We start from the raw sequence: 53,072 nt of genomic DNA, 5'->3' as shown, positions 1-53,072 counted from the left end.
GCTCGGGGTTCGAGGCTGATCCCGCAAGAGCTGTGCAAGCTGGATCTTGCTCGCGAGTGGATCTGTGAATGGTCCGGGCAGATCATCACGCGATTTACCGGGCCGGTGCCGTCGTCGGGCGGGTCGATGATTGCGGATGCGTTAGGGCACTGAGACGTTTACTTGTTCATGTCGGTTGAGCTTCGCGTGAAGCTCTTTTTGTCGATGACGTTTGGTGTCGGTGCGTTTTACTGCTTGGTTCCCTCCGTTTCGGGAATTTAGCGTGCTTCATGCGGGCAATCCATCGTTTTAATTGTTCATAATGTATATTATGTAAAGTTTTCCGACGAACGGTCATGATAATTAGTGACGACGACTCGTTAATTAAGACGTACGCTCGTTATTGATGACGCAAGCGGTTCGATTTTTTAGGGCTTCGTATGTCGCGCCCGTTTCTTGGCATCTTCTAACTGCAGCTGGACTGCGCTCAGTCGCCCCTCTGTACGTGCTGCCTGGCGAATGGCGTCATCCCGTTCCCGCTTCGATATGTCCCAATCACGCTGCAGCTGTTCGATCTGAGCTTGGGGTAATCGAGTCAAAAACCCAATAAGGGGGCTTTTCGCTCCAACCCTTGTCAGAGCTTGGTGTCCGCCTTGCGAGAGCCAAAAAGATCAACGACGTTTGAGCGGCGTTCAGGCCCCGGATTCAGCTCGCCAGCGACGACTTGATGTGGCATCAAACGCCTCAGCAGCGCTACCTGTACCCCCATCCTGTGTGCAACCGCTGCGGTATTTACGCCGAGCTGGTCTCGCATCATCTTGAGTCCCTCGCTTAGCACCTCTGGCTCTTCATAAGCGACCCGCGCGTCCTCGATTTCGCTCGTGGCTTGACCATGGCGTTTCAAGGTGATGTACCCCGAGCGCACCTGCTCCTCGGTGAAGTACCCCAGCTGATGTCCTCTAAACAGGATCGCAGCCTTGGAAACGCCCCAGCGAAGCTTGAGATCAACGATAGCCGGCCAGTTCAAACGCGTACCGCGCGTCGCAGCCCGGCACTCCATTCCGAATGTCGCCCGCGGCATCAACAGCGCACTGGCGAAGCGATTGGCTTGAGTCTCGGTCAGGCGATCGCCGGTAAGCACCCCGATATGGAGCGCGAAATGGCCAAGTTCGTGGGCAATACCGAAGCGCTCACGGCAGCTCGATCGCCCATCCGAATTTAGAACGATGACCGGACGTTTCGTGGCAAACGAGACCGCGTCGATTTCTGGCGCCAAGCCATCCAGACGCGTCACGACCGAACCGGCGTTTTCGGCAATGCGTGTGATGTTGCTTAAAGGCCCCATGCCGAGCTCGAACGTCGCCCGGAACACTTCCGCGCCGCGCTCAATGGCATCGTTAGAGCTGACCTCTGCGACGCCGACACGGTACGCCGGCAGCTCGATGTTTTCCTCGAGGATGCTGACAAGGCGCTTCAGCATCTCACCGCGTGCACGCCCGACCTGACGGAGCGCAACCTTGGTGGTCAGCTGCCGACGGAAGTGGCACTGCTCCTCTGTGATCGGCTCCAGGTCGACAGTGCGGAAGAACTCAGGCAGCACGAGCAGTGAATCGGAAAGCGCGGTTTCGAGCTGGGCCGTGACAGCTTCCGCCCCTGCCTCAACGCGGCTCAAGAATTGTTTGGACACCCCAACGCGCTCGCCCAGATCAGTGAGCGAGTACCCATGGAACAGCCGGATTAAGCGAAGGTTTGCGCCGAGAAAGGCGGCCGTCACGACTGCGGGGCGACGACATTGTCGTCGCCGTTTGCTGCATCGCGCCGCTTCGGAGCCAAGACTGGCTTGCCGACCGGAACCGCCGAGCTGAGTTTCTGATCGTTGACGGCATGTAGTGTACGAACGTTGCTGCTGATCCACCGGCTGACAAGCGTTCCGGCGCCGGTGTAGCCCAGCAACTCGACATGCGCATCAGTCACACCTTCGAGTCCCTTGTCGAGAACGAAACAAAAGCGGGTCGGCGCCAAGTCGTCTTCGAAGTCCAGAAACGGCAGCTGGTGCTGATTGGCGACCAGCACTGCATCTTTTTTCGGGTTATCCGGATCATCGTTGCTGTAGCGGCATGGGACGTGGCCAATCCCGAAGACGAGATCGTTTCCGGCCCCCTTGATGCTAAGCCACGAATATTTGAGGGACGCCGCTTCTTTCATGATGCGGCCGCGCTGGCGCCCGAAGGCGGTGCAACCGCGCGTATAGCTGCTGTCGGTGTCGCGAACTAGATCTTCTTGCGTAGCGTAGTACTCTTCAAGAAGCCAGGAGGCAATCAGATTCAGACGCTCGGCGCTCAGTTCGCGATGAAAAGTTGAAGGCAGCGGCAGGTCCATTTGTGCGAATTCCCCAAATCGTCAACCTGATTTTTGTGCAAATTTCTCAATTCGTCAACCCATGGTCAAAACAATTGACCAGAGAGACACAAAAAGCCCCCTTTTTGTGCGATTTCGCCAGAAGTGACTTTCCTTCAGTTCGTTAGTTAATTTCTATAAAATAAATAATTCAACAACTTAGAGTAACTCTTCGACAACCTTCGGAAGGGCGGTTCTTTGAAATCCTGCCCGTTTTGGGGGTTTGTCCACGAAGGCCCTCAAACGCGACATGCGCAAAAAGCCGCTGAAACGGGGTTAGCGGCGGACGCCCCGCTGCCTTTGCCGAATCGCGCTTCTATGCTGCAACGTGGTCCGCCGACCCAGCTCATCGAGCGCCGCTTTGATTCCGGTGAGCGGCACCGCTATGGCCTGAACCACGTCCTCACGCATAGTGCTGTGCTGCCGGACAATGTCGTTTCGCAGCTGTTCAATGCCTTCAGCCCAACGCGCGGGAATCGCTTTGATTTCCCCAGACAGGTTGGCTACATCATGTCGGAAGTCCGAGAGCACACCAGAAAGCGGCTTCATGTCACCCTCGATCCGCTGCAGGGTATCGGCTAGACGATCGATGAGATTGCGGTTCTCGAGAAGGGCCGCATCGTGGGAGAGCTGCGCCGCTTTTAGGTTCGCATCGGTTCGATCGGCGCGGGCGGTGGTTGCCTGAAGAAGCGAACTCAGACGCGCCAGCTCGGCATCCTTGTCCCGTATGCGATCTTCGGCATGCTGCCTTGCGCGCGTCGCGTCTTGAACGGTTCCCTCCATCTGCGCCAGCCTCGATTCAAGCTCGCCCGCTAACGTCTCTAGGGCCTCACGTTCCCGGCTGAGACGCTCTTCTGCAGCGCGCTGCGCCGCCAGCCAAAGTGTCTCGAGTTGCGGGGGTACTTCTCCGGACGAGGTGGATACCTCCAGTGCACCAGCCTGACGCCATTGATCGATGAACTTTTTGATCGTCGAAAAGCTGCCGCGTCCGAGCTTTTCTCGTACTGTCAGCGTCGTGACTTTGGCGCCGGCTTGCTGGAGCGATTGGGCGGCTGCGGCAACTTGGTCAAATGAAATCGGGGTGGCATCGGACGGCATTATGGGCTCCGAATAGTCATCCTGATATTACACTGTAAATGTTGTAAACATTGTGTAAATTACATGAAATTACAATGACCGATAATTGAACCTATCGGTCATTATGGAAGTAAGGCATGCTGTTAATACGATGATTTACGGCAGCTTCGGCGATGAATCCTGACCATCCTGACCATTCTGAGCACACGATAATCCCGGCTACGGACGCGACCGATCCGGTCGAAATCATTGCTTCTTCCTCCCCTGCGGTCATTGGTCCACGCCTCGCTGCGAGCATTCCGTTCTTCAACGGCTATGCGCCCAACACACGCCGGTCACTGATGGCCTGCTGGAGAATCTGGGCCGAGTTTGCGCTGCAGGAAGGCATTCCGATCTTCCCGCCGACGCTCCAGGACATCGAGCGATTTCTCTTGGTGAATATCGGCAAAGGCCGCAAGCGTGCCACGCTGGAGCAATACCTGTTCGCCATCGACCAGTTGTTTCAGTTCGCTGGTACTGACAACCCCATGAAGGCCAAAGATGGCCGGATGCTCTGGAAGCAACTCCAGAACGAGCACGGCCTCGACGAGGAGCAATCCAAGAAACAAGGGCTTTTGCTTGAAGATCTGGAGCGCATCTTGGCCGCGGCCGCCGGCGACGAGCCGAGCGCCATACGCGATCGCGCGCTTCTGGTGATTGCGTACGAGTCAATGACACGACGTTCCGAAGTGGCGTCTATGGTGCTGGAGAAGCTTGAACTGAAGAAGGACGGCTCTGGCGCGATCCGACTGGGCAAAACAAAGACCGATCAGAGTGGCAAGGGCGCGCGACTGCCTCTCACAGTCGAGGCCATGAAGCATCTACAGGCATGGCTGAAATTGGCCAATATCACGGAAGGCCCGATCTGGCGTGCGGTCCCTGCCCGTTGGGCCGGCAAACGTGCGTTGATCAAGCCCCTCGAGGGCCGTGACATTGCGCGCATTATCAAGCGCCGCGCGGCGCAGGCTGGGTTGAACCCAGCATTATTTGCAGGGCACAGCACCCGAATCGGTGCAGCCGAAGACCTAGTCGCGGACGGAGCAAGCGATGCCCAGGTCATGCAGGCTGGTCGATGGAAGTCGACAACAATGGTTGCGCGCTACACAAAGCATTTGCGTGATAGTGACAATGCCATGATGCGCTTCAGGGCAAAGCGTCGGGATGGAGAAAGCGAGGATCAGACCTGACGACTCTCGCGGCACTCAAAACAGGCCCCACGACGGAAGCCTCTATGCTCGTGTTTCAGCCATCCCTGTGACATTCATGACGGCTCGGACCAGAACTGAGCGCTGTAGTTGTTGAGATACCGGCCCGAGGCATCCAGCCTGACCTGAAACCGATCCGGAACCTTCGCGCCGTCGCCGCCTTCCCTGAAAAATTGCCGGAGTGAATGCAGTGCCTGCTGTCGCAGATGTTCCCAGGTGCGCGCCAATTTGTCCTGCTCGTCGCGCTGTTGCTGCGCGACGCTAGGCTTACGCTTAGGCGCCCGCTGAGGAAACCGGTAGTCGGGTGACAAGTCGACGTCGTACGCAAACGTGATGGACCCGCTCTGCCAGTTCCCATCCGTCGTTGGCCTCCAGCGGTAGCGCACCGCCACCCGGAGGCGCTTATCGAAATGATGAGGCGGCAAAATCAGATCGTCGATATAGAAGCGCTCGCGTTCGCGCAACTCCTTCTCAAGGAGATATTTCATCTGACGCACAGCGTCGGCGAGATTCTGGCCAGCGCGCTGCGCATCAAGCTCGGTCTCCGAGACCTTCTTCGACGACTTCGCCGCGCGGTATGCGCCGAGGTCGCTCTCGAAATGACGGAACTGCGCATACACAAAGTCGCCGCAACTCTCGAGACGCTGGTTGCGTAGGGCTAATGCATGCTGTTCCCGCATCGACTGCTCGATCAGCTTGTCGAGTTGGTGGATATCGATTGCCTGCAGAGCGTCCTGCTCGCTACGGGAAATATTGAGTGTTCCCATTACCATCACCTCTTTAAGACGCAACTCTCAAGAAAATCGGAACTGTGCACACGAGCTCAATCCTTACGCACTCTCGGGGCTCGAGGACTCCCGGCGGTTTTCTTCGGGACCTGCTCTAACGCTTCCCAAAGCCGCCGCGCATAGCTGAAGCCCGATTGCTTCACTGTTTGACCGGTAAAGTGCAAGGCCCACAAAAGCGCCATGGCAATGCTAATACTCAAGATAAATCCGGATGCCGGGCTAAGATGTGCACGCTGAAAATAGGGCTCATCGATGTTGAGTACGCCCGCATTGAAGAGCGTCATCAGGCCGGCGCCAATGGCGATCACGAAACCTACCCATCTCGATCCGTAGGCATTCCGGTTATATCCGTAGTGAACTAGCTCCTTGAATAAGAGATCGAACTTCTTCTTGTCGTTGGTCATCGGTCGGAGTGCATCTGCCGCTGCAGCATAGGCCTTGTCCGCAAGAAGCGGGTTGTCCTCTTCTTCGGCTCGGCTTGGCATCACGATGCCAAGCTTGGAGCTGGCCAACGTGTGATAACGAATCGTCGTTTGATCTGAAAGCTGGTCGTCTCGGTGGCGGAGTAAGATTGTAGAAGGCTGGGCGCTCCACTTCTTGTATAGCTTCTCCTGGGCGCGCTGCCCCCAAGTCCGGACAAAGTTGGCGAGTAGCGAAGGTCCGCCACAGGTCGCCAGTACGGATCCCAGCGTCACGAGCAATGGATTCTTCGGGCCAAAAGTTAACGCGAAATAAATGATGCCCGGCAAGAGCACCAATAGCCCGGGAAACAGGCGCGCCTTGAGTTCATATGGGTCTAGGAACTTCGTGAAAGCCTGTGACCAATTCATCGCGATTCTCCGTATTGCTTGACGGGCTCTCGAGCCGGCGCCCCTGGGCACCCATTCAATGGAATAGTGATTTGCAATCACGAGGATCGCTTGCCTCAAGATGTCGCGGCACCGCCATTAGTGTCGAGCATCTTGTTGGTTGAGTCCGCCAGAAGACCGCAATAGCCGCCAGGCGTCGAGATAAGCAGTGCATTTGGGTAGCTTGCGGCCTTGCCTATGTCGTTTGCGGATTTTCGATCCTTGCTCGACGGGCCGGAAGTTTGCAAGTGGTTATGCCATGTCCCAACGCAGCACATCTCGGAGTAGCTCTGCCTGTGCTTCTCGCGCAGCAGTTCTTGAAGCCCTTGTACTCCCAGCTCGAAATAGGTCGCGCTACGTTTGCTATCCGGCGGGGCGTCAATGACATCCACGACGTAGATTGCTCCAAGACTTTCGTTGAAGCGCCCCCACAGCACGCCGCCGGTCTCGGTGTGCGGATGTCGGGCGATTTCTATTTCAATTTTCTGGTGCGCTGCTTCCGAGAGGTGAAGTCGCCACATGTCGGTGCCGTTGGTTTCAAGGTCGACACGGTGAAATGCTGGAACTTTAATTCGTCGAGCTTCATAGCGCAGACCGTCGGATGAACGTTTAGCAAGCAAGATCGCTCCAGAATCCGGCAGCCCTTGAGAATAAAAGCGCCCCAGTTCCTCGCTTACATGCGCCGCATGCACCGAAATTGTCGCGTCCGATACCTGCATCGTTTCAGATCCGCAACCTGTCCCGGTACGGATAAGCTCAAGCCTCGCTTTACCCGACAAGGTGAGTTTCGCGACCTCGGCATCGTCGATGAAACTGGCTAGCTTAATGGTATCGACCTCATCGAGATTGGGGTTTCTCTCCGGCCCCTCAACGCAAAATGCGGCCACTCTGCCGGATGCGTAGAGTGCCGCGTCGGCTACGCGTGTATGTGGATTATCCCAACTCGTCAGCAGGTGCCGAACTGGCGTCGAGGCAGTGGTATTGAGAATCAGCCATTTTGACGCAGCGCGAAGCTCCTCTTCAGAAGCTTTAGTCAGCATGGACTCCTGAATCGTATTGGCTTTTCCGGTCGTTGACGCACTCAGTAATTCAAGTGCCTTGGCCATTGAGTAGGCCTTAAATTCCGGAAACAGCGGTGCGTCGTTTTTTGTCGACGGAGGCAAGAGCGCGTGCCTTGCATAGTTGTGCGGAAGTAACGCCTCACCATCCAGCACCAACGCTGGCGCCAAACCGCAGCGCGCCATATGCAAGCCAATTTTCGAACCGAGGCTGCCGCCCCCAAGCAATACCCAGGGCTGCGCTACGGTCTCTGCTGGCAACTGATTGAAGGTGCGAAGGACTCTGGTGTTGAGCTCATCAATAACTGCAGCGATCCTCACCGATCCGACCCCCTTCCCGGGAATCATCTCGACCACGTACCCAAAGGTTTCAATCGCCGAAGTAGTACCCGCCACCACACGCGGCCGTTCTACATGGATCAGTAAGGATATCGGGATCGGCCACCAGACTGTCTGAGTCTTGAATTTTGGCGCTAACCGCTCAATACCCTCAATCACGCTCTGCACAGCATTTTCACAGTGCCAACGTCTTGCCGATCGCAGCAAAGATGCTACGTCTTTGACGTCGTCAGGCATGTATTCGCTGCAAACGAATGAACTCCCATCTGGGAGTGGTTTCGAGCGAATGATGGCTGAGACGGACCTTCCCGCGTACATAGGGGAAAAGGAGCGCTGTGCATACTTGCTCCACGTCTGCGCGGTTAGATCTCCATCATCGCTCAGCGCGGTAATTCGATAGACGCCAGTAACGTTCTTCGATCGAAAGCTGCTATATGCTGTCGATCGATAAGCAATGTCCTGCTTCTTTTTGGGCAGCCGTTGAAGACTGAGCGTATCGCCGATGATTAGATCGTCGATGGTGTCGCGCCGCGCAGGCTCCCAGGTATCCGGGTCGTCGTTCAGGCTATCGCTGGCCGCACCCTGCAACCAGTTGCTCAATTGAACCAACAACCCCGGGACGCCGGCAGTCCGAAAAAGATTCTCGATCGACCCCTGCACCAGACACGGCCTGGGGCTGCCATCGCCCTTAATCGGTAATAGGTGCGCGACGTTCTTCGGGAAGTCAGCCCTGAGTTCGAATTGCGGAACCCGATCGGGGTAGCCGATCGGGAACGAGACTGTTACCGGTTCCACTGCGAGAATGCCGGTGGGGGTTTGGCCCTCCAGAGTCCAGAGGGACGACATTTCGACGCGAAGCCCGAATGTCGCCCTCCACTCGCCGGATTCCAACTGCTGTGCGGAATTAATCCAACGATCAAACTGACGGTGCGCCGAAATGTCAGTCAGCGCACGTTGAACCGCAGATACACGCACCAGCTTTAACCGTGACCGATCGCGCCGCTGCCGATTAGGCCAGCTGCAGCGTCTTTTCTGGCAAAGCTACTAGCCGATGCCTTCGAACGAATCACAGGGCCGTGAGACTTGATATCGAATTCGAACGGTTCACCGCAGAAGTCCGATGTTTCATGGAACCGCTTGTCCGCGATTTTCTCGTACTCCTCCTTAGCACGGTGGCTCGGCGGATCGTCGTCGTCATCCAGGATTTCCTTGCAGCTCGCCACAATGCGGCCGACGTCACGGATCTGCGACAGCGCCGACTTTGCGGGCTCGCTGACCTTCGCTTTGTCGCCTAAGTCCGAGATGCTGTCGTGCGACAGCGTGTGCCAAGAACAATGATGTGGGGCAAGCAGAATGTCGTATTTCAGTACATCCGTTGCATTTTTGTGCTTCTCCCAGAGCCGGTCCCAAATCGATACGTCCGCGTCGCCACCAGTCAGGAAGCGGCAGGCATCTGCATTAACGCCCTCGCCGATCTTGAATTGCACAATGATGCTGGAGTTATTCTTCGAGCGCATTTCTTCTTCGTCTTCGGAGCCCTTGGGCACCGGCGCAAGGAGATAGCCCTCAAAGTTACTTTGTGCAATGCCGGCGATTTTGCTGAAGCGCGTATCGCACTTCACGACGATCGCTTCGATGCCCCGCTGTTTGTTGTCCTCGTCTTCGCCAAGAACCAGGATGCGATCACCGTCAGAGACTGCTCCGCCGGCATTGCGGTACTTCTTGACGCGGCGCCTCGCCTCCGTGTTGAACGTGATGGCATCGGGGCAAAGGGTCTCGTGGCGCAACTTGCGGCGGAAAATTAGCGGCGACGACCAGAGCTCTTTAATGAAGATCTTTTCGCTTTTTTCCGGATAGTCAGCAGCCGGCCCGCAGTAAAAATTCGCTTGAAATCCGCGGCAGTGATCTTGATCGGGATGGCTGAGCATGAAGACGTCGACGTAATAACGGCCTTTGTCGTCTTTCTTCAAGCGCTCTTTAAGCTGCTTCACTACGTCGGGCGGCGGGTCTTCCCCCGTAACGTCACGGATATTGCAGTCAATGAGGACCGTCTTCTCATTCGAGGTGGTGACCAGCGTCATATCGCCGTTATCAACCGGAAAAAAGCTTAAGCGTGTCATATCTGCATCTCCCTGATGTGCCACGAGTCAAGCGATCACGGAATAGCCCATTTTGTGCCGCAGCGCCCCTCGTATCACTACATGTTGGGGGCTCAGCCAGATTATTCAAGAGGGTTGTCGGAATAATTCAGGCTATCTGAACTATGGCGTTTGAGAAAATCGAGAAAGTTTTAATAAACAACGGAAAATCATGAGATTTTTATATTTTCCGAGCCGTCTCTGGCCTTGTGGATTGCTCGAGATCAAAAAAAGCCCTCAGGTTGAGCCGAGGGCTAGTTCAGGTTGGGCCAGACGAGCGTCTGGGTGGGTGAATCCACAGACCTATAATACTGTGCGATTGAACAGTACTTCAACACACGCCGACGACCGCACCACATCTCCCTGATGCGCCACCTTGGCGGCAACCTTTTAACCAGCCACGTCCGAGCTAGTAGTAGTCAAACGGATCTGCGCGTCTGCATCTCTTGCGGCGACCATGGCGAGCACCTGTGCCCAGGACTCTCTGTACTTCGACGTCCATCTGAACCAGCAAATTGAAGCGCTCTAGGCCAACTTTCTCGATGAAACTCTTAGCGAGCAAAGTTCTTTCTGTGGGGTCCTCGGTCGATTTACGAAGCTCGCGACCGAGAAGCCACCCAGAGTATTGAGGCGGTAGCGAGTCGAGTCCGTCCATGCGATTCGTTGGGAATTCGCCCGCTAAAACAGGAATGAGGCGAACTCGTCGACACCAGCACGCTCGACCGGGAATTGATTGATCGGTGCATCCAGATCGGGGTGCCCTAGCCCCTCCGCTGGATTTACTCCTCTAGAAATTTAGGACGGCTCAATCCGTTCAGCTCCCGTTCGCATTGAGCGCCGATCTGTTGTGAACCGGGCCCTGCTGTTGCTGTCGCATTAAGCAGGGAAGCGGTCGCAAGTTCTGCAGAGCGCTTTGGAATTCATCCAGCACAAGGAAGTGTCATGGCCAAGACAACAGGAGATTTCATTCTCGAACGCCTCAGCGACTGGGGCGTGAAACGGATATTTGGATACCCGGGAGACGGCATCAATGGATTGATGGGCGCGATGGGTCGTGCCGAGGACCGTTTCGAATACGTACGCGTCCGGCACGAGGAAATGTCGGCATTCATGGCCGGCGCCCATGCAAAATTCACGGATCAGGTTGGCGTTTGCATGGCTACATCCGGCCCGGGCGCGCTGCATCTGCTGACCGGCCTGTACGACGCAAAGATGGATCACATGCCGGTGGTCGCGATCGTCGGCCAGCAGGCGGTATCGGCGATCGGCAGCGACTTCCAGCAGGAGGTCGATCTGGCGCGCGTGTTCGATGATGTCTCCGACTACACACAGACCATCGCCTCGCCGGCGCAGGCGCGCCACGTGATCGACCGCGCGATGCGCATCGCTTCGGCCGAACGCACGATCTGCTGCGTCATCGTGCCGAACGACGTGCAGACGATGGATGCCGTCGAAAGCCCGCCGCGCGCGCACGGCAACAATTACTCGGGCGTCAGCGCCGCGCCGCCGCATCCGCGGCCGTCGAACGACGAACTCGAGCGCGCCGCCGAGATTCTCAACAGCGGCAAGAAGGTCGCGGTGATGTCCGGTGCCGGCGCGCTGCACGCCACCGACGAGGTCATCGAGCTGTGCGAGAAGCTCGGCGCCGGCGTCGCTAAGCCGCTGCTCGGCAAGGCCTCGGTACCGGACGATCTGCCGTTCGTCACCGGTTCGATCGGCCTGCTCGGCACCGAGCCGAGCTGGTGGATGATGAACCACTGCGACACGCTGCTGATGATCGGCACGACGTTCCCGTACGCCGAATTCCTGCCGAAGGACGGTCAGGCGCGCACCGTGCAGATCGACCTGTCATCGCGCAACGTCGGCATGCGCTACCCGACCGAGGTCAACCTGATCGGCGACGCCGGCGATACGCTGCGCCGCCTGATGCCGATGCTGTGCCCGAAGGAGGATCGCAGCTGGCAGCAGGACATCGAGAAGCGCGTTGCCAAGTGGTGGACCGAATCCGAGCAGCGCGCGATGGCCTCGGCCGATCCGATCAATCCGCAGCGCGTGTTCTGGGAACTGTCGCCGCGCCTGCCGGAACGCGCGATCCTCTGCGGCGATTCGGGCTCGCACACCAACTGGTACGCGCGCGACGTCAAGCTGCGTCGGCACATGATGGCGTCGCTGTCCGGCAAGCTGGCGAGCATGGGCAGTGGCGTGCCGTACGCGATCGCCGCCAAGATGGCGTATCCGAACCGGCCGGTGATCGCGATGGTCGGCGACGGCGCGATGCAGATGAACGGCAATGCCGAGTTGCTGACGGTCAAGCAATACTGGAAGCAATGGCAGGACCCGCGCTTCATCGTGCTGGTGCTCGCCAATCATGACCTGAACCAGGTGACGTGGGAGCAGCGCGCGCTGGCCGGCGATCCGAAATTCCCGACCGCGCAGGACGTCATCGACTTCCCGTACGCGCGCTACGGCGAGATGCTCGGCTTCAAGGGCATACGCGTCGAAAATCCGGACGACATCGGCACCGCCTGGGATCAGGCATTCGCTGCCGATCGGCCGGTAGTGCTCGAATTCATCACCGACCCGGACGTGCCGCCGCTGCCGCCGCACATCACCTGGGAGCAGGCCAAGGCGATGATGGGCGCGGTCGGCAAGGACATCGACCAGAGCGGCATCGTCAGGCAGAGCGCCAAGCAGCTGCTGGCGTCGTTCGGCACCACGGTCGAGTAGCCCGGTGGGCGTGCAACGCGCGCCCACGATCGAATCGCTCACGGTACACGCGTGCCGGGTGCCGACCGACGGCACCGAATGTGACGGCACGCTGTGCTGGTCGGCGACCGAGGTCGTCGTCGTCGAGCTGAAGGCAGCCGGCGTCGACGGTCTCGGCTACAGCTATACGCAGGCAGCGCCCGCAGCGGCGCTGATCCGCGACAAGCTGCAGACCATCGTCGTCGGCGCCGACGCATTCGATCTCGGGCTGATCTGGCAGCGCATGAACGCGGCGCTGCGCAATCTCGGTCGTCCCGGCCTGGGCCTGATGGCGATCGCCGCGGTCGACATCGCACTGTGGGATCTGAAGGCGCGCCTGCTCGGCGTGCCGCTGGCGCAGCTGCTCGGCCGGCATCGCGAGGCGGTGCCGGTCTACGGCAGCGGCGGCTTCACCAACTACGACGACGCGCGTCTCGGCACGCAGCTTGGCGGCTGGGTCGGCGACGGGCTGTCGGCAGTGAAGATGAAGATCGGCAGCGCGCCGGACGACGATCCGCGGCGCGTATCGCTGGCGCGCCAGGTGATCGGCGACGGCGTGACGCTGATGGTCGACGCCAACGGCGCGTTCGATCGCGTCGGGGCATTGCAGATGGCGCGGCGCCTCGCCGACTACGACGTCCGCTGGTTCGAGGAACCGGTGTCGTCCGACGATCTGGACGGTCTGCGCTGGGTTTGCGACCGCGCGCCGCCGGGTATGGCGATCAGCGCCGGCGAGTACGGCTGGGACGCCGACTACTTCCGCAAGATGATCGGCGCCGGTGCGGTCGGCGTGCTGCAGGCCGACGCGACGCGCTGCGGCTACACCGGCTTCCTGCAGGCCGGCGTGCTGTGCGACGCGCAGCACCTGAAGCTGTCGGCACATTGCGCGCCGGCCGTGCACGTGCCGGTCTGCTGCGCGGTGCCGCGCCTGGCGCATCTCGAATATTTCCACGACCACACGCGCCTCGAACGGATGCTGTTCGACGGTCTGCCGCTGTTGCGCGACGGGGCGCTGTGGCCGGACCTGCAGGCACCGGGCCACGGCCTGCGCCTGCGCCACGAGGAGGTCCAACGTCATGGGATTTGATGCTCCGGCCAGCCTGATGCAGCGCCAGCCGCCGAGCGGCTTCGACCGCAAGCGCGCCGAAGCGCTGGCCGCCGAACTGCGGCGCACGACCGACGCCGAGGTGCGCTTCGACGGCGGCAGCCGCGCGCTGTACGCGACCGACGGTTCGATCTACCGGCAGGTGCCGATCGGCGTCGTCGTGCCGCGCAGCATCGACGACGTCGTCGCGACGATCGCCGCGTGCCGGCGCCACGACGCGCCGCTGCTGGCGCGTGGCGGCGGCACCAGCCTCGCCGGCCAGTGCTGCAACGTCGCGGTCGTCGTCGACTTCTCGAAATACCTGCACCGCGTGCTGTCGATCGACCCCGGCGCGCGCCGCGCCCGCGTGCAGCCGGGCTGCGTGCTCGACGTGCTGCGCGATGCCGCCGAGGCGCATGCGCTGACCTTCGGCCCAGATCCGTCGACGCATGCGCACAACACGCTCGGCGGCATGATCGGCAACGACTCGTGCGGCGTGCACTCGGTGATGAGCGGCCGCACCGTCGACAACGTGCGCTCGCTGGACATCGTCACCTACGACGGCGTGCGCATGACGGTCGGCCCGACCAGCGACGACGAATACCGGCGCATCCAGCGCGAAGGCGGCCGCCGCGCCGAGATCTATCGCGCACTGCGCGATCTGCGCGACCGTTACGCCGACGAGATCCGCCGCCGCTATCCGCAGATCCCGCGCCGCGTATCCGGCTTCAATCTCGACGAGCTGCTGCCGGAGCGCGGCTTCAACGTCGCCCGTGCGCTGGTCGGCAGCGAGGGCAGCTGCGTGACGGTGCTCGGCGCCGAGCTCGACCTCGTCGACTCGCCGCGCGCGCGCAGCCTGCTCGTGCTCGGCTACGAGGACGTGTTCCATGCCGCGGACCACGTGCCGCAGATTCTCGAGCACGGCCCGATCGGTCTCGAGGGCATGGACCACCTGCTGATCGACTTCATGCAGCGCAAGCATCTGCATCCGAAGAACCGCGCGCTGCTGCCGGACGGCGGCGGCTGGCTGCTCGTCGAGTTCGGCGGCCGCGACAAGGCCGATTCCGATCAGCGTGCGCGTGCGCTGATGACGGCGCTGCGCGATGCCGACGATACGCCGTCGATGAAGCTGTTCGACGACCCGGACGAGGAAAAGCTGCTGTGGAAAGTGCGCGAGGCCGGCCTCGGCGCGACCGCCTTCGTGCCCGGCGAGCACAACACGCATCCGGGCTGGGAGGACGCGGCGGTGCCGCCGGCCAGGGTCGGCGCCTATCTGCGCGAATTCCGGCAGCTGCTGTCGCGCTACGACTACAAGGCAGCACTGTACGGCCATTTCGGCGACGGCTGCATCCACTGTCGCATCGACTTCGAGCTGGCCACCGAACCGGGCCTGGCGAAGTGGCGCGCGTTCATGAACGACGCCGCCGATCTGGTCGTGCGTCACGGCGGCTCGCTGTCCGGTGAACACGGCGACGGCCAGGTCCGCGCCAGCCTGCTGCCGAAGATGTACGGCGACGAGCTGATGGCGGCATTTCGCGCGTTCAAGGCGATCTGGGATCCGCAGCACCGCATGAATCCCGGAAAGAAGATCGAGCCGTATCCGATGGACGCCAACCTGCGCCGCGGCCCCGACTTCCGGCCGCCGCTGCTGCGAACACAGTTCGCGTACCCGGACGACGCGCAGAGCTTCAATCACGCCGTCGGCCGTTGCGTCGGCGTCGGCAACTGCCGCAACGAGCACGGCGGCGTGATGTGTCCGAGCTATCGCGGCACCCGCGAGGAGCGCTATTCGACGCGCGGCCGCGCGCACCTGCTGTTCGAGATGACCAAGCACGGCCCGATCGACGATGGCTTTTCTAGCGACGCCGTGCACGACGCGCTCGACCTGTGCCTGGCCTGCAAGGGCTGCAAGCAGGACTGCCCGGTCGATGTCGACATGGCGACGTACAAGGCCGAGTTCATGGCGCATCACTATCGCCGCCGGCTGCGGCCGCGTAGCGCGTATTCGATGGGACTGATCTGGTGGTGGAGCCGCCTCGCCACGCATCTGCCGCGCCTCGCCAACTTCATCCTGCAGGCGCCGGGACTCGGCCGGCTGGCGAAACGGATCGGCGGCATCGCCGTGCAGCGCGCGATGCCGCGCTACGCGACGCAGAGCTTCGTGCAGTGGTTCCGCAGCCGACGCGCGACGCCGCTGCCGGCCGGCGCGCGCGAGGTGCTGCTGTGGCCGGATACCTGGAACAATTTCTTCCACCCCGCCCCGCTGCAGGCCGCGGTGCGCGTGCTCGAAGCGGCTGGCTGTCGGGTACGTATTCCGGACGTGCCGCTGTGCTGCCAGCGGCCGCTGTATGCCGAAGGCATGCTCGACCTCGCGCGCCGCGAGCTGGGGCGCGTGCTCGACGCGCTGGCCGTCGACCTGGCACGCGGCGTCACCGTCGTCGGTCTCGAACCGTCGTGCATCGCCAGTTTTCGCGATGAGCTGCCGCGCCTATTTCCGGCCGACGAGCGAGCGCGCCGGCTCGCCGCGCAAAGCCTGCTGCTCAGCGAATTCCTCGATGGCATTGGCTGGGAGCCGCCGCCGTTTACGCATTCCTTGGTCGTACAGGCGCACTGCCATCACCATGCATCGCTCGATGTTGATGCCGAGAGGCGCCTACTCGAACGACTTGGCGGTCGCATCAATTGGCTAGATGGAGGCTGTTGCGGTATGGCCGGCAGCTTTGGCTTTCGCGCGTCGACGTACGCGCTATCGCAGACTATTGGAGAACATGCCGTGCTGCCCGCAGTACGCGCCGCATCGCACGACACGATTGTTTTGGCCAACGGATTTTCATGTCGAGAACAGATCTCGCAGGGCACGGGGCGTCAAGCACTCACTCTTGCAGAAATTCTCGATATGGCGTTACCACCATATTTGGCGAACTAGCGAACTTGCAAAAGGAGAAACCACATGAGTATCGGTAAAAGGCAGTGGGCAATCGCGGAAGGCTTTCTTCCTGACCCTGGCCCGCATGCGGACGACCCCGAGCTGCGCAGCCATGAAACTGCGTGCATCCTGAATGCCAATGAGCGCGACGTCGTGCTGGTTATTACGGTGTTTTTCAGAGACCGCGACACAGCAGGCCCTTATCGGATACAGATACCCGCTCGTCGGACCCTGCACCTGCGTTTCGATCAGCTGATCGACCCGGAGCCGATACCCCGAAACACGGATTACGCGTGCGTGATAGAAGCGGACCAACCAGTCGTAATTCAACATACGCGACTCGACGCGCGCCCCGGAGAGCGCGCGTTAATCACGACTATGGCGTACGCCGAAGAAAAGTAACGCCAACATCAGGTCGACATATTGGTGATACACATGACGCTCATGCGTCGTAATCGCCTATGGCGCGCCGATCGGTCTTTGCTTATTTATTAAAAAATTCGAGGACGAAGAAAGTTCCAATCCCGATAGCCACAATCCAAAGCGCCGCCATCCACACCAACGGGAGGCGCCGCCCCTCACGGATCGACGTGTCAATATGCCGCGCCCTCGACGTCTCGGAATTTCTGTTTTTTCCCTTGCTCACGAGATTCGATACCTCACCAACAGCGGAAAAAACTCCCGAGCACGACGAACAATAGAATATTTTTTCATTCCACGCATCACACACTCCTTAAGACGCGCCAATTTCTACGAGATACGAAATCTGGACCGAAACTAGCAGCCGATATCTACGATTTCAAAGAACCTACCTGTCGCTCTTCGACCTCTGGCCTGTGCTTCCCTGAGCGCCCCGTCGACGTTCACGTTCCAGCAGTTTCCTCTTCTCGGAGACTGACATCGTTCGCCCATTCTCTGATCGTCTTTTTACACCTACCCTTCGTTCCTTATCCATAGATCATCTCCTTTATTTTTCGCCCATTTCAAAAAATTCACGCTTCAATGACCGAATAAACTTCAGGAATTCTATAAAATAAAAGAGAACCGGGAGCTGAATGACCGACGGCCAGTCGACGTCCTAAATCACGATGAATTTTTCGGGATCTTCCTACATCTGCTCCTTAATACCGGCTCGCAACAACCAGCAATTGACGGGATATGCAGTGGCAAGACCGAATAGCATTGCGATCTGCATCATGAACCAGAAGGTCATGGAGCTCTTCGGCAGATCGGGGGAGAACAGCACAAACAGCGTGATCGCCATCCATCCGTACATACCGAGCTGCCATGACGTAAGCGATGCGGCATCGGCCTTCAACGCAGCCAGTAGCTCACTGCCAAACGACAGATTTCTCGTTTGTCTTATCGAGAAATACTGGAAAGCCACGCCAAATATGAATGCCGCGATGTAATCGATAATCCAGGCATCGAAGGTCTTATGCTCGAACACATGAAGCGGAATCATTGCTCCGAATGCCTCTGCGACCAAGTCACCCAACGTGCATCCGGCGCCACAATGTAGCGTGCCAACAAGTGCGCCCTCCCAAAATGACCCGCTTCTATGACTGCTGCTCTTATTTCGGCCTATTAACAGGTACAGAAGGAGGCCGAAGACTCCGGCCCAAAGCGCGGTCAAAGGCCAGACTAAGTTCATGATCGCCATTTTCTGACGTCGGCCGGCGAGTATGTCGATCGAAACCACCAATGCACCCAGAACTCCAGATATCACGCTGATTCGGGCTACGCTACTCAAAGGCATAGTCGTGCTCCTCGCCGATAAGTTCACGACCACTAGAGGCTGGCATACCAAGTAGCCACCGCCTAAAAAAGCGCATCGATCGCTCGCATCGGCAGACTGTTGATTTGAGTTGCCGAGTATTAGGCAAAATTAAAGCCACTTTTCACCCAGCGTCTGGCTTTTCCGAGCTATCACTGGCCAGCATGAACCTCGGGCGAACTTATCAGCACGAACACTTTCAAAGACCACTAAACACAGGCATCCGCCATGCTAGCCGTAGGAGTAAGACTTCATGGGCGCAAAAAATGACAAGGAAATTTCCCGTCGAAAACCCGGAACCGGGAGCACGGACAGGCAAGATTAAGAGGCAACTGAGCTCTAATTATGACCGCGAGATGGAAGCCAACAAGCGCGGCAAAGCTGCTGTGGGATGCGTTGAGCTGAGCAAGGTAGTCGGTCGAAGGAGGAATCTGCTGCGAGCCAACAATGCGTACAGATAACGCGAGGATAAATGTTGAATTAGCTACGCCGCTACAGCTCCATAGATATTGGACTACGAACCCTCATCTTCAGCACTTCGGCTTTGTCGGTCCACCAGGTATCACTTTGCTATCGTCACATAAGCACGATCGAGAGGAGCTTGAGGATTAAAATTCATGCGATATGCAAATTTTCAAAGAAGAAGGAATGCTTTATTCAATGTTCAAAGAAATTCCGAGTTATAACTTCTTTAAATTTTTCACGTAGAGGATAATTTATGAATCAGTACACGAAGCAGAATCCACTCACACAGTATCCTAGGCCCCCATTCCCGGCTCAAAGTCAGCTCAGCCCTGGGCTCGACAAAAATATGAAGCCGATGCCTGACTGCGGTGAATCCTCGTACGTCGGTTTCGGGAGACTTGACGGGCGACGAGCTCTCATAACGGGCGGCGACTCGGGCATTGGAAAAGCCGTGGCCATCGCGTTCGCTCGTGAGGGCGCCGACGTGGCGATCAATTACCTACCACAGGAGGAACTTGATGCAAAGACGACCATCGCGGCCGTTCATCAGGCACAGCGGAAATGCGTACTCCTGCCTGGAGACATCACAGACGAAGCATTCTGCACGAAACTTGTGGGGGACGCCGTGCGAGAACTCGGCGGCCTCGACATCGTAGTCAACATCGCTGGCAAGCAGGTGACTCAACGAAGCATTCTCGACATTTCAACAGAGCAGTTCGACAAGACATTTAAAACAAATGTTTATGCAATGTTCTGGATTTGCAAAGCAGCATTGCCTCACCTGTCTCCCGGTGGATCTATTATTAATACTGCGTCGATTCAGTCATACGTGCAGTCTCCAACTTTGCTTGACTACGCATCGACAAAATCGGCCATTATGGGGTTCACCAAAGCTCTTGCTAAGGAAGTGGCGGCCGATGGGATTCGAGTGAACGCAGTAGCTCCCGGCCCGATCTGGACAGTGCTTCAGCCTAGCGGCGGTCAGCCCAGCGAGCATATTCCAAATTTCGGAGAGAATACCCCGCTGCGTCGCCCCGGGCAGCCGGCGGAGTGTGCACCGATCTACGTACTCCTTGCATCACAGGAATCGAGCTTTGTTACCGGAGAGGTTTATGGTGTAACTGGGGGAAACCCAATCCCTTGAGCCAAAAGCACGACACTCGATAGTCCTCGATATGGATCGCGAATATCACGGCCGTGAGATGGATGAACTTTTTGCTTGCCTTGCGCGTATTGCCTATCTCTTTGCCGTCGGCTTTGAACGCGGGGGAACCTTTGCGCCTTTTCGGCGCGCTTCGGATAGACCTATGGCCACGGCCTGCCGGTGGCTCTTGACGGTAGTTCCGTGGCTATCTTTCAAGGTTCCGTTTTCAGCCCGCCGCACGGCTGACTCTACGTATTTCGAGGCGGCTTCTCCATACTTGCGAGAGTTACGATTAGATGATCTGGACGTATTAGACATGGCCCCTCCGTTCTCTTCCTGAATGCTTTTCACTATGGCACGGCAGCGCTGAACAAGGCCTGCACTGACGAGACTCCCAGCAGTAGCCTTTGCGTGTACCCCGAAGAGCCCTCGCCGGGTCCGAGCAAAACATCAGCGGCTTCAGCGAAAGGAAAGCGTGCTTTTCAGGACATCCTTGCTTTCAGATCAAAGAGAATGACGAGCGTCCCCGCCACCATCAAGCCGGCTATCACAGCTGAAAACAGCACCAGTTGTAAATCGTCTCGCGCGGATCTCTGCAGGCTGATGTGCAGGAAGTAGCGGAAGTGCACCACCATCTGCGCGAGCGCCAGTGCAAGCACAACTGCGAATGCGGAGGTCGGGGTGGCGTGCTGCCAGCGCACGGCGGCGAACGCCGCGGCGCTGAGCAGCAGCGCCAGGACGTAGCCGGTCACGTACGTGCGGATCTCGCTGCGCTTGCGGTCGCTTTGTCGGATCATTGGATCATCCCTTGCAGGTAGACGACCGAGAAGATCGCGATCCAGACGACGTCGAGGAAATGCCAGAACAGCCCCAGGCGCTGCAGGTTGACCTTGACGCGGGCGTCCAGCCCGAACGTCAGTACCTGCACCATCATGACGACGATCCAGACGCTGCCGAAGAAGACGTGGAGCCCGTGCAGCGGCACCAGCGCGAAGAATGACGAAAGGTAGCCGCTGCGGCTTGGCACGGCGCCGTCGCTGAACATGATCATGAAGTCGTGCAGCTCCATGCCGAGAAAGCCGATGCCGAGGATCAGCGTGACCCCTAGCCAGCCGAGCAGCTGTCGGCGCGAGGCGCCGTGCTTCATCGCCACCGATGCCAAGCCGAAGGTGAAACTGCTGGTCAGCAGCAGCACGGTTTCGATCAGCGTCGGCACGAGCTTGTATTCGTCGGCCGGCGTCGGGCCGCCGACCGTGGCCGGCAGCATCACGCCATAGGTGGCGAACAGCAGCGCGAAGATCACTGCGTCGCTCATCAGGAACACCCAAAAGCCGAAGATCGCGCTGCCGGCCTGCTCGTGCGTCAGCAGGTCGTTGCGACCGAGTTCGAGGCCGGCCTGCCTGACTTCGTCGGCGCTCATGCCGAGACCTCGGCCAGACCCTGATTGGCGGACGTCATCTCCAGCTCGCGCGGGATCGGTGCGGCGTTGGCGGCCGCTCGCAGCCAGCGCTGTTCGGTGCGCTGCACCTCGTCGGCGCTGATGGTGTGCTCGACGTCGCGCGCAAAGCTGCGTGCGATGACGACGGCACTGATCGCCAGCGCGCCGATGATCGCCAGCCACCACATATGCCAGACCAGACCGAACGCCGCGGCGGCGGCGAGGATGCCGATCGCCGGTCCGGTCATGCTGTTCCTGGGCAGCGTGATGTCCTCGTACGCCCGCGGCGGCGCGTACGGGTCGTCCTGGCGCTTGCCGTCGTGGAACGGATGGCGGCTGTTAACCTGCGGCAACACGGCGAAGTTGTATTCGGGCGGCGGCGCGGAGATCGACCATTCGAGCCCGCGGCCGTCCCAGGGGTCGCCGGCGAATACGCGATTGGCCTTGCGATCGCGCACGCTGACCCACAGCTGCACGAACAGCGACGCCAGCGCGCCGGCCAGCAGCAGCGCACCGATGCCGGCGACGTAGAGCCACGGACGAAACGAGGGTTCGAATACCGCCTGCGTGCGTCGTGCCATGCCCGATGCGCCGAGCACGTAGAGCGGCATGAACGCCAGATAGAAGCCCAGCACCCAGCAGCCGAACGAGATGCGCCCCCACTTTTCGTCGAGCCGGAAGCCGAAGGCTTTCGGGAACCAGTAGTGATAACCGGCGAGCATGCCGTACAGCAGGCCCGGGATCAGCATGTTGTGAAAGTGTGCGACCAGAAACAGCGTGTTGTGCGCCAGATAATCGAGCGGAGGAAACGCGAGAAGGATGCCGGTGAAGCCGCCGAGCACGAAGGTCATCATGAACGCCAACGAGAACAGCATCGGCACCGTGAAGCGCACGCGGCCGAGGAACATGGTCCAGATCCAGTCGTAGATCTTGACGCCGGTTGGTACGCCGATTGCCATCGTCGCGATGCCGAACGCGGCGTTGATGTCGGCCGCCTGCCCCATCGTGAAGAAGTGATGCACCCAGACCGTGAACGACAGCACTGTGATCACGGCTGTGGCGATCACCAGCGAGGTATAGCCGTAGAGCTGCTTGCTCGAGAACGTCGACACCACTTCCGAGAACACGCCGAACGCCGGCAGGATGAGGATGTAGACCTCGGGATGTCCGAACAGCCAGAACAGATTGGCGTAGTTCATCATGTTGCCGCCAAGGTCGTTCGTGAAGAAGTGGAAGTCCAGATAGCGGTCCAGCGCCAGCAGCGCGGTGGCGACGGTCAGCGGCGGCATCGCGAAGATCATCAGGATGCTGGTGCACAGCGCCGTCCAGACGAACAGCGGCATCCGCATCAGGCGCATGCCGGCGCAGCGCATCTTGTAGATGGTGACGGCGAAGTTGATGCCGGTCAGCGTCGAGCCGACCGAGCCCAACGTCACCGCCCAGATCCAGTAGTCCGTGCCGACGCCGGGGCTGAACGCGAGTTCCGTGTACGGCGGGTAGCCGCTCCAGCCGCCGGTCGAGAAGCGGCCGACGACGAGCGAGGCCATGACCAGCGCGGCGGCGGCGGCGGTCAGCCACAGGCTCACCGAGTTGAGCACCGGAAACGCGACATCGCGGCTGCCGATCTGCAGCGGCATCACATAGTTGATGAGGCCGGTCAGGAACGGCATCGCCATGAAGAAGATCATGATCGTGCCATGCGTGCTGAACAGCTGCGCGAAGTGATCGGGCGCGATGAAGCCGGGACTGTTGACGGCCGTCGCCTGCTGCATGCGCATCAGCACGCCTTCGATCAGCGCGCGGCTGAGCATCACGAACGCCAGTACGATGTACATGATGCCGATCTTCTTGTGGTCGACGCTCGTGAACCACTCCGACCACAGATAGCGCCATTTGCCGAGCCGCGTGATCAGGGCCGCGACGAGGATGGCGCCGATGATGACGACCGCACCGGCGCCGGCGCCGACGATCTCGCTGGCGTTCGGATGCTCCCAGGCGCGCACGAATGGCAGTGACTGCCATTCGAAGCGGCCGAGGACCGCGGGAAGGATGCCGTCGGTCATGATCCGGTTTCCTGCGAGCGGACGATGATCTGCCGGAACAGATGCGGCGGCGCCGACGAGAACACGACCGGCTGCGACGGCGACGATTTGTGGAACAGGCCGGCGAAATCATCGGCGTCGAACGGATGCCCGGATGCGCGGGCCTGCCCTACCCACTTCGGGTAATCGGCCGGCGGCAGCGCCACCACGTTGAACTTCTGATCCTGGAAGCCCTTGCCGTTGAACTGGGTGTTCTCGCCGAGGAAGACGCCAGGATGCGATGCGGCCAGATTGAGCTGGCTGACCATGCCGGTCATCGCATAGATCTGCCCTGCGAGCCGCGGGATCAGCAAGGACTGCATCACGGTGCCGCTGGTCAGGCGCAGGTGCACGGGGCGTCCGGCCGGGATCGTCAGGCGGTTGATCGTCGCGATGTGCTCGTCGGGATAGATGAACAGCCATTTCCAGTCCAGGCCCACGGCCTGCACCTCGAGCGGCGCTTGCCCCGACGCGATCGGCCGGTACGGATCGAGCATGTGCGTGTAGTCCCAGAGCAGCACGCTGAGACCGATGACGATACCGATCGGCGGAATCCAGATCAGACCTTCGAGCGTCCAGGAGAAATCCCACTTCGGCCGGAAGGCATGCCTCTTGTTCGACAGCCGGTAGTGCCAGGCGATCAGCGGCGTCAGCAGCAGCACCGGCCCGGCGACGGCGACCAGCACGACGCCGACGATCACATACAGATGCCAATGACTCGCGGCAATCGGACCGGCGTGATTCATCACGCCATGCTCGAGCGCCGCGCAGCCGCCGAGAGCGAGCAGCGGCAGCGCGGCGAGCAGGCGCAGAAGACGAGGCGCGAGCATCATCCGCCGGCTCGCTGCAGAACGGGGCCTGACAGGAACAGCGCGGTATTGATCAGTCCGAGATGCGACAGCGCCTGCGGGATATTGCCGAGCGGGCTGCGGTTGCGCACGGAGTATTCTTCGCTGAGCAGGCCTACATCGTTCGCCAGCCCGATGACACGCTCGAGCAGCGTCGCCGCCTCCTCGTCGCGTCCCTGCATCTTGTAGCAGTCTGCCAACCAGCAGGAGCAGGCGATGAAGGCGCCCTCGTCGTGGCCGTCCGGCTGCAGCGGTTTGCGCCGCACCAGCCCGCCCTCCATCAGGTTTTGCTCGATGGCCGCGATCGTGTCAGCGATTCGTGGATCATCGGCCGGCAGAAAGCCGACCAGCGGCAGCAGCAGCAAGGATGCGTCGAGTGCGTCGCCACCGTCGCAATGCACGAAATGACCGCGCTCGGTGCTGTAGCCGCGCTCGCAGACCGTGCGATGGATGACCTCGCTCAGCGTCTTGAGCCGGGCGATCAGTGCGCGATCGATGCGCTCGTCGTCGGCATGTGCGGCGACGAAGCGCGTGACGCCGACCCATGCCATTACCTGTGAATAAGTGTAGCGCTGCGGGTCGTTGCGGTTTTCCCAGATGTCGGCGCTCGGCTGGTCCCAGATCCGTTCGAGATGCTCGACGATCGCGGTCTCCAGCTCGACGACACGTGGGCTGCGTTCGATGCCGGCGCGCGCGAGAACATCGAAGCTGTCGAGCAGCTCGCCGAAAACGTCGAGCTGCACCTGCCCCGAGGCGGCGTTGCCGATGCGCACCGGCACCGAGCCTTGATAGCCGGGCAGCGCGCCGAACTCGTATTCGTCGAGCCGGCGACTGCCGTCGAGCCGGTAGACGATCTGCATGGACGTCGGCCGGCCGCCGATCGCGCGCAGAATCCAGTCTCGCCAGCGCTGTGCTTCTTCGTGAAAGCCGGCGTTGAGCAACGCGGTGAGCATGAAGGTCGAATCGCGCAACCAGCAGTAACGGTAATCCCAGTTCGCCGGTCCACCGGGAATTTCCGGCAAGCCGAAAGTCGCGGCGGCGGCGATGCCGCCGCTGTCGCGGTCGGTCAGCAATCGCAGCGTGATCAGCGAGCGCCTGAGCGACGCGCCCCAGCCGCACTTCGACTTCAATCGGCCGATCCAGCCTTTCCACGCCTTGTCCGTCGCCTGGATGACGGCGTCGACGTCGAGGACCGGCGGTGCCGGCGCCGTCGACGGCGAATGGCTCAGCACGAAAGCGAGCTTGTCGTGCTTGCCGACGCTGAAGCGCGCAGTGGCATCGTCCGCATTCTTTTCGAGCGCCACGGCTGCATCGAGCGTGACGCGATCAGGCCCCGATTCGAATATGAGGCCGCGCTCGTGCGCCTGCGCCCACGGCACGATCTGTCCGTTGCCGAAGCGCAGCCGCAGCGAGGTCGCCATCTCCACCTCGCCGTCCACGCCCTCGACGAGGCGGACGATGGCCGTGGCGCCGTCATGCCAGGGCATGAGGTCCGTCACCCTGACCCGACCGGTTTCGGTGACGTGCTCGGTTTCGAGCGTCGCCGTGTCCGGCCGGTAGCGTCGCGTGGTTTCGGCCACATATCCGCTGGGCGAGATGAGCCAGCAGCCATGACGCTCGTCGCCCAGCAGCGCCGCGAAGCAGGCGTCGCTGTCGAAGCGCGGCCAGCACAGAAAGTCGATCGATCCGGTCCGGGCGACGAGCGCGCAACTGTGGCCGTCGCCGATGATCGCGTAGTCCTGGATCATCGATGTCATTGAGGAAACGCCTCCATTCGATTGTCCGCTGGCGTACTGGATCGCAGCCTGTTTAAGTGGAGCTTCGTCACGGCGACGCGCAAGCGCCGGATTGCGATGGCTGCGGTCGTGATCGGTTTCCGGTGATCCGGATTCCGCAGACGGGTGTCATCGCTGCGGCCGGGACCGAGCGATGGACGCTGCGCGCCGCTGACGCCATGCAATCGGGTTCACGCTAAGCGGATGCGGCTTGCTCCTGCGTGACTGGGCCGCTGCGCGCACCCGCCTGCGCCCGGATGGCCGACGAGGTTCACGCGGACCGCCATCTCGATCTGCGCAGCCTCGCGCAGCCGGAACGAGCGCTGAAACGCTGGCGCGGCGGCCTGGTCGTGGTCAGTCACGACCAGGCGTTCATCGCCGCGATCGGCATAGACCGCTGCCTGACGCTGAGCGCCGACGGCTTCGCTTCGACGCCGAGAGCTCAGGCCGATGATTTGGCCGCTCGCCCGTCGCGACCGACCAGCACCCGGCTCAGTGGCGTAGCCGTGATGCCGTGCAGCAGCAGGGACAGCGCCGCGACCAGACTGACGACTGGCCACAGCAGCGGAATCTGCAGCTTCTGTCCCCACTGCATCGCATAAAACACGGCGGCGATGCCGATCGGACCGAACCAGCCCACGAAGAGGTGTTCGCGCGTGCTGCGCAGCGACGGCAACCAGCGCCACAACAGCCACCAGGCCAGCGGTCGGCGGATGAACAGCAGCGCGAACGCGAACGGCAATGCGAGCGGCACGATCTCGCGCCACTGCGACCACGGCAGCATTACGCCGAAGAATACGAAGAACGGCAGCTCGAAGAAGCGGCTGATCGCCTGATGAAAGCGATCGTGACGTTCCTCGGCGCTGCCAATCAGCGACTCGTTGAGCCAGACGCCGGCGACGAAGCACGCCAGGATGCCGTCGGTTTCGAGCAGGCGGCACGCGGCCATCGTCGCGAACGCCAGCGACAGCGCGATCGTCACCAGCGAGGTGGTTTCGGCTTCCCGCAGACGGCTGGCCCAGCGCAGCAGGTGGCCACTGAGATAGCCGGTCGCTGTGCCGATGAGCAGCGCGACCCCGACCTCCCACAGGAAGGTCTGCCACCACATCGTCCAAGCGGCATGCACGGCACCGCGATGGACCAGCAGCGCCGCCGGGATCAGCACGAACGGCAGGGCGAGACCATCATTGGCGCCGGCCTCGGCGCTGATCGTGTTGCGCAGGCGGTCCGGGATCACGTCGTCGGCGAAGCGACCGGTGACGATCGAGGCCGCGAGCACCGGATCGGTCGGCGCCAACGTCGCCGCCAGCAGTAGCGCCGGCAGCGCCGCCCAGCCGAGGATCAGCATCGCCAGCGCCGCGCCGAGCAGCCAGGTCATCAGCATGCCGGCACCGAGAATCACGGCCAGTTCGCGCCAGGCCCGGCGCACGTAGCCGGTCGGCAGGCGCAGCGCGGCACCGACGACAGCGATCGACAGCGCCAAGCGCGCCGCTTCGATCATTGTCGGTTCGATGTGCGACTGCCGCAGTGGTCCGGCGAGCCAGCCGAAGCCGAGGGGTCCGACGGCGATGCCGATCGCCACGCACAGCATCGGCTCGGAGAGCCAGAGCCGGTCGTTGACCAGACCGCTGGCCGCGGCGAGCAACAGCAGGACCAGCGAAACAATCAAGATCGCGATGTAGAACTCGGTCATCGTGCCGGGCATGCGGAATGCGGGCAGGCGGATGCCACTCGACCGGAGCCAGAAGGATGGCGAGGCAAGATCATCGACAGCTTCGTGGGCCGCGCTGGTACGCACAGCAGAAATGGAACGGCGGCGTGCTCCGCGACGTGCAAATCCGGCAAGCGACGCCGGCGACAGCTGCGAGCCGATGCCGCGGCAGCACAGCGGTGCGCGCGGACATAAGACGCAGCAGGCGGCGCCGGACCGCGACGGGCGGCTGCGTGGCGACACCGATGGGCGCCGCCATCATCGCACCCGCGGGCCCGTGCGTCTGGATGCGACGATACACCTTCCACCCTATCCGAACTTCGACGCCATATTCGACATACGGCATAGCATCTTGCGGGCATTTCGCGACGACGACCCGCCGCCCCCGTAAATGCTCCGGTAATCCGCGCGCTTCATTCATGCCAATGCTCTCCATGACGCCTGCCCAACCTGCGATACCGCCTCATGCAATGCGCAACATCGTGAACTCGTCGTGAACTGCAAGGCATCGCTCAGCCAACAGCGGGGGCTCGCCGACTTAATTGCCGGCGCTGTGGTCACCCGATGCATGCGCGTAGCGGACGGCCACCCGCACAACGACGTGCGGAAAGCTTGTTCTGCTTTGTCGACGTGCCACTATCTTTTGGCATAGTCATGTATATATTTGGACACCGATATCGGCCCATTGCCAAGCAGGCCCGAGAGGGGAATGCCATGCACAGTAATGTCGGAAGCGGCCAGAAGCGCCGTATCCTCGTCGTCGACGACGATCAGGAATGTGCGACCGCACTGTCACAGATCCTGGAAATAGTCGGCCATGACGCGCGCTTCGTCTGTGAGGGCGCGCAGGCGACACACGCCGTCGACGGGTTCGAACCGGACATCGTGCTCGTCGACGTTTCGATGCCCGACATCGACGGGCTGGAAGTCGCCCGCATCCTGCGCGAGCGTGATCGTCCGCCGCTGCTCGTTTCCATTTCCGGCTTCTCGGAAAACGGCGTCGGCGCTCCGCGGTTTTCCGAGCTGTTCGACCATCATCTCGTCAAACCGATCGAGTTCGCCGATCTGCAAACGCTGATCGATACGACAGCGGAAAACTCGCGCTAAGCCACACGGCCGGCTTGCCGGATCGGGCATGCCGGCATTCACCTTTCGTGCAGGGCCGACGCGACAGACTCGCGAACGATCGCCCACTCCCTCGCTCGACAGGTGAATGATGAAAGCCAAAGCAGATGTCGTCGTCGTGACCGGTGCCTCGGGAGGCATCGGACGTGCAACCGCCCTCGCGTTCGCGCAGAACGGCAGCCGCGTCGCGCTGCTGGCGCGCGGTGAAGCGGGGCTGGCCGGCGCGCAGCGCGAGATCGAGAACGTCGGCGGCCGCGCGCTGCCGATTGCGGTGGACGTCGCTGATGCCGATGCCGTGGAGCGCGCCGCGGCGCGCGTCGAGCAGGAACTCGGGCCGATCGACGTCTGGGTCAATGCGGCGATGGCGACGATCTTCGGACCAGTCTCGTCGCTCGGCGCCGACGAATACCGCCGCGCCACCGAAGTCACCTACCTCGGCACCGTGTACGGCACGATGTCGGCGCTGCGCCGCATGCAGCCACGCAACCGCGGCGCGATCGTGCAGGTCGGCTCGGCGCTCGCCTATCGCGCGATTCCGCTGCAGGCGCCGTACTGTGGCGCCAAGTACGCGATCCGCGGATTCACCGATGCATTGCGCGTCGAACTGATGCACGAGAACAGCGACGTGCAGCTGACGATGGTGCAGCTGTCCGCGTTCAATACGCCGCAGTTCAACTGGGCGCGCTCGCACATGCCGCGCCGCGCGCAGCCGGTGCCGCCGATCTTCCAGCCGGAAGTGGCGGCGCGCGCGATCGTCTGGGCGGCCGGTCACCGGCGTCGCGAGCTGCACGTCGGCTGGCCGGCGGTGAAGGCGATCTGGGGCAACAAGATCATGCCGTGGCTCGCCGACCGCATGCTGGTGCGCAGCGGCTTCTCGGGACAGCTGACGTCCGAACCGCAGCCGGCCGATGCGCCGGACAATCTCTACGCGCCGGTCGACTACGACGGCGGTACGCACGGCCGCTTCGACGCGCGCGCCAGATCGCGCAGCCTGCAGACCGAATGGACGGTCCGTCGGCCGCCGCGGACGCAGCGCTGACGCGCCGACGGCTAGGCGCGGAGATCGATCAGCGCGATGCCGAGCTCCGGCCGCCGCCGCCGGCGCAGCCGCGCCGTGGTTTCGATCAACGTCACCTCCAGCGTCGGATGCGCATGCGCTTCGAGCAGATGGCCGCCGCGTGTCGTGCCGTCGGCCAGACCGACGACGGCGTGCAGATGCAGACTGGCGCCGCCGTCGTCGCCCGACGCGATGTCGCCGACCAGACTCAGTCCTTCGCACTGCGACGAGACCTCGATCGGTTTGTACTGCTTGGTCGCGAAGTCGAACCAGCCGAGCCGGGCGCCGGAGAACGCGCCGAGCGCGGTCACCGATGCGCCCTTGATGTCGTGAGCGTCGGCGAAGTGCGTGATACTCGAGACGGCTTCTTCGCCCGAATCGAGAACCAGGATCCAGATGCGGCTGTCGGGGTCGTCGGCCATGATCTGCGAATGCATGGATGCCTCCTTTGTGCGGGTTTCGGTTGCGGGCCGCGCACGCTTTCGCGCCCTGTCGGCGCCAGGCACGCCCTGCTTTGCAGTCTGGCCGCGGCGCGCTGAAGCCCTGCCGAATGCGGCGTCGATCAGCGAGTGCAGCAGCTCCGCGGCACACCGATTCAGCCGAATTTCAGTACGTATCTGCGTCAATGTCGAGGTGCGCAATCAAGGACCGAGTGCGCAGAGGAGAATGCAGAAATGACGCTACCGCGTGTGGGTCCCGCGGCGATGTCGTCGGCACGTCGCGCGGCGCCGGAATTCCAGACGAAATGGTGGCGCGACGCCATCATCTATCAGATCGGCGTCGCCGGATTTCAGGACAGCGACGGTGACGGCTTCGGCGATCTCGCCGGCGTCGTCGAGCGCCTCGACTACATCGAGTCGCTGGGCGTCGACGCGATCTGGCTGACGCCGTTCTACATTTCGCCGTTCGACGACTACGGTTACGACATCACCGACCACGTCGACGTCGATTCGCGGTTCGGCTCGCTCGCCGAATTCGACCGGCTCGTGGAACTCGTGCACCAGCGCGGCCTGAAGCTGATTCTCGACATGGTCTGGAACCATACGTCCGATCAGCATCCGTGGTTTCGCGACAGCGCCGCGAGCCGCGAGGGGCGCTACGCCGACTGGTACGTCTGGGCCGATCCGGCGCCGGGCGGTGGGCCGCCGAACAACTGGCGCTCGGCCTTCACCGGCGATTCGGGCTGGAAGTATGTCGATGCACGCAAGCAGTACTACTTCTTCAACTTCTTGCACACCCAGCCCGACCTGAACTGGCACAACCCCGACGTGCGCCGGATGGTGCTGGACTGTGCGAAGTTCTGGCTCAATCGCGGCATCGACGGCATGCGTCTCGACGCGGTCAATTTCTATACCCACGATCCGCAGCTGCGCGACGATCCTGTACGCAAGAAAGGCGCACCGATGCCGGACGGCATGGATCCGGAGAACCCGGCGGCACAGCACTGCTTCGTCAACAGTTTCTGCCGCGAGGAAACACTGCAGTATCTAGAGCCACTGCGCGCGCTGGTCGACCAGTACCCGGGCGTGATGATGCTCGGCGAAGTCACGCTGTGCGAAGACACGCTGCAGCAGGCGGCGCAGTACGTGCGCGGTCAGCACCGTCTGCATCTGGCGTATCACAGCGCCCTGCACTTCCACGAACCGACGTCGGCGGCGCGGCTGCGCGCCATCCTCGAAAAGGCGCTGCGCAACTACGGTCCGCATGGTATCTGCTGGATCGTCGGCAATCACGACTACGGGCGCACGCGCTCGTACTGGGGCGGCCGCGACGGCCCGCTGCCCGAGGCCTTCTATCACATGATCGCGGCGCTGCTGGTAACGCTGCCCGGCGCGTTCTGTCTGTGGCAGGGCGACGAGCTGGGCCTGCCGGATGCGCGCATTCCCGAGGATATTCCGAAGTCCCGCCTCCAGGATCCTTTCGGCAAGCTGATGTATCCGAAGATCAAGGGCCGCGATGGCTCGCGCACGCCGATGCCGTGGCGCGACGACCAGCGGCTCTGCGGCTTCTCCAGCGCCGACGACAGCTGGCTGCCGATCCCCGACTCGCATCGCAAGCGCGCGGTATCGCGGCAGGAGCCCGATCCGGGATCGCTGCTCAATCGCTGGCGCAAGTTGCTGCACTGGCGTCGTACGCAGGCGGCGCTCAATGGCGGCGAGACGCGCGTGATCGAGCTCGACGACGACGCCGTGCTCGGCTTCGAGCGGCACAGTCCGCAGCAGGCGTTGCTGTGTCTGTTCAACCAGACCGGTCGCGAGGTCAGCGTCGATCTGTCGCGCTATGCGCGGCCGCGCGGTGCGCAGGGCATCGAGCACGGCTTCGAGATCGATCCGGTGTCAGAGCGCCTGCTGCTGCGTCCGTGGGGCACGGCCTTCGCCGAGATCGACGCGCAGCCGGCATGAGCGATGCCCGTCCCGACATCGCGGCGCGTCCCTGGTGGCGTGACGCCGTCATCTATCAGATCTATCCGCGTAGCTTCTACGACGCCAACGGCGACGGCATCGGCGATCTGCCCGGCATCCGCCGCAAGCTGTCGTATGTTGCCGAGCTCGGCGCCGACGCCATCTGGATCTGCCCGTTCGTCAGGTCGCCGATGCACGACTTCGGCTACGACGTTTCCGACTACCGCGCCGTCGAGCCGATGTTCGGCACCATGGAAGACTTCGATGCGCTGGTACGCGAGGCGCACGCACTGGGCCTGCGCATCATCGTCGACCAGGTCTGGAACCACACGTCGACCGAACACCCATGGTTCGCCGAAAGTCGGCGCAGCCGCACGAACGCCAAAGCCGACTGGTACGTGTGGGCCGATCCGGCGCCGGACGGCGGCCCGCCGAACAACTGGCGCGCGACGTTCGGCGGCAGCGCCTGGGGCTGGGAGCCGCAGCGCCGGCAGTTCTATCTGCACAACTTCCTCGCCGAACAGGCCGACCTGAACTGGTACAACCCCGAAGTCCGCGCCGCATTGCGCGACGTCGGCCGCTTCTGGCTCGAGCGCGGCGTCGCCGGCTTTCGATTCGACGTCGCCAATTTCTATACGCACGACCGCAGCCTGCGCGACAACCCGCGGCGCGCGCCCGGCATGCCGCGGCCCGACGGCGCGTCGCCGGCCGACCCATACTTCGACCACGTCAATCTCGGCACCGTCGGCCGTCACGAGACGCTGCCGATGCTTGCTGAACTGCGCGCGATGCTCGACGCCTATCCGGACGGCTTCTCGCTCGGCGAGATTTCCAGCGACGAGGACAGCCTCGGTACCGCGGCCGATTTCGTGCGCGGCCACGAGCGCTTGCACATGGCCTACAACGCCTCGCTGATTAACCACGAGCCGTTCACGCGCGACGCGCTGCGGGCGTTGCTGCAACGCGTCGAAACGCTGTTCGACGACAGCCGCATCTGCTGGACGTACGGGACGCACGACTTCCCGCGTCTGAAGGGACGCTGGGACCGGCACCGTCAACTAACGCAAGAGCAGAATCGGACGCTCGACCGTATGCTAATCGCTCTTCTAGTGTGTCTACCCGGCGCGTGCTGCATCTATCAGGGTGACGAACTCGGCCTGACACAGGCACAACTCGATTTCGCACAGTTGAGAGACCCATACGGGATCGCCAACTATCCGGAGATTCTGGGACGCGATGGCTGCCGCACTCCGATGCCATGGACCGACGCCGCACCTTCCGCCGGCTTTAGCGAAGGAAATACGCTGTGGTTACCTATCCCTGCCGAGCACTTACCGTTCGCCGTCAGCCGGCAGCAGCGCGACCCTGATTCTTTGCTCAATGCCTATCGGCACTTTCTTAAGTGGCGAAAGCAGCAGTCGGCGTTTGGGGGAGATGTCGCACGTCTGCTCGACAGCCCGACGCCGCTATTCGCGTTCGAACGTGAGAATGACGGGCAATGTCTGCGCTGCATTTTCAACATCTCGGAGCGCGCCACGGAGTGGAGAATGCCAGAACGGCGTCTCTGGAGAATTCACCATCAGACCTTCCTCAGCGGAACATTGGACGATCACGCAGCGATCCGTTTACCGGCATTCGGCGCAGCTATCTTGAGCCGAACCTGAACGACACTGGGGGCGATAATTTGCCCGATGACGCTCAGTTCAACAACGATCCTGGTTGAAAATCCTTGACCTCTTCTAAACGGCACTGAGCGCCGCGGACCTGAGTGCGTAAGGATTATGGTCAGACAATCTCTGGGCAATACTCGTGACCGCACAAATCAATTTTATCATCTCCGTTCCAGCCTCTCGATTCGTGAAATGGGGCAGGCTGTAGGTCGTGCGCCGGGGCTTTTCGCGTCCCGCTTTCGTAGTGCACTCCGCATGCAGGCATCGAGCATGGTAGCGATGGCTATATCCGGAAAAACGCATGACGGAACTCATTGGAACGCTTTGAAAAGGATCCGGCATTGCCTACGTCAAGGGCCGAGATTCAATGCCCGATGAAGTGGTCGGCGAACCGGAGGCCACAATCGTCATCTTGCGCCACTAGGAATGTATCGCCGTTCGAAAACGATAGCGATAGCCTCCTCCCAAGTTTGAACACCGCAATGGCGAAGTTCGGGCGCGGCGTTTGCTGCACCGCTGCACACTCACAGCACGATCAAGGAGCCCCAACGTGACCATAAAGACCGCCACCCGTGAGGCCGTACACAAAATCGCCAAAAAGGTCGGCGAACCCGCAAGTGAAGATACGAAGACCGATCAGCTCGAAACCGTAACCGAAGGCGTCGACGGCAAGACTCTGACGACTCAGCAAGGCCTCGAAATCGCAGACAACCAGAACTCACTGAAGATCGGCGAGCGCGGCCCCACCTTGCTTGAAGACTTCATGATGCGCGAGAAAATCACGCATTTCGATCACGAGCGCATCCCCGAGCGCGTCGTTCATGCGCGTGGCGCTGGCGCACACGGATATTTTGAACTTTACGACTCTCTTGGAGCATATACGACCGCCGCATTTCTATGCGAGACCGGGGTCAAAACTCCGGTTTTTGTCCGCTTCTCAACTGTCGCCGGCTCAAGAGGATCTGCCGATACAGTACGTGATGTGCGTGGGTTCGCCACCAAGTTCTATACCAGCCAAGGAAATTTCGACTTGGTCGGCAACAACATGCCAGTGTTCTTCATCCAGGATGCTATCAAGTTCCCGGACTTCATTCATGCGGTGAAGCCCGAGCCGCATAACGAGATTCCGCAGGCGCAGTCGGCACACGATACGTTCTGGGACTTCGTCTCCTTGAATACCGAGCTCAGCCACATGCTGATGTGGGTGATGTCCGATCGCGCATTACCGCGTAGTTTCGCGATGATGGAAGGCTTCGGTGTACATACCTTTCGCCTCGTCAATGCCGAAGGTATCTCACACTTCGTCAAGTTCCACTGGAAACCTAAACTTGGCGCACATTCGCTGTCTTGGGACGAGGCGCAAAAAATCGCCGGAAAAGATCCGGACTTCAACCGCCGCGAGCTCTGGGAATCTATCGAAGCAGGTCAGTGTCCGGAATGGGAGCTGGGCCTGCAGATCGTAGCCGAGCATGACGCTGACACTTTCGAGTTTGATCTTCTCGATCCGACAAAAATCATCCCGGAGGAACTGGTTCCGGTCAGGCGAGTTGGCCGCATGGTTCTGAATCGCAATCCGGAAAACTATTTCGCCGAAACCGAACAGGTCGCGTTCTGCGTCGCCAATGTCGTACCTGGCATCGACTTCACCAACGACCCCTTGATGCAGGGTCGACTGTTCTCATATCTCGACACTCAGCTCCTGCGTCTCGGCGGCCCCAACTTCGCGCATATCCCGATCAATCGCCCACTCTGCCCGGTCAACAACAACCAGCGCGACGGCTTCCAGCAACAGCGAGTATTTCGCGGCCGTACCAGCTATGAACCGAATTCAATCAGCCGTGGTTGCCCGATGCAAAGCGGAGACGCCAGTGCATTTCGCAGTTACCCGGAAACTTTTACGGAACCCAAGGTACGTAAGCGCAGTGCCCGCTTCGCCGATCATTTCACCCAGGCGACCCTGTTTTACGCGAGCCAGACGCCTGTCGAACAGAAACATATCATCGACGCGATCGCGTTCGAGCTCTCTCACGTCGAGGAAGAGCGAATCCGCGAGCGAGTGGTCCGCGTACTAGCTAATATCGATCGCGGCCTTGCTGAAAATGTGGCTGCGAAGGTCGCAGTCACCGACATTAGCGACGATCTCAACTATTTGAAGGAGGAGACGACTGCACCGCTTCCGGATGACCGTCGCGGCGCCGCGGCGCCGGGCCAATCACAGGCTCTGAGCCTCGCGTACCAACCGCAGCAGAGCATCGAGACGCGGCGCATCGCCATATTAGCGGCTGAAAACTGCCTGGCCAGCCCCATCGTGTCGCTGAAGGCCGCACTCGAAGAGCTTGGCGCCGTCGTAGCTGTAGTCGCCCCTCGGCTTGGCGCGCTGCAGACCGCCGACGAAGTAAATCTGGAAGCGACGTATACGACGGAATCGGCGGATTCGGTGCTCTTCGATGCCGTAATCGTCGCGGGTGGTGCCACTGCTGTCGAAACTCTCAAACCGATGATTTCCGTGCGCAGCTTCTTGCTAGATGCCTTCCGTCACTGCAAGACGATCCTTGTTATGGATGAAGGCACCCGCCTGCTCACTGCCGCCGGCATCAGCGAGTTATCTATGAACGACAAGCAGTCGGATGAAGGCCTGATCGTGCATGACGGACCTGAAGTCGAAAATCTCATTGCGAATCTTGCCAGGGCGATCGCCCGCCATCGTCATTGGCAACGTAGAGCGCTGCTTTCTCCATGAGGAATCCGACATAAAAATGATTCGGAAAATACAGGATCAGCGAATGGCAGAAACATTCACGTGGACCAAGCAAGCGGCATGGCGTAACTTGAACGCAGCCTTGATGCTAATGCAGAGATACGGAATCGCGTCGACGACACCACGTACTACCACACGCGCACCACCTCGAGAAAAGCAACGGCCATTGCGACGATGCGGCGACGCCCCGCTGCCAGAATAACAAGCAGCGCTCCGGACTCAGGTATAAGCCGCGCCTCGCGCAACAGCGTTCGGCCGGGCCACAGTGGACTTCCCCTGCTGGAGTAGGCAGTACCGGCCTACGATTGTTCGCGTCGACTCTCACAAATGACTCTGCGCGCCAATCTGATTATCTAGGGAAGCGCTGGCGGCTACTTAGTCTTGAGGCCCTCTCGGCGATTTGGCCTGCCTGGAAGCTCGCGTTCCTGGTTTCTTAACATCGCCGACACGGCGGCGCAAGCTACGACAACTCGAGTTAGCCCCCCAGACCTGCCTTTTATTTATGTGCGCTGGACGCTTCTCATTTTTGTGTTGCTCGGCTATTGGTCGGCTCGATTTTGTCTTCTTTTCACAGTTCATGTCCTTACCTTTCTCCATGCGATCTTATGTATAGGACAACAAATAGATTCTGATGTTCCGATTTTTCTAGTTGTATTAATCCACCGCTCAGCAATTATCAATCTTAAATATCTCACTGTTTCAATTTGAAGCCATGAAGATGCTGTACGGAGAATTATCGTGCGATTAAACTGGCAGCGACGGCCACTGCCCTCTGCGTAACAGAGTATGCTCCTTAAGGAAGGTCTGAATAGCCCCGAAAAAAGTTCTCGCACTGCTGTCGCGGCGCGGTAGCTTCATGTTTGAGGCGAATGGCATCATCGATTTCGTCGTTTCACGCCGAGCAGCGGCACTTTTGATCGTCCATCGTCGGCGTAGATCACCGTGTCCCGGCGGCGGATCAGCTCATCGACCACTTCGACATCCGCCTCGTTGGCCGCCGTGGTGACGACGGTGTGGACCAGGCCCGAATCGACATCAGCCCCGATGTGCGCCTTCATGCCGAAGTACCACTGATCACCCTTCTTGGTCTGATGCATCTCCGGATCGCGCTCGCCGTCGGCGTTCTTGGTCGAACTCGGTGCAGCGATGATCGTCGCATCGACGATGCTGCCGCGCTTGAGCATCAGCCCCTTGCGACTCAGGTGCGCGTTGACCCGCGCCAGAATCTCCGGCGCCAGATCGTTCGTCTCCAGGCGATGCCGGAAGTTCAGAATCGTCGTTTCGGCCGGTATCCGCTCCGGGCCCAGTCCGGCGAAGCGCCGCATCGACGTCACTTCGTACAGCACTTCGTACAGCACTTCTTCTATCGCCGGATCGGACAACCCAAACCAGTTCTGCATCAAGTGCACGCGCAGCATCGTCGCCAGCGGATGCGGTGGTCGGCCATTGGCCGCGGCCGGATACAGCGGTTCGATCAGCGACAGCAGCGAGTGCCATGGACTGATCTGTTCCATCTCCGCCAGAAACACCTCACGCCGCCTCTGCTTGCGCTTGCTCACGTACTCGGCGTCTCCGGAGCTCAGTTGCGTCACGGCATACACCTCTTGATCGTCTGCTCTCACAGCAGCAAACAGCAAGCCGGAATCAGGCGTGATTCAGACGCTCCCTAGAGCACAACAAGCTATGAATTGTTGCAAGTCTGCCCCGGCAAGGTCAGTACGTGGCGCGAACTTGCCTACCCTGTCGATCCATTAACGGGGAGATAGGAGCGGGTCAAAGAGATCAGCTCTTCGGGGGAAACGCCTAGGTGCGCAGCAAGCTCGAAGATGGTTTGAAGCGTCGGTTGGCGCTGGCCACGCTCCAGCAAACTTATATAGGTGCGATCAAAGTCAGCCTCCAGCGCCAGCGCCTCTTGCGTCAGCCCGACACGGCCGCGCACTGCGCGCAGCGCATTCCCGAACGCTGTCGCGACTGAGTGCTGACTTTTTTCGCCAGTGGCCATCGGGCGAACAATGTTCGCGCGATGACTATTGATCTACGGACTATAGTCTGCGAACCTATGTCGCACCATGGCTCCTTCGCTCCCGCCCGCTCTCCCGCGGGCATGTGGCGTGAGCCGTCTCTCGATGCATCAGCGGGCAGTCCGAAGTCGCGAGAGCTAGCCGAAGCCTATGCTTCGCTTCCTTTCAATGAACTGAGGTCCCGACGTGTGCTTTCGATTGGTCTATGGCGATGCGGAGTTTCATGTGGCCTTGCCGTTCGAAGAGCACGTCGAAACTCGCTTACTCCACGAGTTGTCCTCGCCGGACGACGTCTCAAGAGGCGCTCGCCGCCATATTGATCTTGGGCGTCGTATCGCATCCGTTGTGACCGCGATGCTTGATGGCGAATTGCTTCCGCCGACCGAGCGACAGCTGAAATATGGACTCGCGATCGCCCGCGAGCTCGCGATCGAGCTGCCTGCAGATGCGCTGCAGTACCGAGAAGCGATGGGCCTCTTTATCAGCACGCACGCTGACCGATACCGGCGCCGCAAAGGCACCGCGTCAGGACGCCCCGGCTAGCCGGCCATGAGGTCCTGAAAAGCGCAAGCGCTGATAGACAGCCTTGCCGGCTACCCTGCCGTGCTGCGCCGTGGGGCTAGGCCTCGATAATGGGACATTAATGAACTCACTCCTGTCCACTATGTGGGCGTTATTCCGTATCGGCTGTCGCGGCGAAAGCCGACTATCTGTCGCTTGGCGACGTTTATCGCCGGCTATCTCGGCAGATAGCGGGCGCCTCTTGAATTCGCGACAGGAGCGTAGCCGTGCGCGAAATTAAGGATGCCATCCTGACCCGATATGTCCAGTGGCGGCTTAGCGCCAAGGCCATCCGGTTTCGGGCCCAATTGGGTCGTGGACAGCGCACATTCGTTGGCCATGCCGACGAATTTTGGCCAAAGGTGTTACGCGACTTTGTTTTGCGGTATTTGCCCGCTGACGGAGAGATTGCCATCCTCGAAACGGGGGCGTACGCGCTAGACACCATTAGCGCGGATCGGCTCTTGACCAAGGCTCAAGGCGAACTCGAACGACGTTCAAGCGCCCCCAACACGGCAGACACGGAGGTGGTCGAGCATGAGGCTGAGCCACCTGCGGGGGTTACGCCAGCAGTGCTTCCTCAGCCTGCACGCCGTATTCGCCACTCACGCAATTACGTCCCGTGGATACTGACGTCGACCGAGATCGTTGCCGAACAGCTCTCTCATATTACCGGCATCGGGAGGGAATCTCGTCGTCGAATCCTGGAGTCGCTGAAGGTCCGGCCCACCCGCAAGTTACCCATCGCTCGACCGATCCACCTTCGTCAGCTGAAGCAGGTGGTTTCGAGTTATCCGAATTTTTCAGATGTGACGGCCTTCATCGAAGAGCAACTCGCCCTTGCCATTTGCTTACGCGAACCGGTGTATATCCCCCCGATGCTCCTGCAAGGGCCGCCCGGCATTGGCAAGACTGCGTACGCATCGGCTTTGGCGACTGCGCTGGCAATGTCGGCGGAAGTGCGTTCGTTCGCGGAAATGAGCGCAGCGTGGATTTTGACCGGGGCATCGGGGACATGGTCAGAGGCTGCGCCAGGCTTGATCGCATCGGTACTCGCCGAAGGGCCAGATCGAACAGCTCCTCTGATCTTCATCGACGAGATTGACAAGGTGAACGCTGGCAACCACCGGCCAGACCGGGCTTTGCTGAGTCTGCTTCAGCCAGAGACCGCGGCCCGCTTTCGCGACGAGCACCTCGATGTGGAACTCGACGCGAGCAGAATCAGCTGGATCTTTGCTTCCAATCACTTGTCACGGGTACGCCCGGAGATTCTAAGTCGCATGAATGTCTTTCATGTAAAGGCACCCAGCGCAGAGCAGATGCCGGTAGTCGTGCGATCCGTTGACCGCTCGCTGCGCCAGTCCCGGCCTGCGTTGGCGAAGGTCTTCGAGCCGCTCGGCGATGAGATCATCGAACTGCTGGTGGAGCAAACGCCGCGCACACTCGCGAGGCTGTTAGCGCGGTGTTATGCGCGGGCGATCGCCGGCAAGGCTCAGGGTCGCCTGACGATTACGCCCGCGCTCGTTCGTGCCGTCACGGCCCAGCCCGTACATGATCGATCCGCTGTTAGCGCCGACAGCGATCCGCCGGTGCTGGTCGCGCATCAGTTCTGGTCCTCGAGCGCTAATTGATATGAAGGGCGACCGGCCAAACGGATCAAGCCATGCCGGAAGGCCCTTGCCGCACTGGGCCAACGATCGCTTGTCGCCTGCGCGTAACACTTGTACATCCGACTTATAAACGGTGGGCTGTGCCAGATCAGCGCCAGGTCGCGGGTTCGAGTCCCCTGGAGCACCAAAAGCTTTGTATAGGCTGCGCACACATGCGCGGAAAATTCGATGAACGATGTTGTCGTGCCGCATGGATTTGAGGTCCCCGGTTGGGATACCTGGGAGCGGGGGCTACGCCCGGAGGTGGACGCTCCGCTACTCTATGGGCCTGCGTTCGTCGAGTTACCGGTAAATAGCCGGGGCCACGATTTTTTTGTTGGAGACATCCATGGCGAACTGGATATGCTTTTCCACCTACTCGGTGCCGTTGGCTTCTCAAGCGGCGACCGGCTGATTGCTCCTGGCGATTTGATTGACCGCGGCAGTTACAGCTGTGAAGTGCTCGAACTGGCATACGAGCAGAACTTTCTTTTCAGCACGATCGGCAATCATGAAGAAGAGCTCATCCATCTTGATCCGGATCAAGGCGATGTTTGTAATAGCTCGATACTTGGGGGTGAGAAGCATTGGTGGTTTGGCCTGCCGCCCGAGCTCAGGCATCGTTACAGGCGAATCGCACGCACCCTACCGGTGGCACTTGAAGTGCCACTAAAAAATGGCACGCGGGTTGGAGTGATCCACGCTCAAGTCCCACAGCAGGACTGGAACGTGGCGAAGGCGCTATCGCCGAGTTACGGCGATCGAAACCCGAATAAGTTGAGTAACACCCGCGTGGCGCTGAGCGCGCGAGCCATTGCCTATGGCGTCATCCGCGACCAGCGGCGGTCGCCTCTCCCGGGGCAAGTCCACCATATCGACCTAGTCGTTACGGGGCATTCCTGCATCGTCCCTGGTGAGGTTTGGCGCTACGGCAATCAGATTGGCCTAGAGTCGCTCGCTTTTTCCATGTATGGGGCGATGACGATCTTTGATCCGCTAAGGGGGCGCTACTGGCAGCTTGTCAACCCACGCTCGCCGGCAGGTGGTAACTGGCCTGAGGTTCGGGAGATCGAGCCGCCGGTGGATCGACGTCCCCTGCTGGAGTAGGCGTTACCAGCCTACATTGGACTTCCCTTGCATCAGTGGCGCGGCGCTTGAAAATGAACTGATTTTGCCGCGGATACGCTAACCTGATTCTTCGATCTCAGGGAGAATGTGGAGTATCTTCTCTTGCATGGCGGGGGGCCACTTTTTTGCTGCGGCCACTGCCCATTCTCGGCTTTCCGATCGTAGCTGGCTGATGACCTCAAAAATCGAATAGTCACTGCGCTTTCGACTTGAGAACGTGCAATCTTCTGGAGTGAAAAGCTCCCGCAGGCGATCGTTTATAAACGAGAGAACAATCCGACGCCTCGTCGGGCTATGTGCATGCTTCCAATCAACCGGGATGAAGGTTTTCTCTTGAAATTCAAATATCCAACGGTCCGCTGCATTAAACGATCGCCCTGCATGCCCAGGAAGAATGGCGGAAATTTCCACCGCCCGTGGAGTAACGTATAGCGTATATAGGTCTTGAACACATCGATGCCAATTACCACGCCCGAGACGAGCCAAAACGGACTTTTTGCCAACGCTCTCTTCATTCAAATCTTCTTCGAATGAAATGTATGACTCTCTATCTGGCAAAAAGTAAAAATCGGAGAAATATTCCAAATGACTATATAAATGGCCGCCCTCTCCGCCCTCTAAAAGCGCATGGCCAATAAGCTCATGGCGAAGCGAACGGTCAGGGTGCGCAAGTCTCGTCTGCTTTTTTAAGCGAGATATATTTTCCTGAAACCCGAACATGTCCATCTGCCCTGAAGGATCAGCGCGCTCTAAATTATTTATATGCCCAATAATTTCATTTAGAAAACTTTCAATAGGACCCTGCCCTCCTTCGTATGGCAATCCAAAAAGCGCTGCCAGCCATTTTGGTGGGTACTCACGAGCTTGATAGTCTTTAGGTGGAAGCTTCCAAGTGTGCAGAGGGCAACGATGGCGGTAGCACAGCGTTACACTCGACTTGGACCAATTGGCTCGAAAGTGTGGTAGCACCCCCCGGCTGAGGTCTTCCTCAAAGCATAGTGCGCAGTAGGCGTGCCTACTCTCAGGTGCAAGATAAGTATTCTGTTTCGAAGCAGGAAGTGGTGATAGTGCCCCAGTCGCCAATCCTGCGGCTCGCTCGAGGGTGCGACACCAATCAAAAGGCATATCGAAGTCATAGTCGAAATCTTGAGATGCTCTTCTTTCTCCATCAAATTCTCTACCCCTAGACTCAAGCTCTTGGAGGATATGAACCCTTGAGACGCCATGCAGCGCGGCCGCGCGGTCCAGCCACGATGTGATGGTTTCATCGGGCTCGACGAGACACGGCCCCAGCGGAAGGAAGGTGGCCTCGGCATGGCTACTCATCAATCCCACCAGGCGCTGCGTGAAGATAGGGATCGGCTATGCCCGCAGACAGGACCTCACTATTCAGGGACTCGCCACCCTGGACAAGCGCATGAATAGCAGCGCGCCGAATAAGGCCGGATACGTTCGGCTGCCGCCCGCCAGTGTTTTCAAAAATAACCCTAATGCACTTGGCATTATCTATCGTTGGCGCTGAACGCAATGGCATTCTCTTCGCTAGGTTGACGACAAAGGCACGCAACTGACCTAAGTCGCTGAGCGGCGTCAGCTGTACATCAGGGATGAATCTGTGACGAAGCGTGTCTTCCGAATTGAGTAGTGCGTCGAGTTTTCTGGTTCCCAAGAGCACGAGCCCCATTTCGAATGTGTTCGTCAATCTCTTAATTTGGGCTAGAATATCTCGTTGAGGCACTTTGGGAAGCTCTGCAATTCGATCAGCTTCATCTATCAGAAGAAGGTGGCTCCCTCGATTCTTTATTATTCTAAAGAGTCCATCCGCCGAATATCGCAGAGCGGTATTATCCCTATCAATACATCCATCTGCAATGCAGCGATAGAAATCGCTTTCCGATGCTATCCCCGAGAGATCTGCCGTTATTACTGAGGCAATTCCGTTTCTCGTACGAACGTTAAATCCGTCTTGTTCCGTTGGTATGTTATTGCGCCGCAAAAAATGTTTTGTCAGGATAGTCTTTCCCGTACCTGATGGTCCACCGATATGCAGGCATTCCATCCGCCTTTTTCGCGGCTGAGTGAAAATATAGTCCATTGCGATAAGCGCGCGTTGCATCTGCGGATGCACTACGAAGTGCTCCGCGCGAATGAACGCAATGCGTTCCGTAGCACCCCGCTCGACATAATCTCTTGCTGTATCGCTGAGCCATGAATACTGTTTGGCATTCGTTTCATCAGCCATGTGGATTCTCCGTTGATTGTTTCGACACTACACGCTCTATTCGACTAGATAGTCCGGCGCTGGTCTGACAAATTCTTCGTGGATTGCATCTAGAACTCGCGCAGGAGGCGCAGCAACGAGAGTCTCTCTCATAAGGTTATCGAGAGGTGCGCGAAAAGCACGCTTAGCCTTTTTCTTTTCTAATTTTGCCAAGTCGACGATTTCATCTCGCGCTTGTAGAGAAAGGTCAATCTGATTCAGCATATCTTTTTCTCTGGATCGAGAATTTCGCGCGTACCTAAGTTGACACTCAAAGCTGATATCTTCGTACGTCGCTGGCGTTTGCCGTTCAATTCTAATGAACTCGCCTCTGTAATCTATATAAATGGCCCCAGAGTTTTGCGGGTCTACTTTAAATGTTATTTTTTTGCCTATTGGAACTTCGCGCAGAAAATTGCTGAAGTAGCGGTGTCCTCTCCAATGCAACCCTTCTGCGGTATTAGTTGCTGCCGCACTCGGCATGAAATCCATCATGAAGCCAATCGGATTTCCAATATCTGGTGGCAATACTACGTTTCCATCTATGTCTTTGCATCCATCAAAGAATGCCTGCTGAGGCGTTATTCCGATCGCGGAATGCCTTGTGTGCATGTACTGGTTAATCTCACAAACGATTACCCTTAAGAGGTCTTCAGCGGTAATGACCGCATGTTTCTCGGAGGGATATTTTTTTCGCAACTTTGCGTTACTAAAGGTTGTTCCCGGTAGCAGATGAAGTCCGCCCATAATGGTTCCAATCAAACGCTCGACGTGCCCGCCCCAATGCTTTTTTCCAATTGGGCGGAGAACAGTATTTATGCCATGGAAGCGACATGCGGCCTTAAACGCTTCGCAGCGAAATTCTTTTGCGCGGTCGGTGTGATACAGCTCGGCAACTCCATACGCATTCCAGGAAAACTGGGAAAGGCCTAGAGCTGATAGCAACCCCGCCTTCGGCATTGTCGACATGGCTAATGCCCGGGCAACTGACACGATCGATGGAGCATCAAAACTGAGGTAGAAGCCTAGAACTGATCGGCTGCATACATCGACGACAAGGGTCAACCAAGGGCGGCCGAGTACGTATTGCCTGTTTGAATCGACGACGAGGATATCGACCGGCGTATGGTCGATCTGCACCTCTTTGAGCACGCCCTTAACTTGGTGTGTTTTCGCATAGCGTGCAATCTTATCGGCGGCAACAGAAACTCCGTGTTTTCGCCTTAATTTTAGATGTACGCCCTGTAACCGCACTCGCCTTGCGATCGAAGATCGCGAGGGAATTTTGACTCCCTCAAGTGTGCATTTCTTTTTAATATGGCGTTCAATTTCGGAGAGAGACACATGAGTGGCTGTTTTCTTTGCTTTATCAATTTCGGAAGAAATAATTCGGAGCTGTTCTTGAGATAGGACCGAACTTCCGAGCTTCCGGCCTCTACTGGCCGGGATCAAAGCTCTTAGAGTGGGATCGGCTAAGTACGCATATAGGTAGCGCTGCATCTGTCGCCACTTCAGGCCAAGCGGGCTGCCTAGCTCTGTGAGTTCGGCTCGACCTCGAATGTTTTGAGTGATAGCGGTGCGCAAGGCCTCTTGAAGTGCTTCAGCCCTGTCGAGTTCTCCATCGCTCAGTTTGCACGGATCGACATGTGGGAGATTTTGTGACGGGCTGGGAACAGCCGTCAGCGCGCTCACCTCTACCTCAACCATCGACGCAATACTGCGGATAAGTACGAGCGCGCGGCTACCGCGAGCTTCCAAAACTGTGACGCCCTCTCCGTGGTACTCGAACAATTGGCCGGCGGCGGCAAGCTGCTGACTTATTTTTGCTCCGCGCGTGGAAAGAGGGCGTTGATACGTTTCCGCGTGACGTGGATCGGCGGACGTTCTGCGCATGGCATCGCTCCTGAACTACAGCTGCGGGCCATGGTGCTGCGACAATAAAGCCCTGCCCCGGATTTGACTCCAGCCGAGGTCGAGCTATGATTCGCGTGTAGTCGCACTACCCGCAGGAAGGATTTGTCGAGAGAGGTCCGAGTTGGCGCTCGGACCTTTCTGCGTTATAGGGCTCTGTCTACATAGATGCCTCCCTCAACGGAGACCTAACCACTCTCGACTGCTGGCGATCAACATGCATTCGCTCAAGACTGCGAAATCGAGCGCTAGGCCCCTCTTCCTCTAAATTCTTACCGTAACACCGCCAATGGCTTCGAGCTTTTCGGGTTGCCGTGTCATTTAACAGACAACGCGCGGTTCTGGACGAATAGCTCTCCGCGGATTCTGGCTATACGCCAGATTCTCAGGGGAGGTCAAGCGGGGATGTCTTTTAATCGCGACGCAGCGCTATGGGGCGATTTTTAATTGAGACGCAGCCCTTCACCCGAAACCGAAATTCAACTGCGACGCAGTTGATGGGGGAATTTTGATTATATAAATCGGTAACTTATGGCGCCTGCGTCTCGTTTAGCGCACCAACGTCGTAATTGGCCGGATGTCGTCAATAAGGTAGCTAAGCATCGCGATCGCCCATTTTGCGCAAAAAGCCCCGCCTACAGCGGGGTTTTTTATTACAGTTCCCCCAAGGGGGCTCCAATGAACAAACGCGAACGGTGGACCGATGACCCGGTCCTGGTGGCAATCATTATTGGCGGATCGGTGTTCGTCGGCGCGCTGCTATGGGGGGTCGTGCCCGGATAAGGGTAAAATTGGGTCATAAGCCTCAAACAAGGCTTACGCGTCTCACTTCTTGCCCTGTTTCTTCCGAGGCGTTGCTGGCGACTTCCGTTCGTCCAGCAGCGTACTGATACGCGACTCGGCGGTGATAGCCCGAGTTTCGAGCGACTGCATCGCCGTTCCCAAACCTTCCAATTGCCCGCGAGCTGCGGCCAGTTCGATGGCCATGCGATCGCGATCCGCGACAGCCGCGGCCAATGCCCCCAAGCGGGTATCACGCTCGGCCAGTTCACGACGGTGATGTCCTGCTTCGGTGCGCAGCTCCGCCAAACTGGCTTGTTGTCGCTCCAGTCGTTCTCGCGTTTTGACCATCTGCTGTTCTGCGCGCCGCTGGCCTTCGCGAGCTGTATCGATCTCCTGCAGCATGCGGGCTTGGGCGGCCTCCAGCCGCTCGTTCGCTGTATCACGTTCGACCTGAAAAGCCGCATCCCGGCTCGCAATCACGGCTTGGAATTCTTCGGCCTGGTCAGTTTGCGCTTGACGGATGCGTTCGATCTGTTCGGCGGTGTCGGTCTGGAGTGCGATGAGTTTCTGCTGCAGTGCCTGGCCATCCTGAAGCGCTTGATTCTTCGCGGTGGCCTCGAACTCCACTCGCGTTTGCAGCGTGGTGATCTGCTGTCGAAGTGTTTCGCACTGTTCGGTCAGTGTCGTTGAGGTCGCCAATGCGTCGTCGCGCGCCTGCGTAACCGTAGCGTGCTGCTGCTCCGCATCTGCCACGGCAGCTTCCAAAGTGCTCCGCTGTTCGGCGAACACCACCTCGCCCTGTTCGACGGCCACCACCCACAGGGCACGCATGGCGTCGGCCACAGCAGCCGGGAGATCAGCACCGAGCGCATCGGCCTTCGTACGTTCGTCCTTCCACTGCTTCAGCTCGTCATTGATCGTCGTACGGCTGCCTTGCTGGATGACGGCGTAGATCTGGTCGACGGTGATTTCGTGCGGCCGCTTCGCACCGGCAACGAGTTGGGCGGCGGCTTCACGGGTACGCTGACGGGTATCGCTGACACGGCTCATGGCAAATTCCCAGTCGCTCGGAGGGTCAATTTCGAAGGATAAGAGAATGTATATCATAGTATTACGTTATATACGTAATGATTAAATCAAGAAATTTACGATAACTCCTATAATCGAAAGTCTTTTGGCAGTACGCTGTGTTTTCCGTGGCGTCGGACATCGGAAAGCATGACTGAGCCTGCAGTGAGCCTTTTGGCGTTGCCCCCAACCTTGCCAGCCGCCCTGTCGGGAGGTGCCGGCACCAACCGCGCACCGGCCAGCGTGGCGCGGCAGATCGCGGCCAACGACGACGTGGCCGCGATCGGCCTGTGGCTGGCCGAATATCACGACTCGCCGCATACCTTTCGCAGTTACCGCAAGGAGGCTGAGCGACTGTTGCTCTGGGCCACGCAGGTGCGCGGCAAGCCGGTGTCCAGCCTGACGCGAGAGGATGTGATCGCTTATGAGGCGTTTCTTGCCCAGCCACCGGCGACCTGGTGCGACGCCGGTCTCGCCCGTCGCGGTGAGCATCGGCGACTGTTCGTCGGGCCGTTGGCCGAGCGCAGCCGCCGCCAAGCCCTGGGCATCCTGGCGGGACTGTTCAATTACCTCGTGCGCGCTGGGTATCTTGCGGGCAGCCCGTTCGTCCTGCAGCGCCGACGGGCACGCCGCGGCACCCGCCGCACGATCGAACGCTACTTGGACCGTGCCCTCTGGGAAGAGGTGCTCCGCATCGTCGACGGCTGGCCACAGACAACCGCGCGGGAACGGCAGCGCTACGAACGCGTTCGCTGGGTGCTTCGTTTCCTCTATGAAACCGCCCTGCGGGCCGCCGAAGCGGCCGCTGCCGACGAAGGGGATTTCCAACCTATCCGGGGACGATGGTGGCTGCATACCGTGGGCAAAGGCGGCGTCGAGGGCACGATTCCCCTGAGCAACGGTCTCATGGAGGACTTCGCCCGCTATCGGCGCTTCCACGGGCTGCCGGCGTTGCCCGCTAGCGACGGCAAAACCCCGGCCATTCTTGGCATCGCCGGACGGTCTTCCCCGCTGACGCCCACCGCGGTCTACCAGATCGTCAAGGACAGCTTCCGGCGCGTGGCCGAGACGCTGCAACGCCAGGATGAGATCAAAGCCACGCGGGTACGTCGCGCATCGACGCATTGGCTGCGGCATACGGCCGCCACGCACCAGGCCGAGGACGGTACGCCCATCCATCATATCCAGCAGAATCTGCGTCACAGCTCCATTGGTACGACCTCGATCTACCTTCACGCCGAAGAGGATGCACGCCATGCCAGCACCACGAAAACACGCATCGAACCATCGGTGCCCCACGGAGACGCGTCATGACTGATCCCGACGATCGCTTTGGCATGCCGGACAGTGCGTTCCAGGCCGCCCGGGAAAGCCACGGCTTGAATAGCCCGGTTTTCCGTGCGGGTATGTATGTCCCGACCCGGCAGGAAGTAGCGACCCTTTCTGCCGCGAAACTCCTCCCGATCGTGATCGATTGGATGTGGGAAAGTCCGTCGGAGCTGATTCCGAATAACGATCAGGTTGCGGACCTGCGCGCCATCCTTCTGGCACGCCCCGATGCCACCCAGCTCGAGGTGCGCGAGCTCATCGTGGCCTGTGAGGATTATTTGAAAGTGTAATGGCTGGGTCCGGGCTGGAATTTCAACTTCCGTACACACGTATGGGCCCACGCTTCCACTGTTGCGTCTGGCAACTCATCGTTGGGACAGTCACATGACTATTTCACGCAAATCGCTATGTTCGACGCTTGGCGCTCTGGCGCTGGCTTTGGCCTTCAGTTGCATCGCCGTGGCCCAGGACAGCACGCCCACAAGTGGCATGGACAAGATGGGTGCGATGCACTCGGATATGAAGGGCATGCACGGCAACATGATGGGCATGCATCAGATGCCGGCGACCGTGACGGCGGCCGATGCCAAGACCGGTATGGTCGACGTGACTACCGAAGACATGGCTTTGAAGGTGCATTTTCCACCGTCCGCCATGGCCAGCCTGAAAGCCGGTGACAAGATCACGTTGCATATGGGTTTCAGCAAGCCGTGAGGCCCCTGAACCCACCTCCAGAGTTGAGGGTGTCGGATCACACGGGTAAGCTCGCCCCATGACCTTCTCGCTGCGTCTGCTCGCTCGTTCACGTCGTCTTCGGGCGATGGGTATGCTGGCGTGGCTGATGCTGGTCATCAACTCATTGGCCGCTGCACCGATGGGCATGACGGGAGGTCCTCACTCCCATCCCATGCACGCAACGGTCGCGGCGGTCAGTGAACACTGTCACCACCATGTGGCCGTCAAGGCATCCCGATCCTGTTGCGACGATCAGGCCGGTTGCTGCGGTGGCATGACGGGACACACCTGCAATTGTGCCGCGATGTGCAGTACCGCGTTGCCACCCGGACCAGCAGTTGCCCTGATCTCGACTGCGATCACCGCCCGCTACGCCTTGCCGCTGCCCAGCAGCGCGCCTTCGTTGAATACCGCCCCTCCGTTGCGACCACCGGCGGTCTGACTCTCCCTCGTTGCTAATGAGCTTTGCGTTCGATCGTCGCGTGTCGGCGATCGCAAGCAATCGGCTGTGATCGGTATCGGTAATGTTCGATATCACCTGCCTTGGAGAGATCCCATGAACTTGTTTTCCCCGCCCCCGGCGGATCTGTCGCGGCGTCGTTTCGTGCAAGGCGTGGCCATCGGCGGTGCCGTAGCCGGCCTGGGCCTGCTGCGTCCTTCGAATGCCTGGGCGCTGACCAGCCCCGGCCAGCCCACCGTGCTGAGCGGCACCGATTTCGCACTCGATATTGCCGAAACACCGGTCAACTACACCGGCGCCACGCGTCTGGCGACCACCGTCAATGGCGGCATCCCGGGTCCAATTCTGCGCTGGAAGGAAGGCACTACGGTGAACCTTCGAGTGACCAACCGGTTACGCATGCCGACCTCGATCCATTGGCACGGCATCATCCTGCCGTTCCAGGAAGATGGGGTGCCGGGTATCAGCTTCGACGGCATCGCTCCCGGCGAAACCTTTCTCTACCAGTTCAAGGTGCGCCAGAGCGGTACCTATTGGTACCACTCGCACTCGGGCTTCCAGGAACAGACGGGTTTGTATGGCCCGTTGGTGATCGAACCGGCCAGCCCGGATCGCCATCCGACCGATCGCGATTACGTGGTGATGCTCAACGACTGGACCGATGAAAATCCCGAGCGCATCTACGCCAAGCTAAAGAAGCAGAGCGACTACTACAACTTCGCCCAGCCCACGGTGCCGGATTTCTTTCGCGATGTGCGCGAGAAGGGGCTGGGCCAGGCCTTGGCCATGCGCAAGATGTGGAACGAGATGCGCATGAACCCGACCGATTTCGGCGACGTCTCCGGCTACACCTACACCTACCTGATGAACGGTGCGGCGCCGGCGGGCAACTGGACCGGCATCTTCAAACCCGGCGAGAAGATCCGGTTGCGCTTCATCAACGGATCGGCGCAGACGATCTTCGACGTGCGCATTCCGGGCCTGAAGATGACGGTGATCTCGGCCGATGGCCAGGACGTCGAGCCGGTGTCGGTCGACGAATTTCGCATCTCGGTGGCCGAAACCTACGACGTGATGGTCGAGCCGCAGGACGAGCGCGCGTACACGCTGTTCGCCCAGTCGATCGATCGCAGCGGCTACGCTCGCGGCACGCTGGCGCCGCGCGCCGGCATGGAAGCAGACGTGCCCAAGCCCGATCCCATTCAGTGGCTGGCCATGCAGGACATGATGGGTGCGATGGCGATGGGTGATGCCGGTCACGGGAACATGCAAGGCATGTCGGGCATGAGCGGCATGCAGGGCATGCAGGGCATGGCCGGCATGGATCACGGTGCGATGCCGGGCATGGCACCTGCGCCAGCGCCTGTGGTGCGCCACGCCCGCACCGAATACGGCCCCGGCGTGGACATGCATGTGGACATGCCGCGTACCAACCTCGACGACCCGGGCATCGGCCTGCGCGACAACGGTCGACGCGTGCTGACTTACGCCGACCTGCACACCATCGGCGGACCGATCGACGCGCGCGAACCCAGCCGGGAGATCGAGCTGCACTTGACCGGCAATATGGATCGCTTCATCTGGTCGTTCGATGGCGTGAAGTTTTCCGACGCCAAGCCGGTGCATTTCAACAGCGGCGAACGGCTGCGCATCGTGCTGGTCAACGACACCATGATGAACCATCCGATCCACCTGCACGGCATGTGGAGCGAGATGGAGAATCCCGAAGGCCAGTTCCAGGTACGCAAGCACACCATCAACGTGCAGCCGGCGCAGCGCATCACCTATGCGGTGTCGGCCGACAACCCCGGTCGGTGGGCCTACCACTGCCACCTGCTGTATCACATGGAAGCGGGCATGTTCCGCGAAGTGGTGGTGTCATGAAAATGAATCGCCGCAGCACCTCAGTCGTCCCGCTGCGTTCCGCGTTGCTGGCCGCAATATTGCTGGCGTTGCCACCGGTGGTCACGGCGCAGAGTGCACCCGCGTCCAGCAGCACATCGTCGATGGACATGAGCTCCATGCCAGGCATGGATCACGGCAGCATGTCCGGTATGGCCATGCCGGCTGCTGCGAGCAGCACGGCGAAGCCGGCAACGAAACCGCCTGCCAAGAAAGCCAGGAAGAAACCCGTCGCAGCCCCGCCGACGCCGGCTTCCCACAACATGGATGGCATGAAGGGCATGGATCACAGCAGCATGCCTGGCATGGATCACCGCGCGATGTCGGACATGCCCACGCCCGCCAAACCTGCCGCATCGGCAGCACCCGCCGGCGACATGTCGGGGATGGA

At 60.0% G+C, this 53,072-nt stretch carries 41 protein-coding genes and 1 pseudogene (1 of these 42 only partly in view); 20 read left to right on the top strand and 22 right to left on the bottom strand.

Annotated features, from left to right (window positions below):
* Window positions 1-613: 613 nt before the first annotated feature.
* The 3 genes from G7Y82_RS19050 to G7Y82_RS19040 all read right to left on the bottom strand — a co-directional run bounded on the left by G7Y82_RS19050 (window position 614) and on the right by G7Y82_RS19040 (window position 3,474).
* A complete protein-coding gene (locus G7Y82_RS19050; RefSeq protein WP_206370881.1) occupies window positions 614-1,666 on the bottom strand; it encodes an ImmA/IrrE family metallo-endopeptidase in 1,053 nt (350 codons plus the stop codon).
* Between the two features lie 83 nt (window positions 1,667-1,749).
* Window positions 1,750-2,358, bottom strand: coding sequence for a hypothetical protein (locus G7Y82_RS19045; RefSeq protein ID WP_168149711.1), 609 nt, complete (start codon window positions 2,356-2,358; stop codon window positions 1,750-1,752).
* A gap of 294 nt (window positions 2,359-2,652) precedes the next feature.
* Window positions 2,653-3,474: a DNA-binding protein gene (locus G7Y82_RS19040; RefSeq protein WP_168149710.1), complete on the bottom strand. Its 822-nt coding sequence runs from the start codon at window positions 3,472-3,474 to the stop codon at window positions 2,653-2,655.
* A 152-nt stretch (window positions 3,475-3,626) separates the two neighbouring features.
* Here G7Y82_RS19040 and G7Y82_RS19035 point away from each other — a divergent pair, with 152 nt between their 5' ends.
* On the top strand, window positions 3,627-4,679 hold the full coding sequence (locus G7Y82_RS19035) for a site-specific integrase (protein WP_168149709.1): 1,053 nt from the start codon (window positions 3,627-3,629) through the stop codon (window positions 4,677-4,679).
* 74 nt (window positions 4,680-4,753) lie between these two features.
* On the opposite strand, the gene G7Y82_RS19030 is transcribed toward G7Y82_RS19035, so the two are convergent.
* The 4 genes from G7Y82_RS19030 to mblB all read right to left on the bottom strand — a co-directional run bounded on the left by G7Y82_RS19030 (window position 4,754) and on the right by mblB (window position 9,850).
* Window positions 4,754-5,464 carry a hypothetical protein gene (locus tag G7Y82_RS19030; RefSeq protein ID WP_168149708.1) on the bottom strand — a complete coding sequence of 237 codons (711 nt, stop codon included), beginning with the start codon at window positions 5,462-5,464 and terminating at the stop codon, window positions 4,754-4,756.
* A 56-nt stretch (window positions 5,465-5,520) separates the two neighbouring features.
* The gene (locus G7Y82_RS19025; RefSeq protein WP_168149707.1) at window positions 5,521-6,315 is read right to left on the bottom strand and encodes a hypothetical protein; all 795 of its coding nucleotides are present in this window, start codon (window positions 6,313-6,315) and stop codon (window positions 5,521-5,523) included.
* Window positions 6,316-6,410: 95 nt separating this feature from the next.
* Window positions 6,411-8,705, bottom strand: coding sequence for an anti-phage 6A-MBL system cap2_3 protein (cap2-3, locus tag G7Y82_RS19020; protein ID WP_168149706.1), 2,295 nt, complete (start codon window positions 8,703-8,705; stop codon window positions 6,411-6,413).
* Between the two features lie 5 nt (window positions 8,706-8,710).
* Complete coding sequence (gene mblB, locus G7Y82_RS19015) at window positions 8,711-9,850, bottom strand: anti-phage 6A-MBL system MBL-fold protein (RefSeq protein ID WP_168149705.1); 1,140 nt, start codon at window positions 9,848-9,850, stop codon at window positions 8,711-8,713.
* Window positions 9,851-10,810: 960 nt separating this feature from the next.
* Here mblB and G7Y82_RS19010 point away from each other — a divergent pair.
* The 4 genes from G7Y82_RS19010 to G7Y82_RS18995 are packed head-to-tail and all read left to right on the top strand — an operon-like array spanning window position 10,811 to window position 17,025.
* Window positions 10,811-12,595 (top strand): thiamine pyrophosphate-requiring protein, encoded by a 1,785-nt coding sequence (locus G7Y82_RS19010; protein WP_168149704.1) that lies wholly within the window; start codon window positions 10,811-10,813, stop codon window positions 12,593-12,595.
* A 10-nt stretch (window positions 12,596-12,605) separates the two neighbouring features.
* Entirely contained in the window at window positions 12,606-13,700 is a 1,095-nt protein-coding gene (locus tag G7Y82_RS19005; protein ID WP_206370879.1) for an enolase C-terminal domain-like protein, read from the top strand.
* The gene (locus G7Y82_RS19000) at window positions 13,690-16,623 is read left to right on the top strand and encodes an FAD-binding and (Fe-S)-binding domain-containing protein (RefSeq protein ID WP_206370877.1); all 2,934 of its coding nucleotides are present in this window, start codon (window positions 13,690-13,692) and stop codon (window positions 16,621-16,623) included. Before G7Y82_RS19005 ends, G7Y82_RS19000 begins: the two co-directional genes overlap by 11 nt.
* A 24-nt stretch (window positions 16,624-16,647) precedes the next feature.
* Window positions 16,648-17,025 carry a sensory rhodopsin transducer gene (locus G7Y82_RS18995; RefSeq protein ID WP_168149702.1) on the top strand — a complete coding sequence of 126 codons (378 nt, stop codon included), beginning with the start codon at window positions 16,648-16,650 and terminating at the stop codon, window positions 17,023-17,025.
* Window positions 17,026-17,731: 706 nt separating this feature from the next.
* Here the strand turns inward: G7Y82_RS18995 and G7Y82_RS21585 are convergent.
* Window positions 17,732-18,277 (bottom strand): DUF4396 domain-containing protein, encoded by a 546-nt coding sequence (locus G7Y82_RS21585; protein ID WP_277346361.1) that lies wholly within the window; start codon window positions 18,275-18,277, stop codon window positions 17,732-17,734.
* Between the two features lie 841 nt (window positions 18,278-19,118).
* On the opposite strand from G7Y82_RS21585, the gene G7Y82_RS18985 reads away from it, so the two are divergent.
* On the top strand, window positions 19,119-20,009 hold the full coding sequence (locus G7Y82_RS18985; protein ID WP_168149700.1) for an SDR family oxidoreductase: 891 nt from the start codon (window positions 19,119-19,121) through the stop codon (window positions 20,007-20,009).
* Window positions 20,010-20,102: 93 nt separating this feature from the next.
* On the opposite strand, the gene G7Y82_RS21580 is transcribed toward G7Y82_RS18985, so the two are convergent.
* The 7 genes from G7Y82_RS21580 to G7Y82_RS18955 form a co-directional block, all read right to left on the bottom strand.
* Window positions 20,103-20,327: a DUF6496 domain-containing protein gene (locus G7Y82_RS21580; protein WP_240954420.1), complete on the bottom strand. Its 225-nt coding sequence runs from the start codon at window positions 20,325-20,327 to the stop codon at window positions 20,103-20,105.
* Between the two features lie 164 nt (window positions 20,328-20,491).
* The gene (locus tag G7Y82_RS18980; RefSeq protein ID WP_168149699.1) at window positions 20,492-20,806 is read right to left on the bottom strand and encodes a cytochrome o ubiquinol oxidase subunit IV; all 315 of its coding nucleotides are present in this window, start codon (window positions 20,804-20,806) and stop codon (window positions 20,492-20,494) included.
* A complete protein-coding gene (locus G7Y82_RS18975; RefSeq protein ID WP_168149698.1) occupies window positions 20,803-21,429 on the bottom strand; it encodes a cytochrome c oxidase subunit 3 in 627 nt (208 codons plus the stop codon). The genes G7Y82_RS18980 and G7Y82_RS18975 overlap by 4 nt, the downstream gene beginning before the upstream one ends.
* Entirely contained in the window at window positions 21,426-23,510 is a 2,085-nt protein-coding gene (locus G7Y82_RS18970) for a cbb3-type cytochrome c oxidase subunit I (RefSeq protein ID WP_168149697.1), read from the bottom strand. The genes G7Y82_RS18975 and G7Y82_RS18970 overlap by 4 nt, the downstream gene beginning before the upstream one ends.
* Entirely contained in the window at window positions 23,507-24,361 is an 855-nt protein-coding gene (locus tag G7Y82_RS18965) for a cytochrome ubiquinol oxidase subunit II (protein WP_206370875.1), read from the bottom strand. Before G7Y82_RS18965 ends, G7Y82_RS18970 begins: the two co-directional genes overlap by 4 nt.
* On the bottom strand, window positions 24,358-26,133 hold the full coding sequence (locus tag G7Y82_RS18960; protein ID WP_168149696.1) for a glycoside hydrolase family 15 protein: 1,776 nt from the start codon (window positions 26,131-26,133) through the stop codon (window positions 24,358-24,360). Before G7Y82_RS18960 ends, G7Y82_RS18965 begins: the two co-directional genes overlap by 4 nt.
* Before the next feature lie 460 nt (window positions 26,134-26,593).
* Window positions 26,594-27,856: a cation:proton antiporter domain-containing protein gene (locus G7Y82_RS18955; RefSeq protein ID WP_168149695.1), complete on the bottom strand. Its 1,263-nt coding sequence runs from the start codon at window positions 27,854-27,856 to the stop codon at window positions 26,594-26,596.
* A gap of 618 nt (window positions 27,857-28,474) precedes the next feature.
* On the opposite strand from G7Y82_RS18955, the gene G7Y82_RS18950 reads away from it, so the two are divergent.
* On the top strand, window positions 28,475-28,969 hold the full coding sequence (locus tag G7Y82_RS18950) for a response regulator (RefSeq protein ID WP_168149694.1): 495 nt from the start codon (window positions 28,475-28,477) through the stop codon (window positions 28,967-28,969).
* Window positions 28,970-29,078: 109 nt separating this feature from the next.
* Window positions 29,079-30,026, top strand: a complete 948-nt coding sequence (locus G7Y82_RS18945) for an SDR family oxidoreductase (RefSeq protein WP_168149693.1) — start codon at window positions 29,079-29,081, stop codon at window positions 30,024-30,026.
* A gap of 11 nt (window positions 30,027-30,037) precedes the next feature.
* On the opposite strand, the gene G7Y82_RS18940 is transcribed toward G7Y82_RS18945, so the two are convergent.
* Window positions 30,038-30,481, bottom strand: a complete 444-nt coding sequence (locus G7Y82_RS18940; RefSeq protein ID WP_168149692.1) for a PPC domain-containing DNA-binding protein — start codon at window positions 30,479-30,481, stop codon at window positions 30,038-30,040.
* A 237-nt stretch (window positions 30,482-30,718) separates the two neighbouring features.
* On the opposite strand from G7Y82_RS18940, the gene G7Y82_RS18935 reads away from it, so the two are divergent.
* The 3 genes from G7Y82_RS18935 to G7Y82_RS18925 all read left to right on the top strand — a co-directional run bounded on the left by G7Y82_RS18935 (window position 30,719) and on the right by G7Y82_RS18925 (window position 36,856).
* Window positions 30,719-32,446 (top strand): alpha-amylase family glycosyl hydrolase, encoded by a 1,728-nt coding sequence (locus G7Y82_RS18935; RefSeq protein ID WP_168149691.1) that lies wholly within the window; start codon window positions 30,719-30,721, stop codon window positions 32,444-32,446.
* Window positions 32,443-34,110, top strand: coding sequence for an alpha-amylase family glycosyl hydrolase (locus tag G7Y82_RS18930; RefSeq protein ID WP_168149690.1), 1,668 nt, complete (start codon window positions 32,443-32,445; stop codon window positions 34,108-34,110). The genes G7Y82_RS18935 and G7Y82_RS18930 overlap by 4 nt, the downstream gene beginning before the upstream one ends.
* Before the next feature lie 562 nt (window positions 34,111-34,672).
* Window positions 34,673-36,856, top strand: coding sequence for a catalase (locus tag G7Y82_RS18925; RefSeq protein ID WP_168149723.1), 2,184 nt, complete (start codon window positions 34,673-34,675; stop codon window positions 36,854-36,856).
* Window positions 36,857-37,782: 926 nt separating this feature from the next.
* Here the strand turns inward: G7Y82_RS18925 and G7Y82_RS18920 are convergent.
* Together G7Y82_RS18920 and G7Y82_RS21965 are read right to left on the bottom strand one after the other, a co-directional pair.
* A pseudogene (locus G7Y82_RS18920) lies at window positions 37,783-38,466 on the bottom strand (IS5 family transposase); the annotation flags it as partial.
* A gap of 143 nt (window positions 38,467-38,609) precedes the next feature.
* A complete protein-coding gene (locus G7Y82_RS21965) occupies window positions 38,610-38,876 on the bottom strand; it encodes a helix-turn-helix transcriptional regulator (protein ID WP_168149689.1) in 267 nt (88 codons plus the stop codon).
* Window positions 38,877-39,120: 244 nt separating this feature from the next.
* Between G7Y82_RS21965 and G7Y82_RS18910 the strand changes: the two genes are divergently transcribed.
* From G7Y82_RS18910 to G7Y82_RS18900, 3 genes are all read left to right on the top strand, one after another.
* Window positions 39,121-39,438 (top strand): hypothetical protein, encoded by a 318-nt coding sequence (locus tag G7Y82_RS18910; protein WP_168149688.1) that lies wholly within the window; start codon window positions 39,121-39,123, stop codon window positions 39,436-39,438.
* 245 nt (window positions 39,439-39,683) lie between these two features.
* A complete protein-coding gene (locus G7Y82_RS21960; RefSeq protein WP_168149687.1) occupies window positions 39,684-41,087 on the top strand; it encodes an AAA family ATPase in 1,404 nt (467 codons plus the stop codon).
* A 207-nt stretch (window positions 41,088-41,294) separates the two neighbouring features.
* Complete coding sequence (locus tag G7Y82_RS18900; RefSeq protein ID WP_168149686.1) at window positions 41,295-42,212, top strand: metallophosphoesterase; 918 nt, start codon at window positions 41,295-41,297, stop codon at window positions 42,210-42,212.
* Between the two features lie 78 nt (window positions 42,213-42,290).
* On the opposite strand, the gene G7Y82_RS18895 is transcribed toward G7Y82_RS18900, so the two are convergent.
* The 4 genes from G7Y82_RS18895 to G7Y82_RS18880 all read right to left on the bottom strand — a co-directional run bounded on the left by G7Y82_RS18895 (window position 42,291) and on the right by G7Y82_RS18880 (window position 48,237).
* Complete coding sequence (locus tag G7Y82_RS18895) at window positions 42,291-43,559, bottom strand: TniQ family protein (protein ID WP_168149685.1); 1,269 nt, start codon at window positions 43,557-43,559, stop codon at window positions 42,291-42,293.
* Window positions 43,552-44,475, bottom strand: coding sequence for a TniB family NTP-binding protein (locus G7Y82_RS18890; RefSeq protein ID WP_168149684.1), 924 nt, complete (start codon window positions 44,473-44,475; stop codon window positions 43,552-43,554). The genes G7Y82_RS18895 and G7Y82_RS18890 overlap by 8 nt, the downstream gene beginning before the upstream one ends.
* A 36-nt stretch (window positions 44,476-44,511) precedes the next feature.
* Window positions 44,512-46,386, bottom strand: a complete 1,875-nt coding sequence (locus G7Y82_RS18885) for a TnsB C-terminal domain-containing protein (protein ID WP_168149683.1) — start codon at window positions 46,384-46,386, stop codon at window positions 44,512-44,514.
* An 843-nt stretch (window positions 46,387-47,229) separates the two neighbouring features.
* Window positions 47,230-48,237 (bottom strand): DNA-binding protein, encoded by a 1,008-nt coding sequence (locus tag G7Y82_RS18880; RefSeq protein ID WP_027485184.1) that lies wholly within the window; start codon window positions 48,235-48,237, stop codon window positions 47,230-47,232.
* A 168-nt stretch (window positions 48,238-48,405) separates the two neighbouring features.
* Here G7Y82_RS18880 and G7Y82_RS18875 point away from each other — a divergent pair, with 168 nt between their 5' ends.
* From G7Y82_RS18875 to G7Y82_RS21235, 6 genes are all read left to right on the top strand, one after another.
* Window positions 48,406-49,569: a tyrosine-type recombinase/integrase gene (locus G7Y82_RS18875; RefSeq protein WP_063107725.1), complete on the top strand. Its 1,164-nt coding sequence runs from the start codon at window positions 48,406-48,408 to the stop codon at window positions 49,567-49,569.
* Window positions 49,566-49,874, top strand: a complete 309-nt coding sequence (locus tag G7Y82_RS18870; RefSeq protein ID WP_063107726.1) for a hypothetical protein — start codon at window positions 49,566-49,568, stop codon at window positions 49,872-49,874. The genes G7Y82_RS18875 and G7Y82_RS18870 overlap by 4 nt, the downstream gene beginning before the upstream one ends.
* Window positions 49,875-49,968: 94 nt before the next feature.
* Window positions 49,969-50,298 (top strand): hypothetical protein, encoded by a 330-nt coding sequence (locus tag G7Y82_RS18865; RefSeq protein ID WP_063107727.1) that lies wholly within the window; start codon window positions 49,969-49,971, stop codon window positions 50,296-50,298.
* 58 nt (window positions 50,299-50,356) lie between these two features.
* The gene (locus G7Y82_RS18860) at window positions 50,357-50,761 is read left to right on the top strand and encodes a hypothetical protein (RefSeq protein WP_168149682.1); all 405 of its coding nucleotides are present in this window, start codon (window positions 50,357-50,359) and stop codon (window positions 50,759-50,761) included.
* A 114-nt stretch (window positions 50,762-50,875) separates the two neighbouring features.
* Window positions 50,876-52,663: a copper resistance system multicopper oxidase gene (locus G7Y82_RS18855; protein ID WP_168149681.1), complete on the top strand. Its 1,788-nt coding sequence runs from the start codon at window positions 50,876-50,878 to the stop codon at window positions 52,661-52,663.
* Window positions 52,660-53,072: the beginning of a copper resistance protein B gene (locus tag G7Y82_RS21235; protein WP_349256234.1), read on the top strand. Its footprint extends 871 nt past the window's final position; only the first 413 of its 1,284 coding nucleotides appear in the window; it begins with the start codon at window positions 52,660-52,662; its stop codon lies off the right edge, out of view. The genes G7Y82_RS18855 and G7Y82_RS21235 overlap by 4 nt, the downstream gene beginning before the upstream one ends.

This window comes from Solimonas marina, assembly GCF_012241385.1.
GTDB classification, from domain to species: domain Bacteria; phylum Pseudomonadota; class Gammaproteobacteria; order Nevskiales; family Nevskiaceae; genus Solimonas; species Solimonas marina.
The sequence above is the reverse complement of the archived record's forward strand: the minus strand, read 5'-3'. Positions and strand labels throughout refer to the sequence as shown.

Excerpts from the sequence above, each read along its gene's own strand:
- G7Y82_RS19045 (WP_168149711.1), bottom strand. The coding sequence starts at position 2,358 with ATGGACCTGCCGCTGCCTTCAACTTTTCATCGCGAACTGAGCGCCGAG.
- G7Y82_RS19025 (WP_168149707.1), bottom strand. The coding sequence starts at position 6,315 with ATGAATTGGTCACAGGCTTTCACGAAGTTCCTAGACCCATATGAACTC.
- G7Y82_RS19030 (WP_168149708.1), bottom strand. The coding sequence starts at position 5,464 with ATGGGAACACTCAATATTTCCCGTAGCGAGCAGGACGCTCTGCAGGCA.
- G7Y82_RS18985 (WP_168149700.1), top strand. The coding sequence starts at position 19,119 with ATGAATCAGTACACGAAGCAGAATCCACTCACACAGTATCCTAGGCCC.
- G7Y82_RS18940 (WP_168149692.1), bottom strand. The coding sequence starts at position 30,481 with ATGCATTCGCAGATCATGGCCGACGACCCCGACAGCCGCATCTGGATC.
- G7Y82_RS18895 (WP_168149685.1), bottom strand. The coding sequence starts at position 43,559 with ATGAGTAGCCATGCCGAGGCCACCTTCCTTCCGCTGGGGCCGTGTCTC.
- G7Y82_RS18870 (WP_063107726.1), top strand. The coding sequence starts at position 49,566 with ATGACTGATCCCGACGATCGCTTTGGCATGCCGGACAGTGCGTTCCAG.
- G7Y82_RS18935 (WP_168149691.1), top strand. The coding sequence starts at position 30,719 with ATGACGCTACCGCGTGTGGGTCCCGCGGCGATGTCGTCGGCACGTCGC.
- G7Y82_RS21580 (WP_240954420.1), bottom strand. The coding sequence starts at position 20,327 with ATGTCTAATACGTCCAGATCATCTAATCGTAACTCTCGCAAGTATGGA.
- G7Y82_RS18900 (WP_168149686.1), top strand. The coding sequence starts at position 41,295 with ATGAACGATGTTGTCGTGCCGCATGGATTTGAGGTCCCCGGTTGGGAT.
- G7Y82_RS19035 (WP_168149709.1), top strand. The coding sequence starts at position 3,627 with ATGAATCCTGACCATCCTGACCATTCTGAGCACACGATAATCCCGGCT.
- G7Y82_RS19010 (WP_168149704.1), top strand. The coding sequence starts at position 10,811 with ATGGCCAAGACAACAGGAGATTTCATTCTCGAACGCCTCAGCGACTGG.
- G7Y82_RS18975 (WP_168149698.1), bottom strand. The coding sequence starts at position 21,429 with ATGAGCGCCGACGAAGTCAGGCAGGCCGGCCTCGAACTCGGTCGCAAC.
- G7Y82_RS21585 (WP_277346361.1), bottom strand. The coding sequence starts at position 18,277 with ATGAACTTAGTCTGGCCTTTGACCGCGCTTTGGGCCGGAGTCTTCGGC.
- G7Y82_RS18995 (WP_168149702.1), top strand. The coding sequence starts at position 16,648 with ATGAGTATCGGTAAAAGGCAGTGGGCAATCGCGGAAGGCTTTCTTCCT.
- mblB (WP_168149705.1), bottom strand. The coding sequence starts at position 9,850 with ATGACACGCTTAAGCTTTTTTCCGGTTGATAACGGCGATATGACGCTG.
- G7Y82_RS18970 (WP_168149697.1), bottom strand. The coding sequence starts at position 23,510 with ATGACCGACGGCATCCTTCCCGCGGTCCTCGGCCGCTTCGAATGGCAG.
- G7Y82_RS21965 (WP_168149689.1), bottom strand. The coding sequence starts at position 38,876 with ATGGCCACTGGCGAAAAAAGTCAGCACTCAGTCGCGACAGCGTTCGGG.
- G7Y82_RS18890 (WP_168149684.1), bottom strand. The coding sequence starts at position 44,475 with ATGGCTGATGAAACGAATGCCAAACAGTATTCATGGCTCAGCGATACA.
- G7Y82_RS18945 (WP_168149693.1), top strand. The coding sequence starts at position 29,079 with ATGAAAGCCAAAGCAGATGTCGTCGTCGTGACCGGTGCCTCGGGAGGC.
- G7Y82_RS18960 (WP_168149696.1), bottom strand. The coding sequence starts at position 26,133 with ATGACATCGATGATCCAGGACTACGCGATCATCGGCGACGGCCACAGT.
- G7Y82_RS18965 (WP_206370875.1), bottom strand. The coding sequence starts at position 24,361 with ATGATGCTCGCGCCTCGTCTTCTGCGCCTGCTCGCCGCGCTGCCGCTG.
- G7Y82_RS18955 (WP_168149695.1), bottom strand. The coding sequence starts at position 27,856 with ATGCCCGGCACGATGACCGAGTTCTACATCGCGATCTTGATTGTTTCG.
- G7Y82_RS18860 (WP_168149682.1), top strand. The coding sequence starts at position 50,357 with ATGACCTTCTCGCTGCGTCTGCTCGCTCGTTCACGTCGTCTTCGGGCG.
- G7Y82_RS18855 (WP_168149681.1), top strand. The coding sequence starts at position 50,876 with ATGAACTTGTTTTCCCCGCCCCCGGCGGATCTGTCGCGGCGTCGTTTC.
- G7Y82_RS18980 (WP_168149699.1), bottom strand. The coding sequence starts at position 20,806 with ATGATCCGACAAAGCGACCGCAAGCGCAGCGAGATCCGCACGTACGTG.
- G7Y82_RS19000 (WP_206370877.1), top strand. The coding sequence starts at position 13,690 with ATGGGATTTGATGCTCCGGCCAGCCTGATGCAGCGCCAGCCGCCGAGC.
- G7Y82_RS18880 (WP_027485184.1), bottom strand. The coding sequence starts at position 48,237 with ATGAGCCGTGTCAGCGATACCCGTCAGCGTACCCGTGAAGCCGCCGCC.
- G7Y82_RS18885 (WP_168149683.1), bottom strand. The coding sequence starts at position 46,386 with ATGCGCAGAACGTCCGCCGATCCACGTCACGCGGAAACGTATCAACGC.
- G7Y82_RS18865 (WP_063107727.1), top strand. The coding sequence starts at position 49,969 with ATGACTATTTCACGCAAATCGCTATGTTCGACGCTTGGCGCTCTGGCG.
- G7Y82_RS19040 (WP_168149710.1), bottom strand. The coding sequence starts at position 3,474 with ATGCCGTCCGATGCCACCCCGATTTCATTTGACCAAGTTGCCGCAGCC.
- G7Y82_RS18930 (WP_168149690.1), top strand. The coding sequence starts at position 32,443 with ATGAGCGATGCCCGTCCCGACATCGCGGCGCGTCCCTGGTGGCGTGAC.
- G7Y82_RS18875 (WP_063107725.1), top strand. The coding sequence starts at position 48,406 with ATGACTGAGCCTGCAGTGAGCCTTTTGGCGTTGCCCCCAACCTTGCCA.